We start from the raw sequence: 55,990 nt of genomic DNA, 5'->3' as shown, positions 1-55,990 counted from the left end.
CGTGAGTGCCAGCCCGAATCGCGAACGGAGCAGGAAGTACACCAATAGCACCGATCCGTAGGACGCCGAAATCGAGATCCAGAACGTGATCGCCTCGCGGGCGCTGCGGTCGAATCCCTTCAGGGCGACCAGGCTTGCGCCCGATCCGCCACCCAATTCGGTCGTGTTCGCGACGAGCAACCGAAGAATCTCCGCTACCGCCCAGGTGCCGATGGCGAACGCCCCGCCCGGCAGCCGGAACACGACTTGCGAGATCGGCATCGCGATCAGCGCGGCGACGACTCCGCACAGCAACACGGCAAAGAACGGATTGATCCCTGCCATGTTGGCCAACACGATGAGCGCATAGCCGCCGATGCCGATGTAGGCCTGTTGGCCGATCGACACGAGGCCACCGTAGCCCCCGAGCAGGTTCCACATCTGGGCCATGACGAAATAGCATGCCAGTTCCGATAGCCAGCGCAGGTAGCTCGCGTCAGCCCAAAAAGGCATCGAAACCGAGAATCCCAGGGACACGGCGAAAAACACCATGGTCGCGATACCAGCGCGCGTCGAGCGCTCGACGACATACTTGCCGCCCTGGGTGCTACCCACGGCGAAATCGTTGGACAAATCCACTACTGTGTTCATTTGATCCTCTCTATGCGCTATCGCGTCTTGGGGAAGAAGCCGTTGGGCTTGAACAGCAGCACGGCAACAAACATCACATGGCCCACCAGCACCCCCCAGCCCGGGTCAAGGCGAGCCCCGATCGACTGGGCAATGCCGAGAAGGACGCCGCCCGCCAATGTTCCCCAGAACGATCCCAGCCCGCCGATGATCACCGCCTCGAAAGCGTAGATCAGCTGCGCCGGTCCGTCGGTCGGCGCGAAGGTCGTGCGCATGCCGTGGAAGATCCCGGCGATGCCGAGAATCCCGATCGCTATGGCCGTCGCCAGCGCGTAGATGTGGGCGTTGTTGATTCCCATCAGCGCGGCGGCGCCGTGGTCGTCCGACGTCGCGCGGAAGGCACGCCCCATCGAGGTATTGCCGAACAACCACTGCAACCCGATGGTCAGCAGCACCGCCGAGCCGAACACGATCAGGGGCAGGACACCGGCCGCCAGGTTGTCGGAGATCGCGATGCTTTGCGATTCCAGTCCGCCCGAATTGATGGCCCGCGTATCGGCCGAAAAGAACTCCAGCAGCAAATTCTGGATAACGATGGAAATGCCGAACGTCACGATCAGCGACGGCAAGGGATCCTTGCTGATCGTGAAGTTCAGGATTCCCCGCTGGAGCGCGTAGCCGATGCACAAGGCCACCGGGACAACCACCGCCATCGCGGTGAAGGGCTGCAGTCCCAGCTTTTCCACCGCCATCAGTCCGATGAAGGACATCAGGATGACGACGTCGCCGTGTGCAACGTTGACCAGCCTCATGATGCCAAACATCAGCGACAGCCCCATCGCAAACAATGCATAAAGGCCGCCGACAAGGACTCCCTGGATAATTGCGTCAATCCAAACCGTCATTTCTTGTCTCCCCTTCCCGCGCCCTGTTCAAACACCGAAATAGGCATGGGAAATCTGCTCGTGGGTCAGGTCTGAGGAATTGCCCCTCAGCGATACCCGACCTTCCTGGAAGCAATACAGTCGCTGCGACACGCGTTGAGCGGTATAGACGTCCTGCTCGACGACAATCGCGGTGAGACCGTTGCGTGCGATTTCAGCCAGCGCGACGTAGATCTCCTTGATTACGGCAGGCGCGAGGCCCAGCGAGATCTCGTCGCAGATGAGCAGTTCGGGATTGCTCATCAGGGCCCGCCCGATCGCCACCATCTGCTGCTGTCCTCCGGAAAGGGCCGTTCCCGGCGCCTTGCGCTTCTCCTTCAGCACCGGAAACAGTCCATAGATCTTTTCCAGAGTCCACGGACCGGGGCGCTTCGTGTAGGCGCCCATGCGGAGGTTTTCCTCGACCGACAGGCTGGGAAACAGCCGGCGGCCTTCCGGCACCATCGCTATTCCATCGGCCACGACACGGTGGGGTCTGCGGCCGCCGATCGGCTGTCCCTTGAACCGCACGCTTTCGGCATCGGCGGACAGCACGCCCGTGATGGCCTTGAGAAAAGTCGACTTGCCGGCGCCATTGGCGCCGATGATGGCGACGATCTCCTGCGGGCGAATCTCAAAATCGATCCCGAACAAGGCCTGAAAATCGCCGTACCACGCCTTCAGGCCGTGGGTTGAAAGCAGCTGGCTCATACCTCGATTCCCATATACACGCGCTTCACTTCCGGGTTGTTCATCACCGATTCCGGCTCGCCTTCCGCCAGTTTCGACCCGAAGTTCACCACCAGCAGGCGATCGGCGACGGCGAGCAGCGCATGCACCACGTGCTCGATCCAGATCATCGATACGCCCTGCGCCTTGATCTCCTGGATCAGCCGCACCAGTTCCTTCGCCTCCTGTTCGGTCAGTCCGCCGGCGATCTCGTCCAGCAGCAGGAGCTGCGGCCGCGTCGCGAGCGCGCGCGCCAGCTCGAGGCGCTTGCGGTCAAGCAGCGTCAACGATCCCGCGAGCTGATTGGCCTTCTTTTTCAGCCCGGTCTTGTCGAGGATTTCGATGCAGATGGGCTCGGCATCCTGCTCGGCCATGCTTTCGCCGAAGGTCGCGCCGACGAGAAGGTTCTCGAACACGGTCATGCCCGCAAACGGATGCGGGATCTGGTAAGAGCGGCCGATGCCCAGGCGGCAGCGATGGTGCGGCGGCAAGGCGCCAATTTCCTTGCCGCGGAACATCACGCGTCCTTCGTCGGCGCGCACGTCGCCACTGATCAGATTGAAGAGGGTGGTCTTGCCGGCGCCGTTGGGGCCCAGAATGCCCAACATTTCGCCGTCGCCGAGCGTGAAACTGATCCCGTCGGTGACCTTGAGCGCACCGTAGGACTTGCTCACCCGCTCCAGTGAAAGAATTTCCCCCACTGGTGTCTCCTTTGAACTCTTGTGGTCTTTATGAACCCGGGAGGCGGCAAGCCTCCCGGAGTCCGGATGTCAGGAAATCAGAGCCAGCTTGCCGCCGAGCGGAATGCTCGGCGCGGCCTTGTTCGAGACGACGACGAGGTCGTACTTGAACTTCTTGCCCTTGACCCACTGGCCGCCGACGAGCGGCGTCTTGGCAACGTTCTTCACCGGCCCCTTGCCCCACTCGACGCGCCCGACGATGGTGTCGGTAGCGGTCGACGCGATGGCGTTGCGGATGCCTTCGCGGTCGTCAATATCCTTCGTCCGTTTGAGCACATTCGTGGCGACCTCGAACAGCGCGTGAGAGAAGCCCAGCGGCTGGGTCCATTGCTTGTTGGTCGCGGTCTCGTACGACGCAGCGAATTGCGCGGCGCTCGCACCGGTGAGAGACGACTTGAACGGGTGGTTCGGGCTCCACCACAACTCCGAGTTTGTGAATCTTTCGTTCGCAGGACCGATTAGACGCGCGAGCGGGGTTAACGCCGTTTTGCTGGGCGCGATAGGGTTTTTGCACCGTTTGTGCTGCTATCGACGGTTCATTTGACGTTTTTCCCCATTTTTCGCCCCTTAAACCCCGATTCCGGGAACGGCAGACGCACCTATCCCTACCCCGAGCAATTCCGGTGCGAGGCTGACCATGCGCATCAGGTTGTGCGCCAAAGCAAAGATCAGCATCACACACTTGACCTTCGCCAGACCCCGCACCCGGAACTGCTGCAGGCCGCGGTTGCGGCTGTGCGCATTGACGCATTCGGCCGTTGCCGCTCGCCGCTTGTAAATGACCTTCGCCTCGTCCGTGCCCATCCGTTGCCGCCAGGCCGCCACCGCTTCGCTGTCGCCGGCCTTCGCCTGGTGAGGATCGACCGCCTTGTTCTTGGGTTGCGGCACCGGCCCATAGACGACGGTGCTTTGGCTCGCCTGCTCGATCTGCTCGTGTCCGACGTAGCCGCCATCGACCAGCCAGGCTTCGGGCAGCCGACCGCAGCGCGCGGTGACCTGCTCGATCATCGGCACCATCTGCCCTTGGTCGCTGCCGACGGTGGCCACCTCGACCCCCACGATCACCAGCGAGTCGGCGTCGCTCGCCAGTTGCGGGTTGTACGCCGGCCGAAAGCCGCCGTCGCCCATCTTCATCACCGTCGCTTCGGCATCGGTCATCGACGCGCGCGCCTGGTCGGGGTTTTTGCCTTGCCGCTGCTTGATCGCTTCGATCTCGGGCAGCCGCGCCAGCGCTTTCTCAAGACGCGCTTCACGCTCTTTCGCCGCCCGTAGCCGGGCCGCTTCCCGCGCCCGTTCGGCCTGCGCCGGGTCCGCCTCCACCTCGGCTTTGAGCCGCGCGACTTCGGCACGCGCCGCCTCCAGGTAGCCTTCGAGCTTCTCCTTGCGGCGAAACGAGCCCGCCCCGGCGCTGGCGCGCACACGCATCCCGTCCTGCGCCACCTGTTTGAGCTTGACTACCCCGGCCGCCATCAGGCTGGCGATGCTCACACTCAACAACTCGTCCAGCCCTTCGCCCTGATCCTTGCGAAAGTCCGAAAGGGTGTGGTGATTGACCTGAACCCCGCCGCACAACCAGCGGTAGGCGTCATGCGATTCGATCAGCCGTGACACCGCCCGCGCGCTGCCCACCCCGTCGAGCGTGGCGTACAACCACAGCGCCAGCAAAATCTCCGGCGCGATTGCCGAGCGGCCCACCCCGCCATCGACCGCACGAATCCCGGCGTAGAACCGTGACAGGTCTTGCCGCTCGACGTACGCCCACACCAGGCGCGCCCGATGCCCCTCCGGCAGCAGTGACTCCAGGTCACTCGCCCGAAACTCCATCTGCCCCCGGTTGGGCAGCAGCACCCGTGCTCGCGTCTTCGTCATCGGCGCAAATCCAGACCTCGTAGCAAGACCTAATTATACCAAAGGCATATAACTGGCCGGGGATTTTTCACAGCCTCTCCGTCGACATCCCCTCGGCGAGATCGCCCATCGCCTCGACGGCGGCCGGGAACAGCAGCCCCTTGCCGATCGACACGACCTTCGGCTTGAAGCCCTGCTGGCGCGCCTGGGTCCAGAAGGTCTTGACGTCGGGCGGAATCATGTTGCCGGTGACGATCTCGCAACCGGCCTTCTTGAACGCGGCGATCTGTGCACTGAAATCGGAGTTCAACACCTGGTAGCGCCCCGGATCGGTCAGCTTGAGACCTTCCTTGGCGAGCGCGGGCGGCAAGCCGAACTTGGCGTCCCCCCACGCGTTGCCGTCGGCATCGTTCGGGAACAGACCTCCGACCACATTGTTGGTGGGCACCGACTTCCACATGTCGAGGAACACGCCGATCACATCCTCCAGCCCCCAGAAGAAGTGATAGGTCCACTCGAAGCCGGTTTCCGGCTTGGCGCCGCGGCCGAAGAACCACGGCTGCCACGGCGACACGGTGGAGATGCAGGGCACGCCATTGAGTTCGCACTGATCGGCGACCGGATTGATGGTTTCGACGGTCGACGCGGCCAGCATCAAATCAATCTTGTCGCGCAGGATCAGGTTGCTGGCCGCTTCACCGGCCTTGTTGGGATTCGATTCGCTGTTCTTGACGATGATGTCGACGGGATGAATCTTGTCGCCGACCTGGATCCCGTTCTTGAACACTTCACGCATGCCGTCGATGACGAACTTGTCCGCCTCGCCGAACGGCGCGAGCGGTCCGGTGAGCGGGGTCACGAATCCGATCTTGACCTTGCGTGCCGATGCCGCGAGGACCGACGAACTGAACCCCACCAGACTCCCCAGGCCCGCCGACAATGCCGTTGCACCGAGAGTCCTGATAATGCGGCGGCGCTCCGGATCGGATAGGCCATGCACATCGCGCTTGTCGTTCATTTCTGTCTGCCTCCTTGTTGTGTCTCTGTGTGAATGGACGATCAACAAGTACAAGTAGCGTGCCAGTTCGATTCGAACGATTTGTTTTCACTAAAAATCAAACAGTTATGAATTTGCGCAGGGAAAACTCGCGCCCCTGGCGTCCCGGCGATACGAGTTCGTCTCAAACAGTTGTCGCAGACTGCAACTTGAGTCGCGAGTCGCGTCTCAGAGGTGTAGCCGGCAATGGGGCGTACAGATGCGCCCGCGCGCAGTTGGAGATGAGCGGGCGGATGAGGCAGCGCCGCGTGAATGTTGAGGTGCGGGCGATGAGGAACTTCTGAAGGTGAAACAGCTGGGGGAGCAGCCCGACGCTGTGAAGCTATTTCCCGCGGCACACGATCCCGGCGACATAGCGCCCGATCGCCATCGCCGCGGTGAGGCCGGGCGACTCGATGCCGAACAGGTGGATCAGGCCTGGTACGCCGTGGCGGCCCGGCCCGTCGATGCGGAAGTCCGCATCGGGCATGCCGGGGCCCGCGATCTTGGGGCGAACACCCGCATATCCGGGCACAAGCCGTCCGTCTTCCAGCGCCGGCCACCAGCTGCGGATCGCGGCATAGAATTGGGCCGCTCGCGCGGGATCGACGTCATAGGCGGGCGTTTCGATCCACTCGACGTCCGGTCCGAACTTCGCCTGCCCGCCCAGATCGAGCGTCAGATGAACGCCGAGCCCGCCGGATTCGGGAATCGGATAGATCAGCCGCGAGAACGGCACCTTGCCGCTCAAGGTGAAATACACCCCACGCGCGAACCACGCGCGGGGCAGGTTTTCGGCAGCCATACCGCGAATGCGACTGCCGAACGCCACCGCGTCGAGGCCGGATGCGTTGATGACCCAGCACGCGCGGAGCGCGGTCTCCGCCTCACCGCCGATCTGCAGCACTATGCCATTGGAATTTTGATGGCCGCCGAGTACCGGACTGCCGAACGCGAACATCGCTCTGTCGCGTTCGGCGTCGCCAAGCAGCGCGAGCATCAGCGCGTGGCTGTCGACAATGCCGGTCGAGGGCGACAGCAGCGCCGCATGGACGTCCAGCGCCGGCTCCAGCGCGGCGACCGCAGCACGATCGAGTTCGCGCAGGTCGCCGATGCCATTGGCTTCGGCGCGCGTCTGGATCTGCCGCAGCGTATCGGCTTGTTCGGCGCGCGCGGCGACGATGAGCTTGCCGCAGCGGGCGTGGGGAATCGCCCGCTCGTCGCAGAACGCATACAGCAGTTGACGCCCCTCGACACAGAGCCGTGCCTTGAGCGAGCCCGGCGCATAGTACAGCCCGGCGTGGATCACTTCGCTGTTGCGCGAGCTGATGCCTGTTCCGAAGGTGGATTCGCGTTCGAGCACGAGCACTTCGCGCCCCTGGGCAGCGAGTGCGCGGGCGCACGCGAGGCCGACGACGCCTGCGCCGATGACGACACAATCGATGTTCTCCACCCTTTCCTCCACGAGTTCATGGCCTGCTGCCGAGGCTGCAGGCGCCGAGGGGATGAAAATACGCGTTTTCGAATACGCGCGGGTGGTGCGCAGAGGATCGAGGGCCACGGCAGCGAGTGCCGTGGCGATTCGACTCCGCTACAGCGCCGTGATCAGCTTGAACCAGAGCTTATCGCCCTGGAAGCGGTTCTCAACGTTGCTTTCATGCTGCCACTGGAAAATGAGGTGGGATTTGCCTGCCGTCTCGTACTTGATGCTCGGACCGACGGCAAACACCTGGCCACGATTGCCATCCGGGCCGACCTTGTCGCCATGCAGTTTGTCGTCGGTAAGTTGCTTGAGGTAATAGCCGCTCACACCCACCGACCACGGCCCGAAGTGCTTGCCGACCAGGAAGTCCATGTGGAATTCGTCGCCCGACTGGTAATGCGTGTCGTCGTTCTTCGTCTTCCAGTTGTACATGAACTTGCCGGAGACTTCCCAACCGTCCTTGTTCAGATAGGTGACGCCAAAAACCGGCTCGACGCTGTAATAGTTGGCTCCGATGTTCTTTCCAGGCGGATCGTTCTCGTCGAAGGCGCCAGTCGGCAGGTTGATGTCGAGCCCGACGGCATAGTGCCATTTGGGCGAATGCCACGAGAGGAGCAGCGGCGTAATGGTTGCGTCGCCAATACCCGTCCTGCCGTGTTTCGAACCGGCTACGTCTATCGACAGGTCGACGATCGGGAGAATTGCCGCCCAGCCATAGTTGGCGCCCAACACCTGCGTCTCGGTTACCTTGATGAAGCGCAGCGCGTCGAAGATCGCATTCAGTTCGATGTCTTTGCCGTTGGGAGCACGTACCTTGTGGCCGTCGTTGTCGCGCAGTTTTCCGGACACATGTCCAAAGTAGTTCAGGAAGTAATTGCCCGGAGGCGGCACTGCGCCAGCAAACCAGTTTTCCGCGCCGTTTGCATATTGATCGCCGCCTTCCTTTGCGTGAACGGAAGACACAGTGCAGATCCCGCAGAGTGTCGCGGCCAGCAGTTTTGAAGTCATTCATTGCCTCCTTTGATGTGGTAGATCGCGCGGATTCAACCTTCGCCGCTACGGTCGCCCGCGGGAGAAATCCCGGCGCGCGAGTACCAAAGATCAAGTACTGTGCCAGCACCGAAAAAAATACGTAATGCTCTGTTTATGCAGGATTTTTATGAAAATAAATGCTTCGTCTGTCCGCGCCGTCTCTGCCCCGCGGAAATCTTTCTCAAACACTCGTCTCAGTCTGCGATCAGGGAAACGAACGGAGTGGTGCTTGTATCCGGAGAGGGCGGGCTCGGAAGGGTCTTACGATCTGCCAAGGAAAGTCGCGTCCGCATTCGGGCGCGTGAGAACAGACGAAGAAGCAGCCGGCGTTCACGCGGCGATACGATTGCCGAGCGAGGCGGCCGCGAGGCGCAGTGCCGTCCGCGGCGTACGATGCGGACGGCGGGACCGGAAACTACCGGTCGGGGAAGACCGGGTGCCACAAACGCCGGTCGGTGTCACGTTCGTACCCTTTGCCACCAGGATAGCTGACCAGCTCCATTTGCATGCCCCAAGGGGTCAGGAAATAGACCCAGGACTGCCCGGCGCTCGGGCCCGTCGTGCGGAACGTCGGCTCACCCTGGATGTGCACTCCCCGGGCCTGGAGGTAGGCCACTGCGGCATCCATGTCATCCACGTACAGCGCGAGATGATGACCGCCGACATCGCTGTTTTGTGGTTGCTCCCGTCGCTGCCGGGCGGCCTCGTATTCGAAGATCTCGAAGTTTGAACCGTTGGCGCAGCGCAGGAAGCGCAGGCGGCGCATCACCGCCCGCGGATCGACGTTGAGATGGGTACGCATCCAGTTGTCGTTCGACTGGAATGGCCCGAGTTCGTAGAAGGCTTCACAGCCGATGACGTCGACAAAGAATGCCACCGCCTCGTCGAGATTCGGCACCGTGAAACCGATATGGTCGATCCCGCGCATGCCGGGCAGACCGCCGAGTTTTGCGGTCATGACCACCGTATCATCTTCTCCCAGGTCCGCCGCACGGGACGGTTGTGCGATGTTGTTCGTCATGGTTCGGGAATCATTCCTGAAAACGCTGCCGGTCGTGGCGACCCGCGAAATCGAAATCCGGGCCTGCGGGAATGATTCCCGTCGGGTTGAGATGACGATGACTCAGGTAGTAGTGCCGCTTGATGTGGTCCATGTTGACCGTCTCACTCACGCCAGGCATCTGGTAGATGTCGCGCAGATAGCCGGAGAGGTTCGGATAGTCGGCGATCCGCCGCACGCTGCATTTGAAATGGATGAAATAGACGGCGTCGAAGCGCACGAGCGTCGGGAACAGGCGCATGTCCGCCTCGGTGAGGCGGTTGCCGACGAGGTAACGGTGGCGCGACAGACGCTCCTCCAGCCGGTCGAGCGCGGCGAACAACTGGAGCACCGCCTGGTCGTATGCCGCCTGCGAGGTCGCAAAGCCGCAGCGATAGACCCCGTTATTGACGTTTTCATAGACGAAGGCGTTCACGGCGTCGATTTCGGCACGCAGGTGCTGCGGGTAGAAGTCGATCGCGCGGTGCTCGAAGGCGACGAACGCGTCGTTCAGGATGCGGATGATATCGGCTGATTCGTTATTCACGATGCGTCGCGAAGCCTTGTCCCATAGGACCGGCACCGTGACCCGGCCGCTGTAATCGGGCTGCGCGAGGGTATACAGCTGATGCAGCGCCGTCAGGCCGTTCGCGTGGTCCGGCGTCGCGCCCGGATAATCCGAAAACACCCAGCCCTCGTCGCCGGAAACGGGGTCGACCACCGATACGCCGATCGCGTCCTGCAGGCCTTTCAGCGCACGGTACAGCAACGTTCGATGCGCCCACGGGCACGCCAGCGATACGTACAGGTGGTAGCGCCCCGCTTCCGCCTTGAAATTGCCTGCACCGTCGGCAGTCACGCGGTCGCGGAACTGCGAATCGTCGCGTAAGAAGGCGCCTTCGGCATTCGTTCGCGCGCGCTCGGCGGAGTGCCATACACCCCGATTCAGGTAACCAGCCATGATCCACGATTCCTTGTCTGCCCCTGCGGCGCGGCGAACCGGCCGCAGGGTCGCCCGCCGCGCAAGCGCGGCAGGCGGCACGTCACGCCTGCGCGCGCTGCTGGGCGGGCGAAAAACTCGATGTGGACGTTCCGCCTTGCTGCAACCTGATCAAGCCGAGGTACTGGCTGTCCGTCAGGCTCGCCGCGGCTTTCGCGGATCCCAGTTTCGGATGCGCGACTTCCACCTGGTAATCACCGCTGGCCGAATCCAGCCCGTCGAATTTGAAGTCGCCGAAGGTATCCGACTCGGCGGAGGCGATCTCCTGACCCTTGCGTTTCAGCACCACACGCGCTCCGGAGATGCAGTCGAGGACGCCGTCGATCTCCGCCACCACGCTCCCGCCGATGAAGCACTTGTCGAACCGGTAGAGATTCTTGTAGTACACGCGGGGCTTGGTGTTCAGTTCGGGGCGCAGCACTTCGAGCTTGTGCTTCTTCACCAGATCCTGCATTTCCGAATCCTCGACCTGCACCGCCCAATACACCCCGGTCGGGCAGGACTGCTGGCAGCGCGGCTGCTTCCAGCCTTGGTCGAGCAGGTGAGCGTCGAAAATCCACTTCTGCGGGAGTTGCAGTTCCTCATTCCAGAAGATGACGTTATAGGGACATGCCCCGACGATGTCCTTTCGCCCACGCGCCTTCTGCGGGTCGATGATGACGATGCCGTCGGGTCGCTTGTACACCGACCCGTCCCCTGCGGCCTTGACGCACGGGGCGTCGTCGCAGTGATTGCACATCGTCGGGCGGTAGGCCGCGTCGACCATGCCGTCCTGCCCGCGCACCTTGCGGTGGATCTTGATCCAGTTGTGTCCATGCACGGGCTGCGGCGCGGCATAGCCCGGGAAGTCGTTTCCGACGTGTTCGTCGCGGGTGGTCAGCATGCAGTTGTTGCAGTTCTCGCACTTGGCCACATCGATGATGAGGTTCCACTTTTTCATGGCAGTTAACCCTTTATCCTGGTCATGTCGTCGCTTGTCCGGGTCGCATCACACGCGGACGGCCGCTGCGGCCTTCGCGCTCGCTGCGGGACGCTCGTTCGACGGCGGCATGCCCTTGATCTGGACATGGCTCTTGAGGCCTGCGGGCGGCGTCCAGGGCTCCATTTCCACGAGGCAGGAGTTCGCGGCCATGCCCTCGGTGCCTTGCTGTTGCGGGCGCGGAGAAGTCAGCACGTTGGCGCAACCGGAGCGATCCGAAATGCCGTCGACGCCATGGGAATGGACGGGATCGTAGTCGGCATTCGACTCGAAGGTCTTCATGCTCCCCGGACCCACCAGCGGCGACACGTCGGCAACGAAGATCGCTGAACCGCGGTCGTTGAAGACGCGAATCGGCTGGTGATGGTGGATGCCGCGCTTCGCCGCGTCCTGCGGGTTCACTTTCATCACCCAGTAGTAGTACCCGTTGATGAAGATGCGATGGTCGTCGATATCGTTCAGGACGCTGTCCTTGCCGTCGCCGTAGGTGTGGAAGCTGTAGCGCGGGTGAGTCGAGATCATCTGCAGCGGATACTTCTCGAACAGTTCCTTCGCATGCGGCCCTTCCCACGCCGGGAGGTAGCGGTTGAGCGCGGGGCGCTCGGGATTGTCGGCCTGTCCGCGCAGCAGCGAGGAGGACACGAATTCGAGCTTGCCCGACTGGGTTTCCAGCCCTTTGCCGAATTCGCCCGAGAACTGCGAGGGCAAGGGATGGGGCTCGGGAACGTCCTTGGGCCGGTCTTCCGCATACCAGCGCATCGAGACCGGATCACGCATGTTCTCGGCCTCCGCGGGAATGACGTGGTAGCCCTTCTTCACGAATTCCTTCCAGCTGACGTACCTGGGCAGGTCAGTGGAGTCGAATACGCGCTTGCACCAGTCGAGCTCGCTGCAGCCCTCGGAGAACATCGCGCCCAAACCCAGGCGGTGCAGGATTTCCAGATAGATCTGATAGTCGGACTTCGACTCGCCAAGCGGCTCGATGCACTTGTGCTGGAGCGTGACCACGCGGTGATTCAATTGCGCGTTGTTGTGGTGGATGTAGCCGGCGCAGTTGGCCCATTCGCTGATGTCCCAGCGCTCGAAGCTCGTGCAGGCGGGCAGGATGATGTCGGCGAACTTGGCGTCGCCCTCGAACCAGATAGACTGGTTCACCACGAACTCGATCGAGGGATGACGGTAAGACTGCTCGAAGCGGCCCGATTTCGCGATCGTCCCGAAGGTGGAGCCGCCGTAGCGGTACAGCATGTGGATCTTCGAGTAGCCCGGCATCGGGTATTCGAAGGGCGCGAATTGCGCCTCGATCGAGGAGCCGTCCCACATGAAACCCTTCGAGTAACCGTCGATGATGGCTTCGGGCAGGCGCTGGCGCGGAATCATCTGCTTCACCGGGTTCATGGTGATCAGGTGCGGCATGCGCTGGTAGTTGTTGATGCCCGACGCGGTGAAGGCGATTTCACCGGAGATGCCGCCTTCGGCGTAACCCGGGAAATAGAAGTTGTAGTCGAGCGGCGCGCCCATCTGCAGGTTGCCGAAGTTGATGCCCGGCTTGCCCCAGCCCTGCATCGCCATCATGAGGATCATGCAGCGCGCCCACTGCGAGCCGGTCGCCGTGCGCGCAGCACCGCCGAAGCCTGCACCGAGCCCGCCCGCCGCAAGGTAGGTCTTCTTGCTGCCCCACGACCTCGCCAGAGCGCGGCACAGGTGGGCCGGAATGCCGGTCTCGGCTTCCTGCCATTCGGGCGTCTTCGGCACGCCGTCTTCCTTGCCGAGCAGGTAGTCGCGCCACTCGTCGAATCCGGTGGTGCGTTCGGTCACGTACTGCTTGTCGTAGAGGCCTTCGGTCACCCACACAAACATGATCGCGTTCGCTAGCGCGGAGTCGGTGCCGGGCCGGATCGAGAGCCACTTGCCGCCCAGCAGCTGCGCAGTCGGGTTGAGGTGCGGATCGATATGCACGAACTCGATGCCGAGTTCCTTCGCCCACAGGCGCCGCTGCGTTCCCTCGAAGCCCGCGTAGAGGCCGTTCGTCGATTCGGGATCGCTGGACCAGAAGACGATCTGCTGCGCTTCCTTGAGGCAGTCCTCGACGGTGCCGTAGAAGCTCGGCGCACCCAGACGCAGGGCGCTGCCGAAGTGATGCATCGCGCCCCAGTACCAGCCTTCCCAGCTGTCGGGATTGAGGTGGACGCGGGTGAAACCGATGAGGTTGCCGAACCGCAACAGCGCGCTCAGGTAGTAGCCGATGTTGCCCCACTGGTGATGGGAGGGCATGGGCATCGCGATCGCGCCCGGGCCGTGCTCCTTCTTCATTCGCTTGATTTCGCTGGCAACAATGTCGAGCGCCTCGTCCCAGCTGATACGCTCGTAGCCGGAAATGCCGCGGTTCTGCGGATTGCGCTCGCCGTTGGGGTCGAAGTCCACGCGCTTCATCGGATACAGCAACCGCTTGTCAGAATAGACCATCGATTTGAGGCCCGACGCATGCGGGCTCAATGTGGACTTGCGCCACGGCGTGAAGGTCTTGCCGCGCGCCTGGATAGACCAGGATGGCGCATCCTTCTCGTCGAACACGATCGGCGTCATGCGCACGATGCGCCCGTCCTTGACATACACGAACATCGGACCGCCATTGGTGTTCGTCGTGTAGCGCACGGTGCCGTCCGGCATTCTCGTGCCGACTTCGAGACCGATGGTCTGCAACTGGTTCATCAGCTGCATGAACCACACCGACAGCTCGTCGCGGCCAATGACCATGACGCGAAAATTCTTGGCGGCGTTGAGAATCTCGGCCTGGTCGGCGCCGGGCTTGAGGAACGACAAGGCGGTCGGCAGATCCTTGAAGATCAGCGTGACATCCGGATTCGAATGGATGCCCGCTTGCGATTTGACCGCTCCGCGCAGGAATGTGTAATGACGGCCGATGCTGCCATCCTTCAGCTTGATCTGAACGACACAGTTGCGCCGCTTCATCTCTTCCCTGAAGGAGGGGTATTTCTTCGCCGTGCGCCGAAGAATATGAGTCACCCCGAACAGAATCGTTTTCAGGAGCGCCTGTTTCATTCCCTGTTTCCTCCTTTGGTTCTCATCATTTCCTGATTTGGTCCGCGGACCAGTCTCCATTGCTTATTCGTCAGTCTCGCCCTGGCGTCTCAATGCTTTCCGGACGATCGTGCCATGCCACAGCACGTCGCAATTGCTGTGCCAGTCCGTGAACAACTGCTCACTTTACTGATTTTTATGGGTTTTATTGCCGAGGCGAATGCGGCAGTCGAGTCGTCGCAGTGGCATGCGCGTCGCAGTCTGCGAATCACGTCTCAAACCGCTACACGCGGTACACACTCGTCGCAATCCTTGCGAATTCGCTGTTTGGACGCCACGAGCGGCCGTCTGCGACACGGCATGCATGCTTTTGCGAAACGGGTTTCAATTTGCGACGCGTGTCGCAAAGATAGACCTTGAAAACACCCGATCCGCATTGCGTTTCATTGTTAATTCAATGCCTTGGATGACATTTTACTGAATGGCATGGCTCTTGCACTTCAAGGCTTGTTAATCCGGTGAGCGTCCGGATCGAGCAAGGATCCGGCGTACGGAAAAAGTCGCCACTGAACATCACCCTGAGGAACGAGGATGCCAAGGATTACCAATCTAGACTACGCCGAGCCCTGGATCGAGCTGGCTTCGACCCCGCAAGACTGGAAGAAGCTCGGCAAGACAGAACTGCTGCGCGTGCTGTATTACCACCACCTCGTGCGCGCGTTCGAGGAGGCGGTGCTGAACCTGGAGAAGCTCGGCCTCGTGCACGGGCCGGCCCACTCCAGCATCGGCCAGGAAGGCGGCGCCGTCGGCTCCGTGATGCTGCTCAATTCCAGCGACATGATCACCGGCGCCCATCGCGGCCACCACCAGTTCCTCGTTAAGGGGATGCAGCACATCGATTCACCCTCCTACGATCCGCGCGCCGCTCCCCTGCCCGAAGAAGTCCAGACCTTCCTCTACCGCACCCTCGCGGAGATCCTTGGCCTCTCCGACGGTTTCTGCAAGGGCCGCGGCGGCTCGATGCACCTGCGCTGGGTCGAGGCAGGAGCGATGGGCACCAACGCCATCGTCGGCGGTGGGGTGCCCATCGCCAACGGGCTGGCGTGGGCACAGAAGCGGCGCAATAAGGGCGAGGTCACCTTCACCTTCTTCGGCGACGGCGGCATGAACATCGGCGCCGTGCCGGAATCGATGAACCTCGCGGCGCTGTGGAACCTGCCGATCTGCTTCTTCATCGAGAATAACGGCTACGCGGTGTCCACGACGCTGGAGGAGGAAACCCGGGAAACCCGCCTATCTTCGCGCGGCGGCGCGTATGCGATTCCGGCATGGCGCGTCGACGGCATGGACCCGGTGGCCGTGCGGCTCGCGTCGGAAGCTGCCATCGAGCGCATGCGCGCGGGCAAGGGGCCGACGATCATCGAGGCGGTCCTTTACCGTTATTTCCATCACGGCGGCTCGGTGGCCGGCAGCGCCTTCGGCTATCGCAAGAAGGACGAGGAGTCCTCATGGATCGCGAAGGATCCGCTGGACCGCACGGTGCGCGAGATGATCAATCTCCAGTGGCTCACCGCCGATGAAAACACCGCGATTCGCCGGCACTGCGAAAGCGCGATGCAGGGCATCGTGGAACGCCTGGTCGAAGGTGAAGGCTCCAAACGCCGCATACGCGCAGAACTGTGGCCCAAGCCGGAATTCCGCGACCAGGGCCTGCGTGGCGATCTGTCCGAGTTCAAGGATGCCCGCTTCGAGGAACTGGAAACCGCGTCCGGCCCGGTGGGCGACGTAAAGTTCGTCGATGCCGTGGCCAGGGTCATGGGGCGCCGGATGGAGACCGACGAGCGCGTCTTCTGCATGGGCGAGGACATCCATCGGCTCAAGGGCGGAACGAACGGCGCCACCAAGGGACTGGCCGAGCGCTTCCCCGACCGCATCATCCCGGCTCCGATCGCTGAACAGGGCTTTGTCGGCCTTGCCGGCGGCGTCGCCCAGGATGGCCAGTATCGGCCGGTCGTGGAACTGATGTATTCCGACTTCGCGCTGGTCGCAGCCGACCAGCTGTTCAACCAGATCGGCAAGGCGCGCCACATGTTCGGTGGCGACTCGGCAGTACCGCTGGTGCTGCGCACCAAGTGCGCCATCGGCACCGGCTACGGCTCGCAGCACTCGATGGACCCGGCCGGCATGTACGCGATGTGGCCCGGCTGGCGCATCGTGGCGCCGAGCACGCCGTTCGACTACGTCGGATTGATGAACAGCGCGCTGAAGTGCGAGGACCCGGTTCTGGTCATCGAACACACGGATCTCTACAACACCACCGACCAGGGGCCGCTGGAAGATCTCGACTACTGCATCGAGCTCGGCAAGGCCAAGGTCGTGCGCAAGGGCTCGGCCTTCACGGTCCTCACCTACCTGGCGATGACTCCGCTCGCGCTCAAGGTGGCCGACGAGATGGGGCTCGACGTCGAGATCATCGACCTGCGCTCGCTCGACCGCGCCGGCATCGACTGGGCCACGATCGGCGAAAGCATCCGCAAGACAAACAACGTGGTCGTGCTCGAACAGGGCCCGCTAACCGTTTCCTACGGCGCGATGCTAACCGACGAGATCCAGCGGCGCTTCTTCGACTACCTCGACCAGCCGGTGCAGCGCATCCACGGCGGCGAGTCGTCGCCGTCCGTTTCGAAGGTGCTCGAGCGTGCCGCCTTCGTCGGCGCGGAGGAGATTCGCGCCGGTTTCACCAGGATGATGGCCGATATGGGCCAACCCCTGCCCGCGACACCGTCGCCGGCAGGCAATTCGATCACCGCATAACGAGTCGGGAGAAACTGTGGCAACAGAAATCATCATGCCGTCGGTATCCACGTCGATGACCGAAGGGACGCTGGCGCGCTGGCTCAAGAAGGACGGGGAAACCGTCGCAAAGGGCGAGGTCATCGCCGAGATCGAGACCGACAAGGCGATCCTCGAGGTCGAAGCGGAAGCGGAAGGCATCTTCAAGGCCTTCGTCGCGGACGGGGCGACCGTCAAGGTCGGTGAGCCCATGGGTGCGCTGCTCGCGCCGGGTGAAACCTTGGGTGGCACCATCTCCGCGGCGCAATCGGCGGCCGCCCCGACCGCAGCGGCCGTGGGCGGGGAGACGGCGGTCGCGGTTGCGGTCGCAGCCCCGGCCGCAGCGCCGTCGACCGGGCACGCTCCGGCTGCCCACGACGGCACGCGCATTTTTGCGAGCCCGCTGGCGCGCAGCCTCGCCCTCCTGCACGGCCTGGACCTCGTCAACATTTCCGGCTCCGGCCCGCAGGGGCGCATCGTGAAGCGCGACATCGAGGCGGCGATGAGCGCCCAGAGACCGGCGTCCGGTGCCGTGGCCGCACCTGTCGCCGAAGCGCCCGTCAAGGCGCCACAGCCTGCGGCGCCGCAGGCGGCCGGCGCCGGCTACGAGCTCATTCCCCATTCGTCGATGCGACGCGTGATCGCGCAGCGCCTGAGCGAATCGAAGCAGCAGGTGCCGCATTTCTACCTGACGGTCGATTGCCGGCTGGACAAGCTCCTCGCGCTGCGCCAGCAGGTCAACGGATCGCTCCCGGACGTCAAGGTCTCGGTCAATGACTTCATCGTCAAGGCGGTCGCCGCGGCGATGAAGCGGGTGCCGGCGACCAACGCGTCGTGGAGCGACGAGGGCGTGCGCCGCTACCGCGACATCGACATCTCGGTGGCGGTAGCGACGCCGAACGGGCTCATCACGCCGGTCGTTCGTCAGGCCGATGCGAAGAGCGTCGGCACCATTTCCGCCGAAGTGAAAGACCTCGCCGAACGCGCCCGCCAGGGCAAGTTGAAGCCCGACGAATACCAGGGCGGCGGCTTCACGATCTCGAATCTCGGCATGTACGGCGTGCGCGACTTCGCGGCGATCATCAACCCGCCGCAGGCGTGCATCCTGGCGGTCGGCACGGCCGAGAAGCGGCCGGTGATCGAGGACGGCGCGATCGTGCCCGCGACGGTGATGACCTGCACGCTGTCCGTCGACCACCGCGTCGTCGACGGCGCCGTGGGCGCCGAATTCCTGGCCGCCTTCAAGGCGCTGCTCGAAACCCCCCTCGGTCTGCTGGTATAGGAAGCGCGGCAATGGCACAGGAAAAATTCGACCTTACCGTGATCGGCGGCGGCCCCGGCGGCTATGTCGCCGCGATCCGCGCGGCGCAGCTCGGCCTGCGTACGGCGCTGATCGAACGCGAGCATCTGGGCGGCATCTGCCTCAACTGGGGCTGCATCCCGACCAAGGCGCTGCTGCGCTCGGCGGAGATCTTCGATCATTTCAAGCATGCCGGCGACTTCGGCCTCGAAGTCCAGGGCGCCTCCTTCGATCTGCAGAAGATCGTCGCGCGCTCGCGCGGTGTCGCGGCGCAGTTGAATGCGGGCGTAAAACACCTGCTGAAGAAGAACAAGGTGCAGGTCTTCGAGGGTTCGGGCCGGCTTGCGGGGTCGGGCACCATCCGGCTCGAACAAAAGGATGGCGTGTCCGAGATCCAGTCGACGCACATCATCCTCGCGACGGGCGCGCGCGCGCGAGCGATGGCGCCGGTGGAGCCGGACGGACGGCTGGTGTGGAGCTATAAGGAAGCGATGACGCCCGAGCGCATGCCGAAATCCCTGCTGATCGTGGGTTCGGGCGCGATCGGCATCGAATTCGCGAGCTTCTATCGCTCCCTCGGCGCCGAAGTGACGGTCGTCGAGGTCCGCGACCGCGTCCTGCCCGTCGAAGACGCCGAAGTTTCGGCCTTCGCCCACAAGGCCTTCGAACGCCAGGGCATGAAGCTGCTGACCTCCTCCTCCGTCGTGTCGCTGCAGAAGCAGGCCGACAGCGTCATCGCCGTCATCGACACCAAGGGCACAACAACCGAGATCCGCGCCGATCGCGTCATCGCCGCGGTGGGCATCGTCGGCAACGTCGAGAACCTCGGGCTGGAAGGCACCGGCGTTCAGGTCGAGAACACCCACATCGTCACCGACGCGTGGTGCCAGACCGGCGAGCCCGGCGTCTATGCCATCGGCGACGTCGCAGGGGCACCGTGGTTGGCTCACAAGGCGAGCCACGAAGGCATCCTTTGCGTCGAGCGGATCGCCGGCGTCGACGGCATCCATCCGCTCGACAAAACACGGATTCCGGGCTGCACCTACAGTCGCCCGCAGATCGCGAGCATCGGGCTGACCGAAGCGCAGGCGAAGGAACGCGGTTACGAGCTGAAGGTCGGACGCTTCCCGTTCATGGGCAACGGCAAGGCCATCGCGCTGGGCGAACCGGAGGGCTTCATCAAGACGGTCTTCGATGCCAAAACGGGCGAACTACTCGGTGCGCACATGGTGGGCGCCGAGGTGACGGAGCTGATCCAGGGCTTCTCGATCGGCAAGACGCTGGAAACCACGGAAGCTGAGCTGATGCACACCGTGTTCCCGCATCCGACCTTGTCCGAGATGCTCCACGAGGCGACGCTCGCCGCCTACGGCCGCGCGATCCACACGTGACCACAGAGGCCACGGCTGTGGACGGTTTCCTCTCCAGCGTCAGAGCCGCTTGGCAGCATCTTGTCGACACGGGGCATGTAGACGAGACGGTGGTGCGTCCGGAGGTGGCGCAGTCGTGGCTGCGCTGCCGCGGCCTGGGGATCGACCCGCGCGCGCCCAAGCTGCCGGTGATGCTCGATGCGCGGCGCCTGGCGGCGGTGCGCGAGGAAAACCGCATCCTGATCGAAACCGCCCTGCCGTTCATGGAGTTTCTGCGCACGGCGGTCAAGGGCACGGGCTTCATCCTGGTGCTCACCGAGCGCAGCGGCGTGGTGCTCGAGGTGTTCGGCGACGAGGACATCCTCGCGATGGCGCGCGACAACAACTACGTGCCGGGGTGCTCGCGCGCCGAGGAGGTGGCCGGCACCAACGCGATCAGCCTCGCGCTGATCGAGAAGCGCCCGGTGCAGCTCACCGGCGCCGAGCACTGGAACGTGCGCCACCACCTGTGGACCTGCGCCGCGGCGCCGGTCTTCTCGCCCGAGGGGATGCTGCTCGGGGCGGTGACCCTGTCCGGGGAGACCACGCGCGCCCACCGCCACACGCTGGGGATGGTGATTTCGGCCGCCGAGGCGATCCGCGAGCGGCTGCGCGAGCGCGAAATGGCCGAGGAGAAGCGCGGCAGCGACGTGCTGCTCGCCTCGGTGCTCGGGAGCATTTCCGAGGCGATCATCACCATCGACGCGGCGGGCATGGTGACCCACATCAACCCGGCCGCGTGCAAGAGCCTCGCCGTCACCGCCGGCGAAATCCAGGGCAAGCCCTTCGTGCGGCTCTTTCCCTCGCAGCCCGAGCTCGCCCAGCTGTTGCCCGTGCGGGGGGATAACGCCGCCTTCGAGGTGAGTTCGGAGCGCCCCGGCGGGCGCGGCCACTTCGTCATCACGCCCTACGTGATGTACGCCAACGAGGCCGTGACGGGCGCGATCCTCGCGCTGCGCGAGCGGCGCGAGTTCCTCAACGAGGTGCGCGAGTTCTCCGGCTTCAACGCGGTGTTCACTTTCGACGACATCCTCGGTGAGTCGCCCGCGCTGCTGCGCCAGATCGAGCTCGCCCGCACCGCGGCGCGACAGAACACGCGCATCCTGATCCTGGGCGAGACGGGCACCGGCAAGGAGCTCTTCGCCCAGTCGATCCACAACTGCTCGCCGCGGCGCAGCGGTCCTTTCGTCGCGCTCAACTGCGCGGCGATCCCGCGCGAGCTGATGGAGTCGGAGATCTTCGGCTACCGCAGCGGCGCCTTCACCGGCGCGCGCAAGGGCGGGCAGGTCGGCAAGCTCGAACTCGCCGACGGTGGCACGATCTTCCTCGACGAGATCAATCAGATGCCGCTCGACCTGCAGTCGAAACTGCTGCGCGCGCTGCAGGAGGGCACCATCACGCGCCTGGGCGACACCCGGCCGATCCGCATCGACGTGCGCGTGATCGCCGCGGCCAACGAGGATCTGTACGGCAAGAGCCGCACCGGCGAGTTTCGCCAGGATCTGTACTACCGCCTGAGCGTGGTGGAGCTCGCGCTGCCGCCGCTGCGCGAGCGCGGCGACGACATCGCGCTGATCGCCCGCCACCTGCTCGACACGCTCGGCGAGAAGATCGACAAGCCCGCGCTGTCGCTGTCGCCCCCCGCCATCGAGCTGCTGCGCCAGTACCCCTGGCCGGGCAATGTGCGCGAGCTCGAGAACGTCCTCGAGATGGGCGCCATCATGGCCGAGGGCAGCATCATCGAACCGGCTCATGTCGCCTATCGAATGCGCGAAACCCAGCGCCGGGAAGCGCCGCTGCCGGTGGCGCCAGCGGCGACCCAGGCGCCACCGGCAGCCGACGTGCGTTCGATGCGGGACATCGAATTGGAACTGATCCGCAGCGCCATCGAGGAGTTCAACGGCAATGTCGATCTGGTCGGGCGCAAGCTCGGCCTGTCCCGCGCCACCGTGTACCGCCGCATGCAGCAGCACGGCATCGTCAAGCAGGTCACCGTCAAGTAACTCGTCGCACTTTGCGACAAGTGTGCGAAGTGTGAGACGGATGTATCTCAGCCTTCCGTCTCATCGCAAAAAAATACCAAGAAAATCAATTACGTGCATCCATGCAACGGCTTGGCACAGGCCTTGCATTGATGTACGTAGAGACAATCCGGTCCCTTATCCGGATTAGATCGCATCTGAACGATTAACAGGAGATACCTGCGATGCATAATAAGCTTTTCAGCCCCATCGAACTTCGTGGCCTGACCCTCAAGAATCGGTTGGTCGTATCCCCGATGTGCCAGTACATCTCGGAAAACGGCTCGGCCAACGATTGGCACCTCTACCATCTTGGCAACTTCTCGATTGGGGGCTTCGGGCTGGTAATGACTGAGGCGACCAACGTCAATACCGTGGGCAAAATCACCCACAAGTGCGCGACGCTGTGTACCGATGAAAACGAAGCCGCGCTGAAGCGCGTCATCGATTTCAACAAGAAGTTCGGCGTTGCCGCCCAAGGCATCCAGCTTGCCCACGCGGGCCGCAAGAGCTCGACACACCCGCCGGCGCTGGGCGGGCACCCGCTCGAGGCCGACGACGGTGCCTGGGAGACCGTGGCGCCCTCGGCCATTCCGTACGCCGCCGGCTGGCACGTTCCGCGTGCGCTCAGCAAGGCTGAAATCCAGCAGATCCAGGACGACCATGTGGAGTCCGTCAAGCGAGCGCTGCGCATCGGCTACGACCTGATCGAGATGCACGCCGGTCATGGTTATCTGACGCATCAGTTCCTGTCGCCGTTGGCGAATCAGCGTACTGACGAATACGGCGGCAGCCTGCAGAATCGAATGCGGTTTGCGCTCGAAACCTTCGAAGCAATGCGCGAAGTCTGGCCGAAGGACAAGCCCATGGGGGCGCGCGTTTCCGCTTCGGACTGGGTGGAAGGAGGCTGGACCGTCGACGAGACCGTCGCGTTTGCGCGAGAGCTCAGGAAACTCGGGTGCGACTACATTGATGTCTCCAGTGGTGGTCTTCACCCCGCGCAGGCCGTTCCGCTTGCGCCTGCCTATCACGCCGAGATTGCCCAGCGTATCCGCAACGAGGCTGACATCAAGGTCATGGTCGTGGGCTTGATTGCGGATCCGCACGTCGCAACCAAGATCGTTGAATCGGGCCAAGCCGACTTTGTCTGCATGGGGCGTGGCGCGATGTGGGATCCGCGATTCCCATGGCATGCCGCCGAAACTTTTGGTGCCGAAGCCCAGTATCCCGCCCGTTCGACGCCTTGCCTCCCCAAACTGCGTCCGCAGCTTTTCCCCAACCATCAGGAAACCCCGGCTTGATTTCCTGCCGTTGTGATTACTGATAAGCAATCGAGGAGACAAACATGAAGTACAACCGACCGCATGCCACCGCCAGCTGGGGCACGATGGCCAAGGACTGGGAGCGCGGCATCGACTACCCGCGCATGGTGCGCGAGCGTTTCGAACGTGCTCAGGCCGCGGTGAAGGCCGCCGGCCTGGGCGCGGTGCTGTGCTTCAACGTTGACAATGTGCGGTACGTGACCGGCACGCACATCGGCGAGTGGGTGCGCGACAAGTTCGACCGTTATGCGCTTTGCCCGCGTGACGGCGAGCCCTACCTGTGGGATCCGGCGCCGCCGGCCAAGCGCATCAGCTCGCCGTGGATCGCGGACCGCGTGGCGGCGCCGATCAGCAACATGCAGGGCGCGCTGCCGCCGAAGGTCGGCGCGCAGCGGGACTTCGCGCGCCAGATCAAGAAGATGCTGGTGCATTACGGCATCGAAAAGGAGCCGCTGGGCATCGACCTGCTGGAGCTGCCGATGCTGCGTGCGCTGGAGCAGGAAGGCATTGAGGTGGTCGATGGCCAGCAGGCCATGCTCGACGCGCGCGAGGTCAAGACGCGCGATGAGATCGAGTGCCTCAAGGTGGCGGCGTCGATGGTGGATGCCACCTATTACGACATCTGCAAGGCGATCCGGCCGGGCACGCGCGAGAACGAACTCGTCGCGATTGCCCACGACCGCCTGTTCCGCCTCGGCTCCGAGCGCGTCGAGTGTGTGAATTCGGTCGCCGGTCCGCGCGGCACGCCGCATTCGCATACCTTCTCCGACCGCATCATCCAGCCGGGCGACATGGTGTATCTGGACCTCATGCACTCCTTCAACGGCTATCGGACTTGCTACTACCGCACCTTCGTATGCGGCGAGCCGAACAAGCACCAGATCGAGGCGTATGAAACGGCCTCGAAATGGATCAGCGCTTCGATCGACGCGATCCGTCCGGGGGCGACCGTCGAGGAAGTGGCGAGCGTGTGGCCGGCCGCGCAGGAATTCGGCTATGCCAACGAGGACGAGGCCTTCCTGCTGGAATACGGCCACGGCATCGGCCTGAGCCTGTGGGAGCGTCCGATCATCAGCCGCCGCTTCCAGGGGCAGAACACCGTCCTCAAGGAAGGCATGGTGTTCGCGGTCGAGACCTGGAAGGGCGCGGCCGATGGTTCCGGCGCGGCGCGGATCGAGGAGGAGGTGGTGGTGACCAAGGACGGTTGCGAGGTCATTACCAATTTCCCCTCGGACCGCCTGATTTCCTGCGGTCTGCCAGGTTGCGATGTCTTCTGAGGCGACCCGGGGGCGTCTGGTCCACGCGGCCGGACAGACTCCGGTCTGTCCGGCCCTGCACACGCTGACCGATGCACGTGCCCTCGTCAATGGCAAGACCGTCGGTGCAAGCCAGGCCGAGCTGTATCTGGTGGAAATCCATCCCGGCGGCGAAGGCCTGGAGGATTCCCATCCGGGATGCGAGCACGGCTTCTTCGTGCTGTCGGGCGAAGGCGAGGCGTATGTGGAAGGCGAGCATTTTGCGCTGCGGCCGGACGACAGCCTGTTCATCCCGAAGGGGGCGCGCCATTCGGTCAGACCGACCGGCGGGCAGTCCCTAAAGATGATCGTGTTCATGGCACCGCACCGGACCTAAGCCGGCGCGACTTATCAGATATGCGGGGAAATATGGCTCTTACCATTTCCACTTTCGATCTCACTAATGGCGCAGTGCTGCTCCGCATCATCTGCAGCCTTTTCTTCTTTCCCCATATCTACTTCAAGATCGTCGGCAACCCGCCACCGGCGCTGGGCTTCTTCAAGGCAGCCGGATTCAGGCCCGCGGGCGTCTGGATGAGAATCGCGATGGTCATCGAACTGGTGGCGGCGATCGGCCTGCTGTTCGGCATCTACACGCAATGGGTCGCACTCGTCGCCGCGGCGAGCCTGATGACTGCAGCCATGGCTGTCTGTTTCGCGAATCGCTGCGCGAAATGGCTGTGGAACCTCAACGGCATGGAGTTTCCGATTTTCTGGTCCCTGTGTTGTCTGGTAGTCGCGATGCTGTACTGGGGGCAGCCATGAGCGGGGTCTCGGTGATGAAGGCCGCGAACGACACGCGGGTCGGCTGGATCGGCCTGGGCAAGATGGGTACGCCGATGGCCGCTAATCTGCTGGCTGCGGGGCACGCGATAACCGTCTACAACCGCTCCGCAGCGCGCGCCGACGCGCTGGTCGAAAAGGGGGCCGCTTTGGCGCCATCGGTGGCGGCGCTGGCGCGCGATTGTGCGATCGTCATTTCTATGGTCAGCGACGATGCCGCGCTGCAGGGCATCACGCTGGATGCGGGCGGCGTGTTCGAGGCGGCGACCCCGGGCATGGTGTTCATCGACATGAGCACCGTTTCGCCGGCCTTGTCGGAACGGATCGCTGCGGCTGCGTCGGCGAAGGGTATTCACTACCTGCGCGCCCCCGTTTCGGGCAGCACGACGACCGCAGCGGCCGGCGCGCTCACGATCCTCGCGTCCGGTCCGAAGGACGCCTACGAGCGCTGCTTGCCGCTGCTTCAGGCGATGGGCAAGAAGCTCTACTACCTCGGGCCGGCCGAACAGGCGAGGTATCTGAAAGTCGCCATCAACATGATGCTGGGGGTCACGGCGGGGATGCTGGGCGAGGCGCTGGCGCTGGGCGAGCGCGGCGGCGTCGAGTGGGCGCAGATGATCGAGGTCATCAACAACAGCGTCGTCGGATCGCCGCTGCTCGCCTACAAGGCGGAGATGCTGACGACGCGCAACTTCGCGCCGATGTTTACGGCCTCGCAGATGGCCAAGGATTTTGATCTTGCGCTGGAGGCGGGCCGCGACGCCAACGTGCCCATGCCGCTCGCCGCAGTGTCGCGCCAGTTCCTGGGCGCGATGATCGCCTCCGGCCGCGGCGAACTGGATTTCTTCGCCTACGTCACCATGCTCGAAGAGCTCGCCGGTTTGAAACCCGTGGGCAGTCACGGATAAAGAGGAAGAACATGCTGAATCTGAAAGACGCTGCCCTGTTCCGGCAGCAGTGCTACATCGACGGCGCTTGGCAGGATGCCGACAACGGTGAGTCGCAACCGGTCAGGAACCCGTCGACCGGCGAAGTGCTGGGTACCACCCCGCGGATGGGCGCCGCCGAGACGCGTCGGGCCATCCTGGCGGCCGAGGCCGCCTGGCCGGCCTGGCGAGCCAAGACCGCCAAGGAGCGTGCCGGGCTGCTGCGCAAGTGGTACGACCTGATGCTCGCCCATCAGGACGACCTCGCAGCCATCCTGACCGCGGAGCAGGGCAAGCCATTCGCCGAAGCGCGGGGCGAGATTCTGTATGGCGCGTCCTTCATCGAGTGGTTCGCCGAGGAAGCCAAGCGCATCTATGGCGACACAATTCCCGAACCCGTTGCCGGACGGCGCCTCGTAGTCATCAAGCAGCCAGTGGGCGTGGTTGCCGCGATTACGCCGTGGAATTTCCCCAACGCGATGATTACGCGCAAGGTCGGTCCGGCACTGGCCGCGGGCTGCACGGTGGTCGTCAAGCCGGCAAGCCAGACGCCTTATTCGGCGCTTGCCCTGGCCGAACTCGCGGAGCGCGCCGGGATACCGCGCGGCGTGTTCAACGTCGTCACCGGGTCTGCGAGAGCGATCGGCGGCGAACTCACGGCCAACCCGGCCGTGCGCAAGCTCTCGTTCACCGGTTCGACTGAGATCGGCCAGGAGTTGATGGCGCAATGCGCTGCGACGATCAAGAAGATTTCGCTCGAACTCGGCGGCAATGCACCGTTCATCGTGTTCGACGATGCCGATCTCGATGCAGCGGTAGCCGGCGCCATCGCGTCGAAGTTTCGCAATACCGGACAGACCTGCGTGTGCACCAACCGTTTGCTGGTGCAGGCGGGAGTCTATGACGAATTCGCACGGCGGCTGAGCGACGCGGTGTCTCGGCTCAAGGTGGCGGACGGCTTCGATCCGGATGCGCAGCAGGGGCCGTTGATCGACCAGGCAGCGGTCGACAAGGTCGAGGCGCACATCGCCGACGCTGTCTCCAAAGGCGCAAGGGTGCTGGTCGGCGGCAAACGTCATGCCCGCGGCGGAACCTTCTTCGAACCCACGGTTCTCGCCGATGTGACGACCGGGATGGCGGTTGCACGCGAGGAAACCTTCGGTCCGGTGGCGCCGCTGTTCCGCTTCGAAACCGAGGAAGAAGCCATCCGTATGGCCAACGATACGGAGTTCGGGCTGGCGTCGTACTTCTACTCGCGCGACATCGGCCGGGTGTGGCGTGTCGCCGGCGCGCTGGAATACGGCATGGTGGGGATCAACGAAGGCCTGATATCCACTGAAGTCGCACCTTTCGGTGGCGTCAAACATTCGGGTCTGGGGCGCGAAGGGTCGAAGTACGGCATCGACGAGTACCTCGAGATGAAGTACCTGTGCATGGGCGGAATCGGCGGCTGAAGCGCGGCCGAAGGCTGAAAAGGGAGCGCCCGGATGATCGCCTACACGCCGCCCGGATTCCATGTGTCGCCCTGCGACCAGGTGTCCTTTGTCGTCAGGCACCGCGTGCGGGAAGGCTGCAGCACCGAATATGAGGATTGGCTGCGCCGGATCATGGAGCGGGCGGCGGGCTTTCCGGGGCACCTCGGGGTGCAGGTCGCGAGACCGCCCGAAGGCGGTCGGGAGTATGTGATCGTAGTGCGCTTCGCGAGCGAGCGCGAGGCCCGCCGCTGGGGCGATTCTACGGACCGGCGGGACCTGGTCGATATCGTGCGCGGTTGTCTCGAAGGGGGCGACGCGGTGGAGATCCATTCGGGTATCGACTTCTGGTTTACGCCTGAAGCGCCCGGTCAACATCATCCCGTGCGCTGGAAGCAGTGGCTCGTCACGACCTCGGTGATCTGGCCCCTGACCCTGGTGGTGCCGCCTGTCCTCGAACCGCTGTTTCGCTCGCTGCCGCTGGCGGGGCAGTGGGGCGTCAGCCACGGCATCGTGGCTGCGACCATCGTGGCATTGGTCATCTACCTGATCATGCCGCCTTATGTGAAGTTTCTCGCCGGTTGGCTGTTTCGCTGACGGGCGCCGGCGCCCCGAACATTGAGAAGATCATGGCCAACATTCCAGTAACTGTCCTCACGGGCTTCCTCGGCAGCGGCAAGACCACGCTGTTGAACCGTGCCTTGCGGGATCCGCAATTGAAGGGCACCGTCGTGATCGTCAATGAATTCGGCGAGATCGGCCTGGATCACGAACTCATCGAGGCAAGCAGCGACTCCGTGGTTCTGCTGCAGAACGGCTGCCTGTGCTGCTCGGTGCGCGGCGACCTGGTCGAGACGCTGATCGATCTGCATCAAAAGCGCCTGAAGGGTGAGATTCCGGAATTCGACCATGTCGTGATCGAGACGTCCGGCCTTGCCGAACCCACTCCGGTCACGGAGGTGCTCGTCGCCGCGCCTGGAGTCAAGTCATGCTTCAGTCTGGCAGGGATCGTCACAACGGTCGATGCCGTCAATGGGCTGGCCACGCTAGATGCCCATGAACAGTCGGTGAAGCAGATCGCATTGGCCGACCGCATCGTGATGACGAAGTCGGACCTGCTAACCCGGCCCGATGAACTGCGGGAACGCCTGGCACGGCTCAATCCTGCTTGCGAAGTGCTGGATGCCCGCGAGGTGGATGCAGGTGCCCTGATGCGCTTCGTGGCCAGCAACCGCCAGGAACCTGCATGGCGCGTCGTTGCCGCTCAGCAAGGCGAGCGGCAAGTGCATGGTGGCAGTTCGCAGGGTGAGGCCCACGGCCACGACGCCCGGATCAAACGCTTCACGATCGTCAGGGACGAGCCCTGGGACCTCGAGACGCTCAAACTCCTGCTCGAAGCCTTGGCGACCAATGCGGGGCCGGCGCTGTTGCGCGTCAAGGGACTCATCCACATGCAGGATTCGCCGGAGCGCCCGGCGGTGATCCACGGTGCGCAGCAGCTCGTCCACAGCCTTTCATGGCTCGATCGCTGGCCGAGCGAAGATCGGCGCACCCGGATCGTGTTCATAACGATGGACCAGGGGGCCGAGGAAATCGGGGAACTGGTCGAGGACATCGAACGCCTGTCGCAACGGACACGTGCGGTGCGTGAGAGGGCTGCGAACCATACTGGAGCCGTGACGGGAGGGGCGAACCGATGAATGCAGCCGGCAAAGTTGCGTCATCGCGCAGCGATTTTGAAGTTATTTCCCTTGTCAGCCTCGCGCATGCGGCGTCGCACTTCTTTCAGATGGTCCTGCCACCCCTGTTCCCGTGGCTCATGAAGGAGTTTTCGCTGAGCTTCACGTCGGTGGGGCTGCTGATGACCGTGTTCTTCGTCGTTTCGGGCCTCGGGCAGGCGGTCGCCGGGTTTGCCGTCGACCGGTTCGGCGCGCACCGGGTGCTGTTGGCCGGCCTCGCGCTGCTCGGGCTGTCCGGCGTGTTGCTGGCGGTCTCGCAAAACCCTGTCATGCTGGTTCTCGCTGCTGCGGTCGCCGGCCTCGGCAATGCCGTTTTTCACCCAGCGGACTTCACGCTGCTCAACCGCCATGTCTCATCGCCGCGGCTCGGGCATGCGTTCTCGACGCACGGACTGACGGGTACCCTCGGGTGGGCGGCGGCACCGGTGCTGATGTTCGCTGTCGCCAGTGCGTCGACATGGCGCGTTGCCGCCGTTGTCGCTGCGGTGGTGGTTCTTGTTCCGTTCCTGCTGTTGCTTTATCGCGGAAATTTCGCGCCGCCCGAAAAGCATGAGGAGATATCCGTGCGACCGGGCGGGCCCGCGCGCGACAATGCCTTCGGCTTTCTGCAGTCGCGCGATGTGTGGATGTGTTTCGCGTTTTTCGTGTTCTGGACGCTGGCATTCAGCGCGGTGCAGAACTTCCTGCCGCCGGTGTTGGGGACGATGTATGGACTTTCCTTGTCCCTCGCGACGTCGGCCGTGACGGCCTATATGCTGGGGAGCGCTGCTGGCACCGTGAGCGGGGGATTCTTGGTCAATGGCCCGTCGCCTGACCGGATGGTGGCATGGGGGCTTGCAGCGGCAGCACTGATCGCATTGGTGCTCGCGACTTCGGCGCCCCCAGCTGTGCTTGTCGTGCCCTTGATGGCAGCCATGGGGTTCTGCGCGGGTCTGGCGGGACCGTCGCGCGACATGCTGGTGCGAAAGTCCGCGGTGTCCGGGGCAGGCGCAACGTCCTACGGCCGCATTTACGGCTTCGTATATTCCGGTCTGGATTCCGGTCTGGCCATTTCGCCGCTGCTTTTCGGCCGGCTGATGGACGCCGGGCAACTCTCGCAAGTCATCGTGGGCGTGGCGCTGTTCCAGGGGCTGGCGATCCTGACCGCCCTGCGGGTGGGGCAGCGGGTGCCGATCCCGGCAACGCAATCCTGATCGGTCGCGAAAAATCGTGCGGGATCGGCGCGACGGTCGAACGGTCCCCTTTCAATCTGGAAATTGAGCAATGTCACAAAAAGAAATCATCTACTTCGGCGACCCAATGTGTTCGTGGTGCTACGGATTCACGAACGTTATCCAGGAACTGCGGGCGAGTTATAGCGACCGCGCAAGTGTGAGGCTGGTAATGGGCGGACTGCGCCCGGACGGTACCCACGTCGTCGATGATCGCTATCGCAACTTCCTCCGCGGACACTGGCAGGAAATCAGCGAGCGCACCGGCCAGCCGTTCGACCTCACGATCCTCGAAAACACCGGCTGGATCTACGACACCGAGAAGGCCTGCCGCGCGGTCGTGGTCGCGCGCAGGCTCAAGCCTGAAGTGGAGTGGGAGTACTTCGCGGCGGCCCAGCGCGGTTTTTACCACCACAATCACAACCCCAACGATCCTGAATCCTTTGCACGGATTGGCGAGACCTTCGGCATCGAGCGCGAGGTTTTCCTGAAGGCGTACGCCGACGCGGAAAGCATCGAAGCGACGCAGGAGGACTTTCGACAGGCGAGAAGTGTCGGCGTCGACAGCTTTCCGACCGTACTCGTGCGCGACGAACGCGGTTTGGCTGCCCTGACGATCGGCTATCGGCCGCTGCAGGCACTCGTCGGCCCGCTGGAGCATTGGCTCGGGCAGTGAGCGGTAGCGCGCCCCGGGGCAGGACATCCTGCCCCGTGGTGAATGCGTTTTACCTGACGGTGAACGACTTCACCAGACCGTGCTGCTGCATGCGTCGATACACGGTGCTGCGGGAAAGTCCGAGTTTGCGGGCCGCTTCGGCAACATTGCCATTGAACTCCTCGATCGCGCTACGGATCAGATCGAGTTGGATCGCGGGGATCGATTGATCCCGGGAGGACGCGGCCGCATGCTGGCGTTCAGGTGTGCGCCTGTCGCGCATTCGATAGGCGAGATGGCCGGGTTTGATGATGCTGCCCTCGGCCATGATGGCGCCCATCTCGAGGACGTTCTCGAGCTCGCGCACATTGCCCGGCCAGGGGTACTGGCGCAGCAGCTCGATGGCGGGGGGCGACAGCGACAGCGCGGGCTTGTCGATCTTCTCGCCGAGCGTGTCGAGCAGGTGGCGGGCGATCAGCGCGATGTCGTCGCCGCGCTCGCGCAGCGGCGGCAGCGCGAGCTCCACCACGCTCAGGCGGTAGTACAGATCCTGGCGAAACTCGCCGGTGCGGCTCTTGCCGTACAGATCCTCGTTGGCCGCGGCGATCACGCGCACGTCGATGCGGATCGGCCGGGTGTCGCCCAGGCGCGTGATGGTGCCCTCCTGCAGCGCGCGCAGCAGTTTCGACTGCAGGTCGAGCGGCATCTGATTGATCTCGTCGAGGAAGATCGTGCCACCGTCGGCGAGTTCGAGCTTGCCGACCTGCCCGCCCTTGCGCGCGCCGGTGAAGGCGCCGCTGCGGTAGCCGAAGATCTCCGACTCCATCAGCTCGCGCGGGATCGCCGCGCAGTTGAGCGCGACGAAAGGACCGCTGCGCCGCGGCGAGCAGTTGTGGATCGACTGGGCGAAGAGCTCCTTGCCGGTGCCCGTCTCGCCCAGGATCAGGATGCGCGTGTTCTGTCGCGCCGCGGTGCGGGCGAGCTCGATCTGGCGCAGCAGCGCGGGCGACTCACCGAGGATGTCGTCGAAAGTGAACACCGCGTTGAAGCCGGAGAACTCGCGCACCTCGTTGAGGAACTCGCGCCGCTCGCGCAGCGCGAGGATCGCGCCCGTCACGGCCTCGTTGGCGTACATCACGTAGGGCGTGATGACGAAGTGGCCGCGCCCGCCGGGGCGCTCCGAACTCACCTCGAAGGCGGCGTTATCCCCCCGCACGGGCAACAGCTGGGCGAGCTCGGGCTGCGAGGGAAAGAGCCGCACGAAGGGCTTGCCCTGGATTTCGCCGGCGGTGACGGCGAGGCTCTTGCACGCGGCCGGGTTGATGTGGGTCACCATGCCCGCCGCGTCGATGGTGATGATCGCCTCGGAAATGCTCCCGAGCACCGAGGCGAGCAGCACGTCGCTGCCGCGCTTCTCCTCGGCCATTTCGCGCTCGCGCAGCCGCTCGCGGATCGCCTCGGCGGCCGAAATCACCATCCCCAGCGTGTGGCGGTGGGCGCGCGTGGTCTCCCCGGACAGGGTCACCGCCCCGAGCAGCATCCCCTCGGGCGAGAAGACCGGCGCCGCGGCGCAGGTCCACAGGTGGTGGCGCACGTTCCAGTGCTCGGCGCCGGTGAGCTGCACCGGGCGCTTCTCGATCAGCGCGAGGCTGATCGCGTTGGTGCCGGCCACCTCCTCGGCGCGCGAGCACCCCGGCACGTAGTTGTTGTCGCGCGCCATCGCGAGGATGTCCTCGTCGCCGAACACCTCGAGCACCACGCCGCTGCGCTCGGTGAGCACCAGGATGAAGCCCGTGCCCTTGACCGCCGTGCGCAGAAACTCCATGAACGGCAGGGCGGTTTCGATCAGGATGCGGTTTTCCTCGCGCACCGCCGCCAGGCGCCGCGCATCGAGCATCACCGGCAGCTTGGGCGCGCGCGGGTCGATCCCCAGGCCGCGGCAGCGCAGCCACGACTGCGCCACCTCCGGACGCACCACCGTCTCGTCTACATGCCCCGTGTCGACAAGATGCTGCCAAGCGGCTCTGACGCTGGCCAATGAAGTTTCCCTACTCATGCTCGTCGCTCCTCATCGCACTGGAAAATATCGGACCAGACCCTTCATCTCGGCTTAAGCATAGCACCGACACGAGACGTACGATTCAATTTGCGACGATTGTCGCACAACCTTCCGCAAGTCCTTACAGCGCGGATCCTGCAGATCCGCATGCGCTTGCACTTGGGGCAGACCGCGCGTTTCGTGGACTGGCGGCATCCGGGCTGCGCAAATGCAGTTGCGTACCGGGCGCATCATTGCGATGATCGGCATCACCGGCATGAAGGTCGGTAATCCGATGAGCAGCAATCGCGCGTTCGCCAGGCGATGGAGCTGAATTCGCCCGTTCTCATCGAGGTACTGGTGGAACGGACACAGGAAAAGTCCCCGTGGCCGTTCCTGGCCGAGACCTATACCCGCATCGTCCCGCTTTCGCGGGTCCGCCCGCCGCTTTCCGGGCCTTCCACGACGCATATTTCGGCCCAATTCGGCCCTTGCGCTTATGAGCGTTTTACCCCATCCTGCGCACCGTTCGAAACGCCACTTTCAAACCCCTCCAAGTGGCGCCATTACGCCGATCATGCCCGGCGCCTTTATGCCGATCCGTGACAGCCACAGCTTCTTGTCTTCGTGCTCACTGCGGCAGGTTGTCGAGGCACAGATCCCAGAACGAGAGAATCAGCCGGGATGTCATCGCTACTCCTTTCCGCGCAGAGGGATGCCCTTGGAAGCCCATGGGCGCTAGCTCTCCCGCAGTCCGATAAAGGTTCGCACCGGGACAATCCGGGTGCGGCCATGACACTCGAGCGCCAGCAGATCGCGCTTGTCGCCGGTGACCAGATAATCGGCGTCGCCAGCCATGGCCATGGCCACCAGGTAGTTGTCGTAGGGATCGGGTGAGACCTCCACGACGGGCAGCTTTTCGAGCATCATCGCCAGCTTGCGCAGATCGTTCACCATCCGCCCCGCCTCCATCGGCCGGATACGGAACCGGACCCCCTCGCGCCGGGTGACGCGGCGGATTTCCTCGAGCTGCTGGTCGCAGGAGAGCAGCGTGAATTCACCTGCGCGCCAGGACTGATAGGCGCGGTCGGGCGGCGTGTCCTTCGTGATCAGTGCGGCAATCAGAATATTGGTGTCGAGCACAACCCGCATGACCGGTTACACCGGCCTGGGCGTCGTCGGCCACATTTCCGCCCGCACGGCGGCACAGGCTTCGTCGATGGCCGCCTGCAGCTCATCGGCCGGAATATCGGCGTTGCGCCCCTTGATGGCCTGCACGTTCTGATCAAACATCCGCCAGCGCACGGCGTCCTCGATGAAGCGCGAGATGTCGCCCTTGCGCATCCCCTGGGCCCCCAGAAAAGCGCGCAGCGCCAGATCGGTTTCCCTGGAAACCGTCACCGTCCACCTTGTCGTCGAATCCTCAGCCATGATCGCACCTACCCCTATAAACACCTAAGCCTCTACCAACATAGCACCTTTTATGCCCGTACACCAGCACAGAATCGTCGCCGCCGCCGCCGGCGCGACCGGGCGTTAACTGCGGCACGACGCCGTTGATCAGCAGGGTGGTTAACTCCACGAGCGATGCGCCAGTGCCGCCGAAGGTCGGTGTCGACGACTTGAGTTCCACACCGTGTCCGAGCAGGAGCCACCGCGTTGTCGTCGGCCCGTGGGAACCCTGATGGTTCTGCTTGAAGCGGCAGGCATCGAAGGTCCCTGCGGGGATGGTGATCTTCTCGAAGCCGATGAAAGTCGCGCTCTCGGACTCCGCAATCGTAATGGGCTGCTGCTCAACGCCGTTGATGGTATTCGTTGTGACCATGGCGAACGTCAGCGTGCTGACAATACCCGGCGCCAAGTCGAGTAACAGGACCAGCGGCGGCATAAAGACGCTCTTGCTCCGTGACTGCATCGTCGCGGTGGTGAGTTCTGAAAGGCTGCCGTACTGCGCCAACTCGGTGCGCCCGGTGAAGCGCCAATATTCCTTATTAGTGTAGAGAGGGGAGTTGGCGGGTGTGAATGTGCTCAGGGTCTCGGTCGCCACGTGCCCCTCGAACTTGACCTCGCCGCCGATCACGCGTTGTTCTGGCTACCGGAGAGAGATGAAACCGGGGCGTGCTGCAGATTGTAGAAGAGCTCGATGTAATCGCACACATCCGAGCCAGCCGGTGCCCGGTCCGCATAAATTTTTCGCTTGATCCGCTTGCGCTTGAGCAGCTGAAAGAAGCTTTCGGCGACTGCGCAGTCGTGGCAGTTGCCATGCTGGCCGAGCGTTCGGAGACGGATTGCTGCTTCCACGCGTAGTAGCCGCTCGGATGCAAACCCTCGTTTCACTCGCAGGGAAGCCGCCGAGGGAGACGCCCTGCTGCTGGCGGGGAATGACACCCGCACCAGGGAGGAAATCGGGGCTCCGAAGCCCACGGAGTATTCGGCCGAAGCCCACGACGACAACATGAGAGCCAGCAGCCCCGATCAGAAAAACGGCTTTACGCATGGATCTTGTCTCCATTCAAAAGAACAGGTATCCGGCATTGCTCATCGGAATCCGGATCAGCCAAAGCGCGGCGAGGTGCATGGGGTAATAGGCGTAGAACGCCCAGCGAAGGCGGGGCATGCGGAGCTCGACCAGCGAGGCGATCAGGACGAGCGGCACAGCGGCCAGTGCCCACAGGTTCCCGTTGACGGGCCAGAGGGCCACGCACGCCAGTACGGCGGTGCCGGCTGACCACCAGGACGGGCGCTTGCAGTGCCACCACACGGCGAGGCCGAGGGCAACAGCCGGCCACCAGTATTCGACGGAGCTGCCGCCGATCACGAAGAGGATGCCGGCGACGATCCAAGTGCCCGCCCTGCCCTTCTCGACCAGCAGCAGCGTGCTGGCGACGACAAAGAGCGTGAAAAGCACATTGAGCGGCCACCACCCGGAGGCGAGCCCGCCCAGGGCGATGAAAGGGACCGATGCCACCGTACCGAAGAGCGCCAGGCGTTTCATGGTGCGGCCATAGGCTCCGCGCGCCATGACATTGGGCCGGGACAGGTTGTAAGCCAGGACGAAGATGAAGAGCGGCAGTGCGACCCGGCCCGCCTCAAACAGAGCCGGCAGCGCGGCGTTGAACAGGTATTTGTTGACGTGGTCCCCCGTCATCAACACCAGGGCGATCCACTTCAAGGCTTCCAGGGAGCCATCGGAGATTCGCAGCGGCTTCATTCGTTCGAGCTGGTGAATGTGATCTGACGCGGCACATAGGCGGCCGTTCGGGCGGCTCGCGGCGGGGCCGGCTGCGCGGCTGGAGCTGCCGGCGCGGTCGCAGCGGCCTCCGCCTTCATCGCTGGCGTTGAGGGCGTTGCGCCCTCCTTGGTCACGTCGAGGGTGACAAACCGGGCTTCAATCCAATCCGCCCACTTCGCGGCCTTCTTCATCAGGTCGGCGCGATAGATGGCGTTGAACTGCGGGGTGCGGGAATGGTAGTTCGCCGCTCGCGTCCAGATGTCTCCCTTGTCGTGGCGAAGGTGCATCCGCAGCCGCCAAGCGGCCAGGTCGAACGAGTAGCAGCCGGCGGCCGCTACATCGTTCGCCGTGATACCGTACCGCTCCAGCTCACGCAGGTACGCGGTATTGAACTGCATCGGGCCTACGTCATGCGTGCCGTTCGTGTTGCGTACCCATTGGCCCGGCTTGCCATCTTCCTTTTCGGCGACCGCCAATACGATGTTGGCGGGCACTTCATACTTCACAGCGGACGAGATCGAACACGCGATGCGCTCTTTCTCCAGCGGGGGGAGATCCGCAACGAACGGCAGCATGATTAGCTGTCTCCCCACCAATAGTTCCGGCGCTCCGTTTCCAAGCGGGCGTTATATTCCGCTCGGGCGCGTTCGTAGTCCTTTGCTTCGACCCAATATCCCCCGTTCTCCGGCGTCCCGACATACTTGGGCATGGTCTGGCTAACGGTGATTGCGATGGCCGCCACCCCTGATGATGAAAGAGAATTCGGGGTGGAAGGAGGCGGGAAGAGGTCGCGCAATTTTTTGGCGGCTCGACCCCGCAAGCTAACGTGACCCGCCGAACTGACTCGTACCCCGGATTGCTTCCATAGAGAGCGCACGTTAAACAGGCCGTCGGCGACTTGTCGCCTTCAGGCACTCTTTCAGTTCTGGCACCCGCCCCCTTCCACTGTTAAGTGTAATTCGACGGGAGATGGCATGGAACTGGTAGCGCTACACAAACGAGTCATCGGACTGGATGTGCATCAGGCGCAAATTACGGCCTGCGCGATCCTCGAAGAGGCCGACGGCACGACGCGTATCGAACAGCGGCAATTCGGTGCGTTCAAACGCGATCGGCGCGCACTGGCCGACTGGGCGGCATCGCTTGCTCCCGATCAGGTGGTGATGGAGAGCACGGGCATCTACTGGAAGAGCCCGTATGCCGCACTGGAAGCGGTGGGCATCCGTGGGCAAGTGGTCAATGCCCGGCACGTCAAGAATGTTCCCGGACGCAAGACCGATGTCGGCGATGCGCAATGGTTGGCGACGCTCTCGCGTGCCGGATTGCTGCGCGGTTCGTTCGTGCCGCCGGCACGGCTGCGTGAGTTGCGTCTGATTTCGCGGCAGCGGCAGAAACTGGTGGGTCTGCTGGCCTCCGAGAAGAACCGCCTGCACAAGGTGCTGACCGACGGCGGCATCCGCCTGGGCGTGGTGGTGAGCGATCTGCATGGTCAGTCGGCACGCGCCATGGTCAAGGCCATCATCGAAGGGCACTCGCCGAACGAGGTGCTGAAGTTCGCCAGTCGGCGACTCAAGGCCAGTCGCGAGGAAATCTTCGATGCCTTGCAAGGGGAACTGACCGACAGCCATCGCTTCGTGCTCGATGAACTGATGCACCATGTCGAGGAGATCGAGGCGCGCATTGCGCGCTTCGATGCGCGACTTCTGGATGGACTGCAGGACGAACGAAACGCGCTCGCCTTGCTGCAAACCCTGCCCGGCGTCGATCTGATCGGCGCAGCCATGCTGCTGGTGGAAATTGGCACCGATATGGAGGCATTCGGCTGCGCGGATCGGCTGACGTCCTGGGTCGGCATCTGCCCGGGCAACAATGAGTCGGCGGGCAAGCGCAAATCCGGACGCGTTCGCAAGGGCAACCTCTATGTCCGACGCCTGCTCTGCGAGTTCGCTCATGCCGCCAGCCGCACCAAATCGGCCTTGCAGTCGAAGTTCCAGTCGCTCATCGTTCGCCGCGGCCACAAACGCGCCATCGTCGCCTTGGCACACAAGATTCTGCGCACCATCTACTTCATGCTCAAACGTGGCGAACACTACCGGGATTCAGCCACCGACTATGAGGCGCTTTCCGTTCAACGCAACGCTCCACGCTGGATCAAGGCGCTGACTCGCTTCGGCTTCATTCGCGCAGCCGCCTGATTCACCCGCCCTTCCACCCCATGACCTTCAGCGGTCAGGCGCGCGCTCGTCTCGGATGTGGGCTCTTTCACGTTAAAGTCGGTGTAGGCGTGGCCCGTGTAGGCTGCGCAGTGGTCCGGCATCCTGTTGCTGATGTAGATTTCGCCGCCGTCGCCGCCGGTCCACATTTGCAGCGTGCTATTCAACGATGCGGCGTCGCAGCGGCCGGCACCGCGCGAGATGGCCCGAACCAGGGCCGACATTTGCGGCGTCTGGTTGGCGACCGGGCACTTGTTCAGGAAATCGAGCCGCGCCTCGAGCGTGTCGGACAGCTTCTTTTTCTTGATGCCGAAGTAGCGATCCAAGGACGGCGTGCACTCGCTCGGCCGTTGTCCTGTAGAGAGGCACAGGATTGCCTCGCAAGCCAGGCGAGTGTCGCCGGAGAGCACGTCCGCGTCTTGCGCGCTGGCCGAGTTGGCCGCTGCGCTCAGGGCCGCCGCCACGAGAACCATGCCAAACAGGTTCTTCTTCATTCTTCGTTTCTCCTTGCTCATGTGGATTTGGTGTCTCGGTTGGCGAACGCCGCGATTTCTGCCGCCGCGTCGGCATCGCTAGTCCCGGCCCCCGCGAGGGTGTCACCTGCGAACGTCGGCACCGATTCGACGGCGCTTCCTGCCTCGTCTCTCGCATTCCCGGCCTTGATGGCGGCGGCGATCTTGCCCCCTGGGGTTTCGGCGATGCGCTCCATCGCAGCATCCTTGATGCTGGTCATCTTTTCCTTCGCCACCTGTGCAGTGCCTTTGGCCAGGTTCGCCGTCGCGTCCGCGGCGATCAGGCCCGCTTTCGCTGCCGACGCCCGCATCCCGCCCGAGCTTTGTTGCTGGCCGCCTTCGGCCTTTCCTGCTCCGCTCGATCCGGCGCTGTTTTTGGAATCCCCGGTCTTGCCTTGGCCCTGGTGGGTCTTCCCTTGGTCGTTGCCCTTGGCGTCCCCACCCTGCCCTTCGGCCTGCAACCCCGAGCTGCCGTCCGATTGGGTGCCGCCAGAGGAGGCGAAGCCGGCCGCTTGAGCGAATGGTGTGCTGCCGGTGCTGTCCTCGCTCTTGTTGCCCACGCCACCGCCCCACATGCTGGTGAGCACGTCGGAGCCGGATTGCACGTTCTCGCTGGCCTTCGAGAAGGCCGACATCAGGCCTTGCGCACCGCCGGCAGCGTTCGCGGCACCAGCGGCCAACATCGCGCCCCCTGTTGCCGCTGCTGCTGCCGCCATACCGGCGGCGCCGATTGCCGCACCAGCCCCGAAATTGCCGATCCCTGCATGCCCGACGCTTGCGCCTGTGATGACCCCGGCAATGAGGCTGGGAATCTTGTTGACCAGGACAAGCAGGATGACGCAGACAATCAGCATCACCCCCAATTCCTTGAGGTTGATGCCTTCGCTCATCCGCGCGTAATAGTCATCCAGGAAGGTCTTGCCGATGCCGACCAGGAGCACCATGGCCATGAGCTGGGCGGCTACGCCCAGCACGGTCTTGTAGTAGTTGATCGCCATGTCGCTCGTCCAACGGCTACCACCGAAGCCGAGGAAGAACACGCCGCCATAGGCGAGCACCCAACCGGACGCCAGGAGCAGAAGCATGTTCACGCCGACTAGGGCGAGAACAACCAGGATCACCAGGGCCATGAGGATGCCGGCCATGCTGTCCACTGGCGACCAGACGAACGACTGATCCATGACCTTGTAGAAGATCGCAAAGCCCACATCGACGACGCCAGACGGAGATAGCGCATTCCCCAAGCCTGTCGCGTTGCCCGCGATTTGGCGCAGCGACGCATAGATCGAAGAGGCAAAATTGGGGCCGTTGGTCAGCAGCCACCAGAAGAAGCCTGTGAAGATGGTGAAGCGGACGAACTCCGCGAAGAACTCGCCAATGTCAGCCTTGCGCAAAGCCATCATGCCGAACGTCCAGACCATCGAAATTAGAACGAGCGTCCAGAACAGCCAGGTCGCAGCATTCGTGATGACGCCGGCCCACGCACTGGCCGCGCTGTTGTAACGGTTCAGAACATCGTCAAAGAGGCCGGCGCTGTTGACTGCGGCATGGGCGTCCAACGAAAAGAACGCCAGCCAAACGAGCAGCGGCACGGCGAGTTTCAAGCTGGCTGGCATTCTCATTTGTCAGCGCCTCACCAAGTCTTTTGTTCGCTGGGTTTGAAGGCGCCGCGCCGCAAGCACTGAGAAGAAAACGCTTGCTGCACGCCCTTATCCAGCTTGGCGATGTTTTCAGGGCGGCAGTTTTCGTCGTTTACTTCGGGAAGATCCTGCGCGGCCGGCTTGTTATCGCAGCCGGCCAGAAGGGCCGCCACGAGGGCGGCTCCGGTCAGGATCAGGGTCTTGGTTGCTTGCATGAATCCCCCTTACCAGGAGCGCGCCGGGCTGACCTGGAACGTGCCACGGCGCAGTTGTTCGGAGGCGACTTGCTGCTGCGCCTCGCGGTCGGCTTCCGCCTGCATGCGGGTGGCAACCGCGTTCTGCTGGGCGATCAGCAGCCCCCGGATCTGCAAGAGCTGGTTGGCTTGCTGGCTGGCGAGCTGGTTGGCATAGCCGAGGGCCTGCATCTGGCCGCTGGCGCTTTGGGCACTCGATTGCAGTTGCTCCAGCGTGCGGGCGTCGGTCTTGAGGGCTTCCTGTTGTCTGTCGAGGCCACGGAAAAGTGCATCGTTGGCCTTCTTCTGCGATTCGGAAGCCAGGCGGCGGTTTTCATTCATGGCCGCCCGCTCCGTATCGCTGCACCCGGCAGATGAGAAGCACGGCGAGCCCCGGTAATAGGCCACGTCCTGAAACTTGCCAAGGTAGGCATCGACGCTGCCGAGCTGCGTCTTGTAGTAGTTCAGGGTGTCGACCGCGCTCATCAAGCCGTTGATGGTCGATTGCGCGCGGTCCCAAATGTAGGCGGTCGGCGCCACCGTGTTTTGCAGTTGGTTCTCGTACTGCTGGAGCTGCGTCGAATACTGCTCGATCTGTTTGAGCGTTTGGGCAACACTCTCGATGGCCGTCGTGATGGTTTGCGAGAGGTTGGCGCCGTCGATGACCGGAATCCCGGCGTGCGCCGTGAGCGGGCCTGCGGACAGAGCGACGACCAGGGCGGCTTTAGCGGCTAAAAATTTCATCTTCATAAGTGCTTCTCCTTCTCGTCAGTAATCGAACGATTGGTACGGCTTTGAAAACGTCATGTCTTTGGTGACGATCACGTTAAAGCGGTAGCCGGGCCGGATCTCCAGCGTCGGCGCGATGTTCAGGTTCTTGGCGATCATCTGTGCCGTGACCTGGCCGAGCTGCTGCCCGAGGGCTTCGCTCAAGGCATCGCTTGCGCGTTGCGAGTTGCCGGTGCTGTTGCCGTTGTCCTGGCTCAAGGTGATGCCGGCAGTCACGGCCGACATGAGGAAGGCCGATGTGAACGTCCGGAAGTAGTGGTTGTTTACCTGATCGTTGAAGCCGGCATAACCCGCGCTGTCGGCGCCGGGCATCGCGCCAATGTCCATCGCCTTCCCATCCGGGAAGACGATGCGTTGCCATGCCACCAGCACGCGGGCCTGTCCGTAGGCGACCTCGCTGGAGTACGTCCCGACGAGGCGCGAGCCTTGAGGGATCAGCAAATGCCGGCCGGTCGGCGTGTCGTAAACGTGCTGCGCGACTTGGGCCATGATCTGGCCCGGCAGGTCGGAATTGATCCCGGAAATCAGCGTGGCAGGCACCACGAAGCCGGCCCGCAGCTCGAACGGCGTGCGCGGTGCCTCAGGCTGAGAGTCCATCGCCCAGCGGTCCCCCTGCCCGGCTTTCCCGAATTGCGCGATGTTGTTCCGTCCCCCGGTCGAGGTCTGGAGCAATTGCGGGGCGCCACCGCCGCCGGACGCCGGGTTGGTGGCGCCGTTGTTGAGGTTGCTACGGATCTGCGCCAGGCGCGTTTGGTACGCGGCGGTCGGATCTTCGCTGCGGGCACCATCGGCCTGCTGTCGCACTGCGGCCAGACGGGCGAGCATTTCATCGCGGGATTGCGGCGTGGCTGCTGTGCCCCCAAGCGCCGACCCGGCGCTGCGCGGGGCCACCATCTGCACACCGGTTCGCGCCTTGGCCGCCTCCTCGAGCCTTTGGAGCTTCGCCATGCGGATGCGGTCGGCCTCATCGTCATGCGCGGGCTGCTGTAGCTCGCCACTCCCGGCTGGGGGCTTCGGTGGGGCGTCCAGGTTCTCGGGCCGGGCGATCAATACCGGCTCGCCGGCCGGGGCCGCGTCGAGTTCCGGCACGACCAGTTGCGAGGCCGGCTGGATCATTCCGCCGGTCTGCTCGCCGGCAATCTCCTTGGCGAACATCGAGGTGTTGCCCGCCTTCTCGGCTGGCCCGGCCGCCAGTTCGTTCTGCTTGGCGGCGCGATCTGCCGCCACCAGCATCATGACCAGCAGAAACGCCACCATGACCCCGCCCAGGAGGTACATCGGCATGTTGTTTACCCGGCGCACGCCCGATTTCTTCGACACTTCGCCCGGCGAAGCGTCCGGTGCCATTTGATCGGCTGTTTCGCTCATCGGTGTTACTCCTTGCGTACCCAATACCCGGCCGGAATCAGCACGCGGTTCTGTTCCAGGTAGGGGCGTGTAATGGATTGCGAGCCGACCAGGAGCGTCAGGCGATAGAGCCCGGTGCCAGCGTCATGGTCCAGGACGTACCGCAGCGGCAGTGCGACCGTGGTCGGCGTTACGACCACAACCGGATCGGCGTCCTTCTGTTCCGGCGTGGCGTTGCCGGCGCCGGATGCCTTCTGCGGTGCGTACTCCAAGACGGCGTAACCGGAGGACCGGAGGTTGCCGACCAGCGCGGCGCCGAACTCGTCCGGCGTGGGCTGTTGCAGCTCGAACCGCGTCTTGGCCGGCGGCCACAGCGCCGCGAGCTGCTTGGCGGCATCCCCTGCGAGCTGCTGCTGATCCACCGTAACCGGCGGCTGGACGAAGTTGCCGTAAGGAGCTGTCGTTGCGCAGCCGCCCAAGGCCAGCGCAACCAGCGCGACAAGGACCAGTCTCTTCATGGTCATTTCCCCGTCCTGGTGATGGTCACGCGGTCTTGGCTGTTGCCGACGCCGGCAATCAGGATTGCCTTGTCGAAGATCGTGTCCACGATGTAACGGTCGTCCTGGACGCGGTAATTCACCAGCACGGTTTCGTCATCGGTGAAGAACCCGCCATCCTTCCGCACCACCAGCAGGGTCGGCGCCTCGGTCTGCTCCATCGCGGATGGCATTTCGATGATGGTCTTGCGGCCATCGTTGTAGACGCGCACCGGCTTCCAGCGCGTGGCGCCGGACACGTCATAGTCGAACGACAAATTGCCGAGGTATTCGCCGGTCTGCGGCATCGTCCGCTCTTCCCGCTCCCGCACTTCGCGGGTGCGGATCGCGTCCCACTTGGCAAGGGCTTCCTCGGGGTAGGTGAAGGCCACTTGCGGCATGTACTTGGTGCGATGCGAACGCAGCTTGAGGTGATAGGTGCGCCGGTTCGTAGTCACGACCAGGCTCGTTTCCAGGCCCACGTCCATCGGTTTGATGATGAGGTGCTGGGTTTCGGCGACACCGCTGCCCGTGATGGCCGGCTCAACCGTCCAGCGGGCGGTGTCGCCCAGGTGGATCGAGTTCACCAGCTCGCCGGGCTGCAAGGCGACATCGCAGACCTGGAGCACCGCGCACACGATGCTGGGCTGCTGCGCGCCGAAGACGAAGCGCACGGCCCCGTTGGCGCCCGCCATCGGCTTGATGCCGGCCGCCGAGCCCGCGTCCCACTTCTTGGCGATCCGCAGCGCCTCCCGCTCTTGCGCGGTCAGCTCGAGGTTCCTCCCGGAGAAATACTTGTCGGCCAGGCCATCGCCTGCTGCCGCCGCGGCGGGCGCAGCCAACACGACGCCCAAGATCACAGCAGAAAGGTGCTTTTTCATTTTTGGATAACCCCAAATCAAAGAATGCGTGACCAAGAGAAGTCGCGGACGAACACGCTCATGGGGTTGTTCCGCAACTGATCGTCTGTCGTTTGGCTGGAGACTTCCGCCGTGTACACCGTGACCAGGGCGCGCATCGTGACCGGCTGGCCCTTCACGGTGCCTTGGCGGTCGCGGGTGGTTTCCACCCAGTCCACTTGCCAGGTGTCCGGCGACTGTCGGAGGGCGGTCTTGATTTCGACGTTGACCATCTCCTTTTCGGCCCGCTTGAAAGGGCTGGCCTCGGGATGGCCGTTCAGCCACTCGTTCATCTTCGCGGTGGCCGGATCGTTCGGAGAGAGCTTCGCGTACACTCGGAACACGGCCCTGCGCTGCAAGGCCACGTCGGGCGTCACGATCCGGGCGTCCCCAATGAACTCGGACACCGACGCGTGCACGACGCGCGGATCGGCTTTCGCGGCCGCTGTCACCGGGCCGGCGGCGACCGTCTGGCCCAGCTTGTCGACTTCCACCACGTAGGGGATGAACTTCGACTGGCTGCCGATGTGAATCACGCCGCCGACGCTGGCCAAGGCGATCAGCAGCGACAGGATGCCGATGACCTGCCACGTCTGCCGCTGGGATACGACCGATCCAACGTGATCGTTCCAGGTGCGGCGGCTGGCCAGGTAGGGGTTTTCGGCTCTCCCCTTGCGGCGGCCGCCAGCCAGCGGGGCGTTTGAGCGGCGCGGATCGAGGGGGTCGTGGTTCGGCTCGGGCTTCTTCATGAAGATCAAGCCTTTTATGGTGTCAGCAAAGCTCATGCGGCCTCCAGGTAGTCATCGACCAGGTAGTCATTGAGGTTCAGGCCCTTCCCGGCCAGCCACTCATGCACCCATTCATCGCCGAACTTGGCTTCAAGGCTCTTGATGGTGGCAACCGAATCCTTGTCGGAGGAACCGACAAAGGCCAGGGCAAGCGGCCCCAGGGCGAGGTCATAGAGGCGGCGGCCATTCTCGGAAACGTAGTAGTACTGTCGTTTCGGAATGGCGGTCGCCAGGATTTCGATTTGCCGCGCATTGAGGCCCATACGGCGATACAGGGCCGCCGTGTCCTCGTCGCGGGCATAGACGTTCGGCAGGAAAATTTTGGTTGCGGTCGATTCCACGATCACGTCGAGGATGCCGCTGTTCGCCGCGTCGGAAAGGCTCTGCGTCGCCATCAGCACGAGGCAGTTGGCCTTGCGCAGCACCTTGAGCCATTCGCGGATCTTGGCGCGGAATGCCGGATGACCGAGCATCAACCAGGCTTCATCCAGGATGATGACGGCGGGCTGGCCTTTCAGGCTGCGCTCGATGCGGCGGAACAGGTACAGCAAGACCGGCAGCGCGTACTTCTCGCCGAGGTCCATCAGTTCCTCGATTTCAAACGTGGTGAAGTCGGCGAGCGACAAGCCATCTTCTTCGGCGTCCAGCAGGTGACCCATCGTGCCGTCCACCGTGTACTGCCTGATCGCCTCGCGGATCGCCTCGTCCTGGATCGTCACCGAGAACTCGGAGAGCGTGCGGGCGCCGCTGCGCTGCATGCTCATGATCGCGTGGCCGATTTCGTTGCGCTGTGCCGGCGTGGTTTCCACCCCGTTCAACGCCAGGATGGTGTCGATCCATTCCATCGCCCAGGCACGATCCCCCTTTGTCTCGAGGAACTGGAGGGGGCAGAAGGCCAGGCGGTCATCATCGGCCGCCACCGAGAAGTGCCGCCCACCGACCGCCTTGGTCAGCGGGTACATGGACATGCCTTTGTCGAAGGCATAGATCGTCATGCCGGCATAGCGCCGGAGCTGCGCGGCGATCAGTGCCAAGTGCGTGGACTTGCCGGCGCCGGTCGGGCCGAACATGAACGTGTGGCCGAGGTCGCGCACATGGAGGTTGAGGCGGAACGGCGTGGCTCCATGCGTAACGCAGTGCATCAGGGCCGGCGACAGCGGCGGATAGAGCGGGCACGGGGCGTCGGCGTTTCCCGTCCAGATGGATGAGGTCGGCAACAGGTCGGCCAGGTTCATCGTGTTGATGAGCGGCCGGCGCACGTTCTCGACGCCATGACCGGGCAGACTGCCGAGGAAGGCATCTTGCGTGTTGATGGTTTCGATGCGTGCCGCGAAGCCCAGGCGGTTGATGGACTTCTCGACCAGGCGGGCCGACTCTTCGAGCTTGTCCCGATCCTCGTTCATCAGCACCACGACGCCCGTGTAATAGCCTTGCGCGACCAGGCCGCTGTTTACTTCGGCAATCGCCGCTTCGGCATCGCCGACCATCGAGAGCGCGTCCTGATCGACCGCCCCGGTGTTGGTGTTGAAGACCTGATCGAAGAACCCGCGCACCTTCTGCCGCCACTTCTTGCGGAACTTGTCCAGGTGCTTCACCGCCTCGTGCTGGTCCATGAAGATGAAACGGCTCGACCAGCGGTATTCGCACGGCAGCTCGCCCAGGGCCGTCAAGAGGCCGGGTGTGGACTCCAGGGGAAAGCCCTCGATGGCGACCACCTGGACAAAGTTGCGGCCGATCTTGGGCACCACCCCGCCCCACAGCTCTTGACCGCCGATCACGGCATCCAGATACATCGGATTGCTCGGCAGCAGAACCGGGTGATGGCGGCCGGTGATGCAGAACTGCAACCAGCTCAGGAAGTCGTCATGCGTGACGGTGGAGCCGTCCTCATTGACCACCTTCTGGCCGCGCATTCGAGTCAGATTGACGGCCGAGGACAGGCGGTTTTCGATGACCGTGATTTCCCGCTTGAATTGCGCGATCAGGCCCATCGTGCGGGCCTTGTGGTCCGGCGCGATCGCGTCATCATCGAACATCAGTTCCACGAATTTGCGTTGCGCCAGGACCGGCGGGAACCAGGTGAGCGTCAGCACGAAATAGCCCTCGTACATCGTGCCCTGGCCCTCGAACAGCCGGCGCCGTTCCTCGTCTATCGCGGCCGAGACGGCATCAGGGAAATGCGAGACTCCCTTTATCGAGTAGTTGGGCGCCGGCCGGCGCACCGCGTCGACGTGCACCATCCATCCGCTGCCGAGCCCCGCAAGGGCCTGGTTGATGCGGAACGACACCATTTCGCGCTGCTCGTCAGTGCTGCTGGCGTTGTCATCCCCCCGATATAGCCACGCGGCCATAAAGGAGCCGTTCTTGCCCACGATCACCCCGTCATCGACCACTGCGGCGTAGTTGAGCAAGTCGGCCAGGCCCGCGTCCTTGGAACGATGTTTCTTGAGCTGCAATTCGGCATCGACCGTACGGATGCGGGCAAACAGGATGAGCAACAAGGCGGCCCCGACGACAGCAATGGTGATTGCGATTGCCTGGATCATTTGTATTGCTTCCCTTGGCTGGTCGTGTTGTCACGGAAGGGCGTCGAGCGCGCCGGGTAATAGCCCTTGTAGCGGCGGTGCCGCAGGTAAACGTGACGCATCTTCGGATCGGACTTCGCCATCAGTCGGAACACGAAGAGGGACGCGAACCACAAGGCGATCCCGAACACCGTTGCGCGCACTTCTTGGGCGCTGAAAATCAGCGCCCCGGCCAGCAGACCGGAGAACATCACCAGCTCACGATCCCCGCCCATGAACAGGTTTTCTCGGTTGCCGGCTCTACGAATGGGGATCGTGCGCAGGGTCATGTTTATGCAGCCTGCTTGTTGAAGAGCAGCGAGGCGGCCAGCTTGCCGTGCTGGAGCGCGTCATCGGTCACAGACGCGATTTCCGCGCCACGGCCGAAGAAGGTGCTCATCATGTTTTGCGCGCCGACCAGCAGGGCCATGACCAGGACGATGAAGATCAGCGTCCGGAAGAAGCCGTTGAGTTCGCCGCCGAAGATCAGGATGCCGCCGGCAACGACGATGCCGATCAGGGACAGCGTGAACGCGACCGGCCCGGTGACGGAGTTGCGGAGGTTTGTCAGCCAGCTTTCATAGGGGAGCGAGCCGCCGGTTCCTTCGGACGCTAAGACCGTATGCGGAGCCAGCAGGAAAAAGGCCAGGAGTGCGAGCAGACCGAGGTAGAAAACGGTGTTGCGGTCGAGGCGGAACGAGGACAGTGCGATTTGCATGGGTGTTACTCCTTCAGAGGGCTTTGGTGATGTAGCGGCTGCCGTCGAACCCGGAAACCTCGAGGATTTCCTGAACGCGGCGGCCGCCTTCGAACCTGGCGATGTGGACGACCACATGAACCGCCTCGCCGATGAGCGGTTCGATAGGTTTGGGGGAGTCGGGGTGCATGCTGATGAGCATTGCGAGCCGATCCAGGCCGGCTTTCGCGTTATTGGCATGCAGAGTGGCGGCACCTCCTTCGTGACCGGTGTTCCAAGCCATCAACAGGTCAAGGGCTTCGGGGCCGCGTACCTCCCCGACCAGGATTCGGTCGGGGCGCATACGCAGGGTGGTTTTCAGCAGCGCGGTCATGTTCACGTCGATGCTGGTGTGGTACTGGACGTAGTTCGTGGCGGCGCACTGGATTTCTCCGGTGTCCTCGATGATGAAAACCCGTTCGGTCGGGTCATTGACCACCATCTGGTTGATGATGGCGTTCACCAATGTGGTCTTGCCGCTGCCGGTGCCGCCGATCACGAGGATGTTGCGGTGCGCGCGGATTGCCTCGATAAGCACATCACGCTGCCCGGCCGTCATGGCGCCGCTGTCGACGTACTGATCCAGGGTGAAGATGGCGACGGCCTTCTTACGAATGGCGAAGGTCGGCGCCGGGACTACCGGGGGGAGCTGGCCGGCGAAGCGCGAGCCGTCTAGGGGCAATTCGCCTTCCAGGATCGGTTTCTGGCGGGTGACTTCCTTGCCGTGGTAGCCGGCGATGGTCTCGATGATGGCCTGCGCCTGCGCCGCGCGCATCGAGCCGATGCACTTCATCGGTTCGCCCAGCTTTTCTTGCCACAGCTTGCCGTCGGCATTGAGCATGATTTCGACGGTCTTCGGGTCGTTCAGGGCAGCAAGGAGCTCTGGTCCCATGTCCCGTTCGAGCTTCCGCTTCGCTCGCTCCTTTATGCTGATCGATTCTTTGTGCTCGCTCATCGGTTCCGCCTGCTTGAAATGTCGCTGTTCTTAGCTAACACTTCATAAACGGTATACCGGAATAATTTACGATGCAACAGAAACGACTTGATGAAACAAATTCTGACGAATTATCCGAAATAAATACGAAAAGACGCAGCAGGAATACGACAAAGCGCCCATGCTGGTACTTTTCGTGTGTTTCTGCGGGATTTGCTGCGGGCGTGCGGTTCCGGGGGTTGAGCCACCCCGGCGAGCTTTAGCCGCTAAAACGCGGTCTTCTAATTTTTGTTCTGGCCTGCCTTCCTGGCGTTACCCCTTCTTGAGCTTCTTCTGGGTAGCCTCGGCCCACTTCTTCACGATGAATGCTTGGTGTTCAGGGAGGACAGCCGCCACCCGCTCATATCCGGGGGGCAGGCTGCTCGGCACCTTCTCGCCAGCCAAGGCTTCAAGGGAGGTCTTGTCCAAGTCAGTCGATTCAAGCAACAGCGGCAGGGGCGTTTGCAATGCTTTGGCAATGTCCTCCATCACCTTCAAGGAAGGATTGCCCTTACCCGTGGTGATGTCGGAAAGGAAGGAGATGGACACGCCGGATTTGTCGGCCAACTCATGCTTTGTCATTTGCAGCTCGTCAAGGACGCGCAGCACGTTTGTGAAAAAAATATAGTTGTACAAGGCTGTAGCTCTTATCTGCGCGCTCTTGATTTTAGCCGCTAAAAATTTCTTTGACCGTTGGCATAAGTATAGCTATACTTATGCCAATATAACCACCAGCACGAACGTTAGGTAGGCGTCACAAATTGTTTCAATTTGTCCGCAATCTTACCCGCTATGCCGACGTGCGGCATAGCGATTCCGATTATCGTGTGGAGCCACTCGTGGCAAGTGATAATGCACCATGTGCGCCGCCTGGCGAAGCTGTATGCCAGGAGTTTGGGTGCTTTACGGCCGAATCAACACCGATAGGGGGCGGCGATGGCTAATGAGGTAATGATCGGCATCGAGAAGCTGCAGCGCCACGCGTACCTGAACAGCAAAGGTATCAAGCCGAGCGAGAAACAGTTTCAGCTTGATCTGCTGTTTCCAGAAACGATTGGCGAGCGCGAGGACTTGCGCCACATCCCCAACGACTATGCTCGTTCATCCATCTTTACGGCCAGGAACAAGCGAGAGCCGCGCAAGACGCTGATGCACGAAAAGCTGTTCCACTACAACGAGCACGTTTCCATCCTTTACACCGGGATCGAGCTCCGCGCCGAGGACGACGAAATCGTGTGGCTGCAAATCCTCAACTACGGGCAGCGGGTGCCGCTTGGTGAGCCGTTCGAGTTCTCCGTCAGGGACTTGGTGAGCGATGTCGGTTGGCACAAGAACGGTCGCTATTACGACAAGGCCCGCGAGTGCATTTCCCGGCTCAAGGCGAACGAAGTGATGGCGCTGAATACCAAGGCTTACGGTAAGAGCGGCGCAATCTCGCTGATCCAGAACTACAGTGCCGTGAACGACGCCGAGGGCAAACCGACGCAGTACCGCGTATGGATCGACCCCAACTTGATCGTGCTGTTTGCCGGCAACACCTTCACGAGCCATTCATGGGAGGTATACCGCGATTTGTCGCCCGTCGCACGACGCCTAGCCGACTACATCGAGAGCCACAAGCACCCTTACCCCTTGGCGCTTGAGAAGTTCCGGAAAATGTGCGGCTCGACGGACTCCAGCGCCACGAGCTGGCGGCAGACGGTCAGGAGAGCGTGTGCTGAGGTTCAGGAAGCCAAAATTGCGGCGGCTGCACACCTGTCCAAAGACGATCTCATCTGCTGCGCGTGTGAATAAAGCCACCATCGAACGAAGCACGGTACAAAGGGCGCGCAAGCGCCCTTTGGCGTTTACGAGGCGTAGGTCAAGCGTCACGACCTGGTTAGCAACCAAGCCCTTTGCGCGAAATCGAGGACGAGTTGTCCACAGGCAGAGGCCGGAAGCGTGACTGATGACCTACGATGCGGCGATTTGATCCACAGCCAAGCAGTGTTTTTGACAGATGGCCTACGGTGCGTGACTGATGAGCTACGGCGTTTTCGCAGATCGTAGGTCAAGCGTCACGGGTTTTCAGCCCAACACGGCTGCCAGTGTGGATAAGTCGTCAGGTCAAGCGTCGCCCACCGCAAGCGAGGCCTCGAGCGTGACTGATGGCCTACGTTTTGTGACGGATGACCTACGGTTTACGCTCGAAACAGCCTGGTTTCGAGCTGTTCGCGTGACAGATGGCCTAGAAAACCGTAACAGATGACCTACGAAAGCTTGACAGATGACCTAGGCCATTATCGCGTAAGGCATTGACGTATCAAGAGGAAAAGCCTTTCCTATGGAGCGCTAACCGGTTTTTAACCTGCTTTTAACCAAAAAAAGCACCGCCTCTTGGGGGGCAAGCCCCCCGCCGGCTCCTCCGCGCTACGCGCTCCGCCCGCGCCTGCGGCGCTTCCCGCCCGGCATCCCCCAAGCCGTGCCAACTCAACCGCCTAGCTCCGCACCTCCCTCCAGCGGATAAATTGAGCGCCTCCGGCGCTTCTGGTCTGGCTCCAGGCGCAAGCGCCTGGAAGAAAGTTCGTCCGCTTACGCTGCGCTATGCCCAAAGGGGCTACCGCCCCTCTGGACTCCCCGGATATTCAAACCATGCACGCCACGCCGCCTTGCCGAACTCAACCACTGTCGCTTCCCGGCGGACGCAAGTTTGGACTCCAAGGAAGGAAGAGGTCGGCCGTGGGCCAAGAAGCAGCTCCGGCCGGGCACCACCGGCAGCGGCTACCTGAGGGGCGCACAATGAACCGCCGAGCCTATCGGGCCGCCCGTCGCCTGGTGCGCGACAATGGACGAGCTGCGCTGGCTGCCCGAGGTTGAACGTCAGGAAATGAATGCGCTACTGTCGGTCCAGGCCGCGACGGATCGGCTTGCCGAGCGCGCCGCGATCATCGCCTATTGCCAGCGCGAGGGCCTGCACTGCAACATCCGACACACGCGCTGACCATCAGGACACCGCATGCAACCCAGCGAAATGACGGGTTTTTCGTCTAGGGACTTGACGGTTAGGGCATATTGCCCTAGTATGACATTTGAAGGCCGGGCATCTTGCCCAGGTCACTTACCGGAGAACTTCCGATGATCGAAGCCCACGCACTGCCACCTGTTGCCGCCAACCTGGTTGCCGAAGGCGACCGCCTTTCCTTCCTCCCCGCTTTCTTCGGCCCGCGCCTGATGATGCGCGGCGAGTCCCTGGTGTTCGGCTGGCTCGATACCTTGTCAGAGGACTACAACGGCGGCTTCTGGAGCTTCTACACGCTGACCAACGGCGGTTTCTACATGGCCCCGGCCACCGACAAGCGCATGCGCCTGTCGGTCGACGGCAATGGCTTCAACGGCGAAATGTCGGCCGACGCCGCCGGCATCGTGGCGACCCTGTTCGCCGTGGGTCAACTCGCGGCAGAGGTCCACGGGACCGATGCCGGCGACACCCTGGCCGACCACTACCACGCCTTGCGCGACTTCGCCAAGACGCACCCCGAGGCCGGCCTGATCTTCCGGGCTATTGACTGATGAGGGGCAGCCCCGGCCGCAAGGCCGGGGCTTGGGGCGACATGAGCGAACGAACGAACAGGCGCAATGGTGCCGTCATGGCGGGCAGACTGTTTAGCGGCAGCGTGGAGAATCCCGAGGTCGAGCGGTGCCGCCACTGCGGCGAGCTGTTGCACCCCTACCCCGAACCCGAACACTGGATGCAGTACCCCTTGCCGGTGTGCTGCGTCGTAGACGGCTTGAAATTTTGCGACATCTTCGGCAAGCCGGGTTGCGTCGACGCCTACCTGGTGGAGCATCCGGCGCCGACCGGCGCGGCCGACGAGGGCGGCGCTGCGGCGCGCGCCCGGCAGCGCGAGAAGAAAAAGGCGAAGGACGCGACCGCGAGTTCGGGCGAGGATAGCGACAAGCGCGCGGCGCGGCTTGCGGCCTCGATGCCGAGCGATCCGGCCACCCTACTCGATGTAGCGGCGGATGCAGTAAGGGCGCTGCACGCGGCGCGGTGCCCTTGTGAGGCCAGTCGGGCGCTTTCGTCGTGGCGGTGAACGGCATGCGGGCCATTGTAAAAGTGTCGGATCGGGTCGGCTCGAGGATAGACACGAACCACGTGAGTTTCGAGTTCCATGCGGTGGACTTGGACCGGCCGTTTATCTCTGAAACAGCCTACCGCTCGCACTACGATTCACTGCGCGCCGGCCGTAGCGTCGACCAGGTGGCGGCGGCGATCCTCGCCGAGTTCCAGAAAGGCAAGCCGAAGCCGAAGATGATCGAGTCCGAGTATCGGGATCGGCGGGCCGCCGAGCCCGTGCCGGCGTGGGTGGCCGAGCTGGGGCCACCGCCGAGGCGAGTGCCGACCATTCCGGCCGTTCCGGAGGGCTTCGCCCTGGTCGATGTGGTGTTGCTGGTGCATCGGGCCTTCATCGCGAGGAAGTGGGCAAAGGACGCCCAGGTGAAAATCACGGCGGGCCAAGTGGCCGCCCCTTGAAGTCGAACGCCAGGAGAGCCGAAGGCGCGGGCCGTGCGTCCGGAGCGCAAGCAGGAAGGCGACGAGGACCAGCTCGAGGGGGAGGAAGATACTGCACCGCCAGAACCGGCGATGCCGAGCTACAGCACCGTCATTTCCGACGATGGAGGTCCGGTGCCGGGCGAGTTCAAGCCGGGGCAGCGGTGCGAGATCATCAGCGTCCACCATGCGGCGTTCCCGTCAGACATCGGACGCAAAATCATCATCACGAAAGTGAGCCCCGAAACCCGCCAGGTGTGGGGGCACGATGACAAGCCGCTCAGGTTCCGCATCAATCGGAACGGTCGGCGCGTCACAGACTACGATTCTCGGTGCATCCAGACCATTTACAGTTTCGAGCAGTTGCGCGTTTTGTCTTAACCAGGGAGAAGAAGAAAGCATGAGCCACCCGAATATCCGCCTTGAGTGCCTACGTCCGGCCGAGAGTTGGAGCCAGCCGACTGGGGAAGAAGTCCGCGAGGTCTTGCGCCTCGCGGGATTTACGGGAGGCGCGGCCGCGAAGAGGCTGGGCCTCGGAGCGAAGGGCGACCGAACGGTGCGCCGCTGGATCGGGGAGGACTCACACATCCCCTATGCTGCGTGGGCGCTGCTGTGCGACTTCGCCGGCCTCGGGCAGATATGGAAGAACTGAACGCCAGGGAAGAGGCTTTAGCCGCTAAAATATTTTCGATATATCGTGATATTTTATTGTATTTAGGACATATTGCCCTATATTGAAGTGAAGGCCGGGCATGTTGCCCAGGTCATTTACCGGGAGAGTTTCCGATGCGCAACCAAGTCATGCCCTGGATCGACCTGCTTCCGAACGTGAATCCGTCCCTCATGGCACAGCGGGACGTGGTAGCGACCAAGATGGCATTGGCGGACGACTATATGCGGCGGGCAGAGAGGTTGCGCCGAGAAGCCTATTTCGACTCGATGCGGTTGGAATGTCGCGCGATGGCGGCTTGTGGGCTGGATGCGGTTGAGCGGGCTAAGCGCGTGGCGGGTTGATGGCAACGTGGCCCGGTTCGCCGGGCCTCGCTCTCGATGGAACGCCAGGAAAGGGGTGTGATTTTCTGTCGGCAAACCGGAAAACACGATTTGCATATAGGGCATTTTGCCCTATAATGCTTTGTGATGGCCGGGCATGTTGCCCAGGTCAATAACCGGAGAACTTCCGATGAGCAAGAAACCCCCCTACTTCACCCAAGCGCGTTTTGACGGGAAGTGCGCCGAGACTGGAGCGGCGATCAAGAAGGGCGACCGGATCGCCTACTATCCGGCGACCAAGCAGGTGTTTAGCGAGCAGAGCAAGCAGGCCGACGAGCTGCGCGGTCAGGAGTTCGCCCGTTCGTGGAGAATGGCCGATGCGGACTACTGAGGAGACGCGGGCCGGGATGCAGGAGAAGAAGCCGATAGGTGACGGCGCGAGGTAGAAGCACGCCCCGGACTGAGCCGGGGCGCTTGGCTTGATGCTGGCACACCATAACCGCGCTTTCCAGGGCGGAAAGCAACTAGCATTGAACACGCT

The 55,990-nt window shown here is 63.1% G+C and carries 58 protein-coding genes and 1 pseudogene (1 of these 59 running past the window's edge); 25 read left to right on the top strand and 34 right to left on the bottom strand.

From position 1 onward, the window contains the following. The 13 genes from GO606_RS00615 to GO606_RS00555 form a co-directional block, all read right to left on the bottom strand. Window positions 1–630, bottom strand: the 5' portion of a protein-coding gene (locus GO606_RS00615; protein WP_211166848.1) for a branched-chain amino acid ABC transporter permease. It extends 420 nt beyond the left edge of the window; only the first 630 of its 1,050 coding nucleotides appear in the window; it begins with the start codon at window positions 628–630; its stop codon lies off the left edge, out of view. Between the two features lie 17 nt (window positions 631–647). Continuing rightward, complete coding sequence (locus GO606_RS00610; protein ID WP_169120720.1) at window positions 648–1,514, bottom strand: branched-chain amino acid ABC transporter permease; 867 nt, start codon at window positions 1,512–1,514, stop codon at window positions 648–650. Between the two features lie 27 nt (window positions 1,515–1,541). Then, complete coding sequence (locus GO606_RS00605; RefSeq protein ID WP_169120722.1) at window positions 1,542–2,243, bottom strand: ABC transporter ATP-binding protein; 702 nt, start codon at window positions 2,241–2,243, stop codon at window positions 1,542–1,544. Further along, window positions 2,240–2,962 (bottom strand): ABC transporter ATP-binding protein, encoded by a 723-nt coding sequence (locus tag GO606_RS00600; RefSeq protein WP_169120724.1) that lies wholly within the window; start codon window positions 2,960–2,962, stop codon window positions 2,240–2,242. The genes GO606_RS00605 and GO606_RS00600 overlap by 4 nt, the downstream gene beginning before the upstream one ends. A 69-nt stretch (window positions 2,963–3,031) precedes the next feature. Next, complete coding sequence (locus GO606_RS00595) at window positions 3,032–3,424, bottom strand: type 1 periplasmic-binding domain-containing protein (RefSeq protein ID WP_169120726.1); 393 nt, start codon at window positions 3,422–3,424, stop codon at window positions 3,032–3,034. Between the two features lie 144 nt (window positions 3,425–3,568). Beyond that, window positions 3,569–4,870, bottom strand: coding sequence for an IS1182 family transposase (locus GO606_RS00590; RefSeq protein ID WP_246979209.1), 1,302 nt, complete (start codon window positions 4,868–4,870; stop codon window positions 3,569–3,571). 67 nt (window positions 4,871–4,937) lie between these two features. Then, window positions 4,938–5,867, bottom strand: coding sequence for an ABC transporter substrate-binding protein (locus tag GO606_RS00585; RefSeq protein ID WP_169120071.1), 930 nt, complete (start codon window positions 5,865–5,867; stop codon window positions 4,938–4,940). 361 nt (window positions 5,868–6,228) lie between these two features. After that, window positions 6,229–7,338, bottom strand: coding sequence for an NAD(P)/FAD-dependent oxidoreductase (locus GO606_RS00580; RefSeq protein ID WP_169120054.1), 1,110 nt, complete (start codon window positions 7,336–7,338; stop codon window positions 6,229–6,231). 138 nt (window positions 7,339–7,476) lie between these two features. Beyond that, the gene (locus GO606_RS00575; protein WP_169120056.1) at window positions 7,477–8,376 is read right to left on the bottom strand and encodes a SphA family protein; all 900 of its coding nucleotides are present in this window, start codon (window positions 8,374–8,376) and stop codon (window positions 7,477–7,479) included. Between the two features lie 439 nt (window positions 8,377–8,815). Further along, window positions 8,816–9,358, bottom strand: a complete 543-nt coding sequence (locus tag GO606_RS00570) for a VOC family protein (RefSeq protein WP_169120073.1) — start codon at window positions 9,356–9,358, stop codon at window positions 8,816–8,818. Between the two features lie 73 nt (window positions 9,359–9,431). Then, entirely contained in the window at window positions 9,432–10,400 is a 969-nt protein-coding gene (locus tag GO606_RS00565) for a glutathione S-transferase family protein (RefSeq protein ID WP_169120058.1), read from the bottom strand. A gap of 82 nt (window positions 10,401–10,482) precedes the next feature. Then, a complete protein-coding gene (locus GO606_RS00560) occupies window positions 10,483–11,379 on the bottom strand; it encodes a 4Fe-4S dicluster domain-containing protein (protein ID WP_169120060.1) in 897 nt (298 codons plus the stop codon). 48 nt (window positions 11,380–11,427) lie between these two features. Beyond that, complete coding sequence (locus GO606_RS00555) at window positions 11,428–14,481, bottom strand: molybdopterin-dependent oxidoreductase (RefSeq protein ID WP_169120062.1); 3,054 nt, start codon at window positions 14,479–14,481, stop codon at window positions 11,428–11,430. Window positions 14,482–15,051: 570 nt separating this feature from the next. On the opposite strand from GO606_RS00555, the gene GO606_RS00550 reads away from it, so the two are divergent. The 14 genes from GO606_RS00550 to GO606_RS00485 all read left to right on the top strand — a co-directional run bounded on the left by GO606_RS00550 (window position 15,052) and on the right by GO606_RS00485 (window position 31,446). Beyond that, entirely contained in the window at window positions 15,052–17,274 is a 2,223-nt protein-coding gene (locus GO606_RS00550; protein WP_169120065.1) for an alpha-ketoacid dehydrogenase subunit alpha/beta, read from the top strand. Window positions 17,275–17,290: 16 nt separating this feature from the next. Next, complete coding sequence (locus GO606_RS00545; RefSeq protein ID WP_169120067.1) at window positions 17,291–18,574, top strand: pyruvate dehydrogenase complex dihydrolipoamide acetyltransferase; 1,284 nt, start codon at window positions 17,291–17,293, stop codon at window positions 18,572–18,574. Between the two features lie 11 nt (window positions 18,575–18,585). Beyond that, window positions 18,586–19,983 carry a dihydrolipoyl dehydrogenase gene (gene lpdA, locus GO606_RS00540; protein ID WP_169120069.1) on the top strand — a complete coding sequence of 466 codons (1,398 nt, stop codon included), beginning with the start codon at window positions 18,586–18,588 and terminating at the stop codon, window positions 19,981–19,983. Further along, a complete protein-coding gene (locus GO606_RS00535) occupies window positions 19,980–22,004 on the top strand; it encodes a sigma-54-dependent Fis family transcriptional regulator (protein WP_246979208.1) in 2,025 nt (674 codons plus the stop codon). The genes lpdA and GO606_RS00535 overlap by 4 nt, the downstream gene beginning before the upstream one ends. Window positions 22,005–22,207: 203 nt before the next feature. Then, window positions 22,208–23,323, top strand: coding sequence for an NADH:flavin oxidoreductase/NADH oxidase (locus GO606_RS00530; RefSeq protein WP_169120304.1), 1,116 nt, complete (start codon window positions 22,208–22,210; stop codon window positions 23,321–23,323). A 44-nt stretch (window positions 23,324–23,367) separates the two neighbouring features. Further along, the gene (locus tag GO606_RS00525; RefSeq protein ID WP_169120302.1) at window positions 23,368–24,621 is read left to right on the top strand and encodes a M24 family metallopeptidase; all 1,254 of its coding nucleotides are present in this window, start codon (window positions 23,368–23,370) and stop codon (window positions 24,619–24,621) included. Next, window positions 24,611–24,976, top strand: coding sequence for a cupin domain-containing protein (locus GO606_RS00520; RefSeq protein WP_169120300.1), 366 nt, complete (start codon window positions 24,611–24,613; stop codon window positions 24,974–24,976). Before GO606_RS00525 ends, GO606_RS00520 begins: the two co-directional genes overlap by 11 nt. Before the next feature lie 32 nt (window positions 24,977–25,008). Beyond that, window positions 25,009–25,404, top strand: coding sequence for a DoxX family protein (locus GO606_RS00515; RefSeq protein WP_169120298.1), 396 nt, complete (start codon window positions 25,009–25,011; stop codon window positions 25,402–25,404). After that, window positions 25,401–26,330, top strand: coding sequence for an NAD(P)-dependent oxidoreductase (locus GO606_RS00510; protein ID WP_211166816.1), 930 nt, complete (start codon window positions 25,401–25,403; stop codon window positions 26,328–26,330). Before GO606_RS00515 ends, GO606_RS00510 begins: the two co-directional genes overlap by 4 nt. A gap of 11 nt (window positions 26,331–26,341) precedes the next feature. Continuing rightward, window positions 26,342–27,802: an NADP-dependent succinate-semialdehyde dehydrogenase gene (gabD, locus tag GO606_RS00505; RefSeq protein WP_169120296.1), complete on the top strand. Its 1,461-nt coding sequence runs from the start codon at window positions 26,342–26,344 to the stop codon at window positions 27,800–27,802. A 33-nt stretch (window positions 27,803–27,835) separates the two neighbouring features. Next, on the top strand, window positions 27,836–28,417 hold the full coding sequence (locus tag GO606_RS00500) for an antibiotic biosynthesis monooxygenase (RefSeq protein WP_169120294.1): 582 nt from the start codon (window positions 27,836–27,838) through the stop codon (window positions 28,415–28,417). After that, complete coding sequence (locus tag GO606_RS00495) at window positions 28,312–29,520, top strand: CobW family GTP-binding protein (protein ID WP_246979207.1); 1,209 nt, start codon at window positions 28,312–28,314, stop codon at window positions 29,518–29,520. The genes GO606_RS00500 and GO606_RS00495 overlap by 106 nt, the downstream gene beginning before the upstream one ends. After that, complete coding sequence (locus tag GO606_RS00490; protein WP_169120290.1) at window positions 29,517–30,752, top strand: MFS transporter; 1,236 nt, start codon at window positions 29,517–29,519, stop codon at window positions 30,750–30,752. Before GO606_RS00495 ends, GO606_RS00490 begins: the two co-directional genes overlap by 4 nt. 70 nt (window positions 30,753–30,822) lie before the next feature. Continuing rightward, on the top strand, window positions 30,823–31,446 hold the full coding sequence (locus GO606_RS00485; RefSeq protein ID WP_169120288.1) for a DsbA family protein: 624 nt from the start codon (window positions 30,823–30,825) through the stop codon (window positions 31,444–31,446). 49 nt (window positions 31,447–31,495) lie between these two features. On the opposite strand, the gene GO606_RS00480 is transcribed toward GO606_RS00485, so the two are convergent. Next, entirely contained in the window at window positions 31,496–33,481 is a 1,986-nt protein-coding gene (locus GO606_RS00480) for a sigma-54-dependent Fis family transcriptional regulator (protein WP_246979206.1), read from the bottom strand. Between the two features lie 306 nt (window positions 33,482–33,787). On the opposite strand from GO606_RS00480, the gene GO606_RS00475 reads away from it, so the two are divergent. Beyond that, window positions 33,788–34,069 (top strand): hypothetical protein, encoded by a 282-nt coding sequence (locus tag GO606_RS00475; protein ID WP_169120730.1) that lies wholly within the window; start codon window positions 33,788–33,790, stop codon window positions 34,067–34,069. A 132-nt stretch (window positions 34,070–34,201) separates the two neighbouring features. Here the strand turns inward: GO606_RS00475 and GO606_RS00470 are convergent, their stop codons facing one another. The 7 genes and pseudogenes from GO606_RS00470 to GO606_RS00440 all read right to left on the bottom strand — a co-directional run bounded on the left by GO606_RS00470 (window position 34,202) and on the right by GO606_RS00440 (window position 37,404). Beyond that, window positions 34,202–34,615 carry a putative toxin-antitoxin system toxin component, PIN family gene (locus GO606_RS00470; RefSeq protein WP_169120732.1) on the bottom strand — a complete coding sequence of 138 codons (414 nt, stop codon included), beginning with the start codon at window positions 34,613–34,615 and terminating at the stop codon, window positions 34,202–34,204. A 6-nt stretch (window positions 34,616–34,621) separates the two neighbouring features. Next, on the bottom strand, window positions 34,622–34,894 hold the full coding sequence (locus tag GO606_RS00465) for a ribbon-helix-helix domain-containing protein (RefSeq protein ID WP_169120734.1): 273 nt from the start codon (window positions 34,892–34,894) through the stop codon (window positions 34,622–34,624). After that, window positions 34,887–35,543, bottom strand: a complete 657-nt coding sequence (locus GO606_RS00460) for a hypothetical protein (RefSeq protein WP_169120736.1) — start codon at window positions 35,541–35,543, stop codon at window positions 34,887–34,889. Before GO606_RS00460 ends, GO606_RS00465 begins: the two co-directional genes overlap by 8 nt. Beyond that, a pseudogene (locus GO606_RS00455) lies at window positions 35,540–35,728 on the bottom strand (IS3 family transposase); the annotation flags it as partial. The gene GO606_RS00460 and the pseudogene GO606_RS00455, both read right to left, overlap by 4 nt. A gap of 247 nt (window positions 35,729–35,975) precedes the next feature. After that, a complete protein-coding gene (locus GO606_RS00450; RefSeq protein ID WP_169120738.1) occupies window positions 35,976–36,674 on the bottom strand; it encodes a TraX family protein in 699 nt (232 codons plus the stop codon). Beyond that, window positions 36,671–37,270 (bottom strand): lysozyme family protein, encoded by a 600-nt coding sequence (locus GO606_RS00445; protein WP_425532172.1) that lies wholly within the window; start codon window positions 37,268–37,270, stop codon window positions 36,671–36,673. Before GO606_RS00445 ends, GO606_RS00450 begins: the two co-directional genes overlap by 4 nt. Window positions 37,271–37,272: 2 nt before the next feature. Continuing rightward, window positions 37,273–37,404 carry a TrbM/KikA/MpfK family conjugal transfer protein gene (locus tag GO606_RS00440; protein ID WP_246979231.1) on the bottom strand — a complete coding sequence of 44 codons (132 nt, stop codon included), beginning with the start codon at window positions 37,402–37,404 and terminating at the stop codon, window positions 37,273–37,275. A 265-nt stretch (window positions 37,405–37,669) separates the two neighbouring features. Here GO606_RS00440 and GO606_RS00435 point away from each other — a divergent pair, with 265 nt between their 5' ends. Beyond that, window positions 37,670–38,890: an IS110 family RNA-guided transposase gene (locus GO606_RS00435; RefSeq protein WP_246979205.1), complete on the top strand. Its 1,221-nt coding sequence runs from the start codon at window positions 37,670–37,672 to the stop codon at window positions 38,888–38,890. Here GO606_RS00435 and GO606_RS00430 read toward each other — a convergent pair. The 13 genes from GO606_RS00430 to GO606_RS00370 form a co-directional block, all read right to left on the bottom strand. Further along, window positions 38,824–39,402, bottom strand: coding sequence for a TrbM/KikA/MpfK family conjugal transfer protein (locus GO606_RS00430; RefSeq protein ID WP_169119630.1), 579 nt, complete (start codon window positions 39,400–39,402; stop codon window positions 38,824–38,826). The two genes, GO606_RS00435 and GO606_RS00430, sit on opposite strands and share 67 nt — an antisense overlap. A 17-nt stretch (window positions 39,403–39,419) precedes the next feature. Next, window positions 39,420–41,042, bottom strand: a complete 1,623-nt coding sequence (gene trbL, locus GO606_RS00425) for a P-type conjugative transfer protein TrbL (protein WP_211166742.1) — start codon at window positions 41,040–41,042, stop codon at window positions 39,420–39,422. An 11-nt stretch (window positions 41,043–41,053) separates the two neighbouring features. After that, window positions 41,054–41,275 carry an entry exclusion lipoprotein TrbK gene (gene trbK, locus GO606_RS00420; protein ID WP_169119629.1) on the bottom strand — a complete coding sequence of 74 codons (222 nt, stop codon included), beginning with the start codon at window positions 41,273–41,275 and terminating at the stop codon, window positions 41,054–41,056. A 9-nt stretch (window positions 41,276–41,284) separates the two neighbouring features. After that, window positions 41,285–42,043 (bottom strand): P-type conjugative transfer protein TrbJ, encoded by a 759-nt coding sequence (trbJ, locus tag GO606_RS00415; protein WP_169119628.1) that lies wholly within the window; start codon window positions 42,041–42,043, stop codon window positions 41,285–41,287. Window positions 42,044–42,061: 18 nt separating this feature from the next. Then, a complete protein-coding gene (locus GO606_RS00410; RefSeq protein WP_169119627.1) occupies window positions 42,062–43,450 on the bottom strand; it encodes a TrbI/VirB10 family protein in 1,389 nt (462 codons plus the stop codon). A 5-nt stretch (window positions 43,451–43,455) separates the two neighbouring features. Next, entirely contained in the window at window positions 43,456–43,953 is a 498-nt protein-coding gene (locus GO606_RS00405; RefSeq protein ID WP_425532171.1) for a conjugal transfer protein TrbH, read from the bottom strand. Beyond that, window positions 43,950–44,846: a P-type conjugative transfer protein TrbG gene (trbG, locus tag GO606_RS00400; protein WP_169119625.1), complete on the bottom strand. Its 897-nt coding sequence runs from the start codon at window positions 44,844–44,846 to the stop codon at window positions 43,950–43,952. The genes GO606_RS00405 and trbG overlap by 4 nt, the downstream gene beginning before the upstream one ends. Window positions 44,847–44,863: 17 nt before the next feature. Beyond that, window positions 44,864–45,649, bottom strand: a complete 786-nt coding sequence (locus GO606_RS00395) for a conjugal transfer protein TrbF (RefSeq protein WP_169119624.1) — start codon at window positions 45,647–45,649, stop codon at window positions 44,864–44,866. Beyond that, complete coding sequence (locus GO606_RS00390; protein ID WP_169119623.1) at window positions 45,646–48,198, bottom strand: VirB4 family type IV secretion/conjugal transfer ATPase; 2,553 nt, start codon at window positions 48,196–48,198, stop codon at window positions 45,646–45,648. Before GO606_RS00390 ends, GO606_RS00395 begins: the two co-directional genes overlap by 4 nt. Continuing rightward, on the bottom strand, window positions 48,195–48,506 hold the full coding sequence (locus GO606_RS00385; RefSeq protein ID WP_169119622.1) for a conjugal transfer protein TrbD: 312 nt from the start codon (window positions 48,504–48,506) through the stop codon (window positions 48,195–48,197). The genes GO606_RS00390 and GO606_RS00385 overlap by 4 nt, the downstream gene beginning before the upstream one ends. Before the next feature lie 2 nt (window positions 48,507–48,508). Next, window positions 48,509–48,934, bottom strand: a complete 426-nt coding sequence (trbC, locus tag GO606_RS00380) for a conjugal transfer system pilin TrbC (RefSeq protein WP_169119621.1) — start codon at window positions 48,932–48,934, stop codon at window positions 48,509–48,511. A gap of 13 nt (window positions 48,935–48,947) precedes the next feature. Further along, a complete protein-coding gene (gene trbB / locus GO606_RS00375; protein WP_169119620.1) occupies window positions 48,948–49,907 on the bottom strand; it encodes a P-type conjugative transfer ATPase TrbB in 960 nt (319 codons plus the stop codon). Between the two features lie 291 nt (window positions 49,908–50,198). Beyond that, complete coding sequence (locus GO606_RS00370; RefSeq protein ID WP_169119619.1) at window positions 50,199–50,561, bottom strand: transcriptional regulator; 363 nt, start codon at window positions 50,559–50,561, stop codon at window positions 50,199–50,201. Between the two features lie 315 nt (window positions 50,562–50,876). Between GO606_RS00370 and trfA the strand changes: the two genes are divergently transcribed. From trfA to GO606_RS00325, 9 genes are all read left to right on the top strand, one after another. After that, entirely contained in the window at window positions 50,877–51,719 is an 843-nt protein-coding gene (gene trfA, locus GO606_RS00365) for a plasmid replication initiator TrfA (protein WP_246979202.1), read from the top strand. A 1,030-nt stretch (window positions 51,720–52,749) separates the two neighbouring features. After that, window positions 52,750–52,905 (top strand): hypothetical protein, encoded by a 156-nt coding sequence (locus GO606_RS00360; protein WP_211166741.1) that lies wholly within the window; start codon window positions 52,750–52,752, stop codon window positions 52,903–52,905. A 134-nt stretch (window positions 52,906–53,039) separates the two neighbouring features. Beyond that, on the top strand, window positions 53,040–53,474 hold the full coding sequence (locus GO606_RS00355; RefSeq protein ID WP_169119617.1) for an antirestriction protein: 435 nt from the start codon (window positions 53,040–53,042) through the stop codon (window positions 53,472–53,474). 41 nt (window positions 53,475–53,515) lie between these two features. Then, window positions 53,516–53,998, top strand: a complete 483-nt coding sequence (locus GO606_RS00350) for a hypothetical protein (RefSeq protein ID WP_169200683.1) — start codon at window positions 53,516–53,518, stop codon at window positions 53,996–53,998. Between the two features lie 62 nt (window positions 53,999–54,060). Beyond that, a complete protein-coding gene (locus tag GO606_RS00345) occupies window positions 54,061–54,438 on the top strand; it encodes a hypothetical protein (protein WP_211166740.1) in 378 nt (125 codons plus the stop codon). Window positions 54,439–54,471: 33 nt separating this feature from the next. After that, on the top strand, window positions 54,472–54,837 hold the full coding sequence (locus GO606_RS00340; RefSeq protein WP_211166739.1) for a hypothetical protein: 366 nt from the start codon (window positions 54,472–54,474) through the stop codon (window positions 54,835–54,837). A 19-nt stretch (window positions 54,838–54,856) separates the two neighbouring features. Continuing rightward, a complete protein-coding gene (locus GO606_RS00335; RefSeq protein WP_169119616.1) occupies window positions 54,857–55,108 on the top strand; it encodes a helix-turn-helix domain-containing protein in 252 nt (83 codons plus the stop codon). Window positions 55,109–55,242: 134 nt separating this feature from the next. Further along, on the top strand, window positions 55,243–55,470 hold the full coding sequence (gene kleA / locus GO606_RS00330) for a stable inheritance protein KleA (RefSeq protein ID WP_169119615.1): 228 nt from the start codon (window positions 55,243–55,245) through the stop codon (window positions 55,468–55,470). A gap of 169 nt (window positions 55,471–55,639) precedes the next feature. Beyond that, window positions 55,640–55,840, top strand: coding sequence for a hypothetical protein (locus GO606_RS00325; RefSeq protein ID WP_169119614.1), 201 nt, complete (start codon window positions 55,640–55,642; stop codon window positions 55,838–55,840). Window positions 55,841–55,990: the final 150 nt, after the last annotated feature.

This window comes from Aromatoleum anaerobium, from assembly GCF_012910705.2.
Classification (GTDB): domain Bacteria; phylum Pseudomonadota; class Gammaproteobacteria; order Burkholderiales; family Rhodocyclaceae; genus Aromatoleum; species Aromatoleum anaerobium.
This window is presented reverse-complemented; position numbering and strand designations above follow the sequence as displayed.

Bases quoted from the DNA above. Each gene is read 5' to 3' on its own strand.
- GO606_RS00610 (WP_169120720.1), bottom strand. From the start codon at position 1,514: ATGACGGTTTGGATTGACGCAATTATCCAGGGAGTCCTTGTCGGCGGC.
- GO606_RS00605 (WP_169120722.1), bottom strand. From the start codon at position 2,243: ATGAGCCAGCTGCTTTCAACCCACGGCCTGAAGGCGTGGTACGGCGAT.
- GO606_RS00590 (WP_246979209.1), bottom strand. From the start codon at position 4,870: ATGACGAAGACGCGAGCACGGGTGCTGCTGCCCAACCGGGGGCAGATG.
- GO606_RS00585 (WP_169120071.1), bottom strand. From the start codon at position 5,867: ATGAACGACAAGCGCGATGTGCATGGCCTATCCGATCCGGAGCGCCGC.
- GO606_RS00575 (WP_169120056.1), bottom strand. From the start codon at position 8,376: ATGACTTCAAAACTGCTGGCCGCGACACTCTGCGGGATCTGCACTGTG.
- GO606_RS00570 (WP_169120073.1), bottom strand. From the start codon at position 9,358: ATGACCGCAAAACTCGGCGGTCTGCCCGGCATGCGCGGGATCGACCAT.
- GO606_RS00565 (WP_169120058.1), bottom strand. From the start codon at position 10,400: ATGGCTGGTTACCTGAATCGGGGTGTATGGCACTCCGCCGAGCGCGCG.
- GO606_RS00560 (WP_169120060.1), bottom strand. From the start codon at position 11,379: ATGAAAAAGTGGAACCTCATCATCGATGTGGCCAAGTGCGAGAACTGC.
- GO606_RS00555 (WP_169120062.1), bottom strand. From the start codon at position 14,481: ATGAAACAGGCGCTCCTGAAAACGATTCTGTTCGGGGTGACTCATATT.
- GO606_RS00550 (WP_169120065.1), top strand. From the start codon at position 15,052: ATGCCAAGGATTACCAATCTAGACTACGCCGAGCCCTGGATCGAGCTG.
- lpdA (WP_169120069.1), top strand. From the start codon at position 18,586: ATGGCACAGGAAAAATTCGACCTTACCGTGATCGGCGGCGGCCCCGGC.
- GO606_RS00530 (WP_169120304.1), top strand. From the start codon at position 22,208: ATGCATAATAAGCTTTTCAGCCCCATCGAACTTCGTGGCCTGACCCTC.
- GO606_RS00525 (WP_169120302.1), top strand. From the start codon at position 23,368: ATGAAGTACAACCGACCGCATGCCACCGCCAGCTGGGGCACGATGGCC.
- GO606_RS00520 (WP_169120300.1), top strand. From the start codon at position 24,611: ATGTCTTCTGAGGCGACCCGGGGGCGTCTGGTCCACGCGGCCGGACAG.
- GO606_RS00515 (WP_169120298.1), top strand. From the start codon at position 25,009: ATGGCTCTTACCATTTCCACTTTCGATCTCACTAATGGCGCAGTGCTG.
- GO606_RS00510 (WP_211166816.1), top strand. From the start codon at position 25,401: ATGAGCGGGGTCTCGGTGATGAAGGCCGCGAACGACACGCGGGTCGGC.
- gabD (WP_169120296.1), top strand. From the start codon at position 26,342: ATGCTGAATCTGAAAGACGCTGCCCTGTTCCGGCAGCAGTGCTACATC.
- GO606_RS00500 (WP_169120294.1), top strand. From the start codon at position 27,836: ATGATCGCCTACACGCCGCCCGGATTCCATGTGTCGCCCTGCGACCAG.
- GO606_RS00490 (WP_169120290.1), top strand. From the start codon at position 29,517: ATGAATGCAGCCGGCAAAGTTGCGTCATCGCGCAGCGATTTTGAAGTT.
- GO606_RS00485 (WP_169120288.1), top strand. From the start codon at position 30,823: ATGTCACAAAAAGAAATCATCTACTTCGGCGACCCAATGTGTTCGTGG.
- GO606_RS00480 (WP_246979206.1), bottom strand. From the start codon at position 33,481: ATGAGTAGGGAAACTTCATTGGCCAGCGTCAGAGCCGCTTGGCAGCAT.
- GO606_RS00475 (WP_169120730.1), top strand. From the start codon at position 33,788: ATGGAGCTGAATTCGCCCGTTCTCATCGAGGTACTGGTGGAACGGACA.
- GO606_RS00470 (WP_169120732.1), bottom strand. From the start codon at position 34,615: ATGCGGGTTGTGCTCGACACCAATATTCTGATTGCCGCACTGATCACG.
- GO606_RS00465 (WP_169120734.1), bottom strand. From the start codon at position 34,894: ATGGCTGAGGATTCGACGACAAGGTGGACGGTGACGGTTTCCAGGGAA.
- GO606_RS00450 (WP_169120738.1), bottom strand. From the start codon at position 36,674: ATGAAGCCGCTGCGAATCTCCGATGGCTCCCTGGAAGCCTTGAAGTGG.
- GO606_RS00445 (WP_425532172.1), bottom strand. From the start codon at position 37,270: ATGCTGCCGTTCGTTGCGGATCTCCCCCCGCTGGAGAAAGAGCGCATC.
- GO606_RS00440 (WP_246979231.1), bottom strand. From the start codon at position 37,404: ATGCCCAAGTATGTCGGGACGCCGGAGAACGGGGGATATTGGGTCGAA.
- GO606_RS00435 (WP_246979205.1), top strand. From the start codon at position 37,670: ATGGAACTGGTAGCGCTACACAAACGAGTCATCGGACTGGATGTGCAT.
- GO606_RS00430 (WP_169119630.1), bottom strand. From the start codon at position 39,402: ATGAAGAAGAACCTGTTTGGCATGGTTCTCGTGGCGGCGGCCCTGAGC.
- trbL (WP_211166742.1), bottom strand. From the start codon at position 41,042: ATGAGAATGCCAGCCAGCTTGAAACTCGCCGTGCCGCTGCTCGTTTGG.
- trbK (WP_169119629.1), bottom strand. From the start codon at position 41,275: ATGCAAGCAACCAAGACCCTGATCCTGACCGGAGCCGCCCTCGTGGCG.
- trbJ (WP_169119628.1), bottom strand. From the start codon at position 42,043: ATGAAGATGAAATTTTTAGCCGCTAAAGCCGCCCTGGTCGTCGCTCTG.
- GO606_RS00410 (WP_169119627.1), bottom strand. From the start codon at position 43,450: ATGAGCGAAACAGCCGATCAAATGGCACCGGACGCTTCGCCGGGCGAA.
- GO606_RS00405 (WP_425532171.1), bottom strand. From the start codon at position 43,953: ATGACCATGAAGAGACTGGTCCTTGTCGCGCTGGTTGCGCTGGCCTTG.
- trbG (WP_169119625.1), bottom strand. From the start codon at position 44,846: ATGAAAAAGCACCTTTCTGCTGTGATCTTGGGCGTCGTGTTGGCTGCG.
- GO606_RS00395 (WP_169119624.1), bottom strand. From the start codon at position 45,649: ATGAGCTTTGCTGACACCATAAAAGGCTTGATCTTCATGAAGAAGCCC.
- GO606_RS00390 (WP_169119623.1), bottom strand. From the start codon at position 48,198: ATGATCCAGGCAATCGCAATCACCATTGCTGTCGTCGGGGCCGCCTTG.
- GO606_RS00385 (WP_169119622.1), bottom strand. From the start codon at position 48,506: ATGACCCTGCGCACGATCCCCATTCGTAGAGCCGGCAACCGAGAAAAC.
- trbC (WP_169119621.1), bottom strand. From the start codon at position 48,934: ATGCAAATCGCACTGTCCTCGTTCCGCCTCGACCGCAACACCGTTTTC.
- trbB (WP_169119620.1), bottom strand. From the start codon at position 49,907: ATGAGCGAGCACAAAGAATCGATCAGCATAAAGGAGCGAGCGAAGCGG.
- trfA (WP_246979202.1), top strand. From the start codon at position 50,877: ATGATCGGCATCGAGAAGCTGCAGCGCCACGCGTACCTGAACAGCAAA.
- GO606_RS00360 (WP_211166741.1), top strand. From the start codon at position 52,750: ATGGACGAGCTGCGCTGGCTGCCCGAGGTTGAACGTCAGGAAATGAAT.
- GO606_RS00355 (WP_169119617.1), top strand. From the start codon at position 53,040: ATGATCGAAGCCCACGCACTGCCACCTGTTGCCGCCAACCTGGTTGCC.
- GO606_RS00350 (WP_169200683.1), top strand. From the start codon at position 53,516: ATGAGCGAACGAACGAACAGGCGCAATGGTGCCGTCATGGCGGGCAGA.
- GO606_RS00335 (WP_169119616.1), top strand. From the start codon at position 54,857: ATGAGCCACCCGAATATCCGCCTTGAGTGCCTACGTCCGGCCGAGAGT.
- kleA (WP_169119615.1), top strand. From the start codon at position 55,243: ATGCGCAACCAAGTCATGCCCTGGATCGACCTGCTTCCGAACGTGAAT.
- GO606_RS00325 (WP_169119614.1), top strand. From the start codon at position 55,640: ATGAGCAAGAAACCCCCCTACTTCACCCAAGCGCGTTTTGACGGGAAG.